This is a genomic window from Achromobacter sp. 01N37 (assembly GCF_056399725.1).
In genome coordinates this window covers 564,872-619,107 of sequence record NZ_JBFTRX010000002.1, presented here as the reverse complement: position 1 = coordinate 619,107, position 54,236 = coordinate 564,872, and the positions used below count along the sequence as shown (strand labels likewise).

General features: G+C 64.5%; 54 protein-coding genes and 2 riboswitches (1 of these 56 cut by a window edge). Of the genes, 22 read left to right on the top strand and 32 right to left on the bottom strand.

The window, feature by feature from the left end:
• Nucleotides 1–667 (bottom strand): type VI secretion system Vgr family protein (locus AC1DSJ_RS06040; RefSeq protein ID WP_476760278.1); only part of this gene is annotated, 667 nt, incomplete at its 3' end.
• A gap of 453 nt (nt 668–1,120) precedes the next feature.
• On the opposite strand from AC1DSJ_RS06040, the gene AC1DSJ_RS06035 reads away from it, so the two are divergent.
• The 4 genes from AC1DSJ_RS06035 (at nt 1,121) to AC1DSJ_RS06020 (ending at nt 5,947) form a co-directional block, all read left to right on the top strand.
• Nucleotides 1,121–2,392, top strand: coding sequence for a carboxylesterase family protein (locus tag AC1DSJ_RS06035; RefSeq protein WP_441371574.1), 1,272 nt, complete (start codon nt 1,121–1,123; stop codon nt 2,390–2,392).
• 109 nt (nt 2,393–2,501) lie between these two features.
• Nucleotides 2,502–3,449, top strand: a complete 948-nt coding sequence (locus AC1DSJ_RS06030) for a Bug family tripartite tricarboxylate transporter substrate binding protein (RefSeq protein ID WP_441371573.1) — start codon at nt 2,502–2,504, stop codon at nt 3,447–3,449.
• Nucleotides 3,450–3,610: 161 nt separating this feature from the next.
• Entirely contained in the window at nt 3,611–4,999 is a 1,389-nt protein-coding gene (locus AC1DSJ_RS06025) for an amidohydrolase (RefSeq protein WP_476760277.1), read from the top strand.
• Between the two features lie 144 nt (nt 5,000–5,143).
• Nucleotides 5,144–5,947: an aspartate dehydrogenase gene (locus AC1DSJ_RS06020; RefSeq protein WP_441371571.1), complete on the top strand. Its 804-nt coding sequence runs from the start codon at nt 5,144–5,146 to the stop codon at nt 5,945–5,947.
• Here AC1DSJ_RS06020 and AC1DSJ_RS06015 read toward each other — a convergent pair whose 3' ends face one another.
• Both AC1DSJ_RS06015 and AC1DSJ_RS06010 read right to left on the bottom strand, forming a co-directional pair.
• Nucleotides 5,948–7,780: an ABC transporter ATP-binding protein/permease gene (locus tag AC1DSJ_RS06015; protein ID WP_427946837.1), complete on the bottom strand. Its 1,833-nt coding sequence runs from the start codon at nt 7,778–7,780 to the stop codon at nt 5,948–5,950. It lies immediately after the preceding gene.
• Nucleotides 7,781–7,908: 128 nt separating this feature from the next.
• Nucleotides 7,909–8,796, bottom strand: coding sequence for a LysR family transcriptional regulator (locus tag AC1DSJ_RS06010; protein ID WP_441371570.1), 888 nt, complete (start codon nt 8,794–8,796; stop codon nt 7,909–7,911).
• 182 nt (nt 8,797–8,978) lie between these two features.
• On the opposite strand from AC1DSJ_RS06010, the gene AC1DSJ_RS06005 reads away from it, so the two are divergent.
• From AC1DSJ_RS06005 to AC1DSJ_RS05985, 5 genes are all read left to right on the top strand, one after another.
• Complete coding sequence (locus tag AC1DSJ_RS06005; protein WP_441371569.1) at nt 8,979–9,815, top strand: amidohydrolase family protein; 837 nt, start codon at nt 8,979–8,981, stop codon at nt 9,813–9,815.
• Nucleotides 9,812–10,801 carry a tripartite tricarboxylate transporter substrate binding protein gene (locus AC1DSJ_RS06000; protein WP_441371568.1) on the top strand — a complete coding sequence of 330 codons (990 nt, stop codon included), beginning with the start codon at nt 9,812–9,814 and terminating at the stop codon, nt 10,799–10,801. The genes AC1DSJ_RS06005 and AC1DSJ_RS06000 overlap by 4 nt, the downstream gene beginning before the upstream one ends.
• Nucleotides 10,802–10,943: 142 nt before the next feature.
• A complete protein-coding gene (locus tag AC1DSJ_RS05995) occupies nt 10,944–11,324 on the top strand; it encodes an RNA-binding S4 domain-containing protein (RefSeq protein ID WP_054422075.1) in 381 nt (126 codons plus the stop codon).
• Nucleotides 11,324–11,686 carry a translation initiation factor Sui1 gene (locus AC1DSJ_RS05990; RefSeq protein ID WP_175171396.1) on the top strand — a complete coding sequence of 121 codons (363 nt, stop codon included), beginning with the start codon at nt 11,324–11,326 and terminating at the stop codon, nt 11,684–11,686. Before AC1DSJ_RS05995 ends, AC1DSJ_RS05990 begins: the two co-directional genes overlap by 1 nt.
• A 16-nt stretch (nt 11,687–11,702) precedes the next feature.
• On the top strand, nt 11,703–12,056 hold the full coding sequence (locus AC1DSJ_RS05985; protein ID WP_441371567.1) for a DOPA 4,5-dioxygenase family protein: 354 nt from the start codon (nt 11,703–11,705) through the stop codon (nt 12,054–12,056).
• Nucleotides 12,057–12,181: 125 nt separating this feature from the next.
• Here AC1DSJ_RS05985 and ppk2 read toward each other — a convergent pair whose 3' ends face one another.
• Nucleotides 12,182–13,417 carry a polyphosphate kinase 2 gene (ppk2, locus tag AC1DSJ_RS05980; RefSeq protein ID WP_441371566.1) on the bottom strand — a complete coding sequence of 412 codons (1,236 nt, stop codon included), beginning with the start codon at nt 13,415–13,417 and terminating at the stop codon, nt 12,182–12,184.
• A gap of 209 nt (nt 13,418–13,626) precedes the next feature.
• Between ppk2 and AC1DSJ_RS05975 the strand changes: the two genes are divergently transcribed.
• Nucleotides 13,627–14,196, top strand: coding sequence for a hypothetical protein (locus tag AC1DSJ_RS05975; RefSeq protein ID WP_441371565.1), 570 nt, complete (start codon nt 13,627–13,629; stop codon nt 14,194–14,196).
• Here the strand turns inward: AC1DSJ_RS05975 and AC1DSJ_RS05970 are convergent.
• Nucleotides 14,171–15,361, bottom strand: coding sequence for a trans-sulfuration enzyme family protein (locus AC1DSJ_RS05970; protein WP_054422078.1), 1,191 nt, complete (start codon nt 15,359–15,361; stop codon nt 14,171–14,173). The two genes, AC1DSJ_RS05975 and AC1DSJ_RS05970, sit on opposite strands and share 26 nt — an antisense overlap.
• A gap of 139 nt (nt 15,362–15,500) precedes the next feature.
• Between AC1DSJ_RS05970 and AC1DSJ_RS05965 the strand changes: the two genes are divergently transcribed.
• Nucleotides 15,501–16,319: a hypothetical protein gene (locus tag AC1DSJ_RS05965; RefSeq protein ID WP_175171285.1), complete on the top strand. Its 819-nt coding sequence runs from the start codon at nt 15,501–15,503 to the stop codon at nt 16,317–16,319.
• Nucleotides 16,320–16,378: 59 nt separating this feature from the next.
• Here AC1DSJ_RS05965 and AC1DSJ_RS05960 read toward each other — a convergent pair whose 3' ends face one another.
• The 12 genes from AC1DSJ_RS05960 to AC1DSJ_RS05905 all read right to left on the bottom strand — a co-directional run bounded on the left by AC1DSJ_RS05960 (nt 16,379) and on the right by AC1DSJ_RS05905 (nt 29,682).
• Nucleotides 16,379–17,035 (bottom strand): methionine ABC transporter permease, encoded by a 657-nt coding sequence (locus AC1DSJ_RS05960; protein WP_054422080.1) that lies wholly within the window; start codon nt 17,033–17,035, stop codon nt 16,379–16,381.
• The gene (locus tag AC1DSJ_RS05955; RefSeq protein ID WP_441371564.1) at nt 17,016–18,122 is read right to left on the bottom strand and encodes a methionine ABC transporter ATP-binding protein; all 1,107 of its coding nucleotides are present in this window, start codon (nt 18,120–18,122) and stop codon (nt 17,016–17,018) included. The genes AC1DSJ_RS05960 and AC1DSJ_RS05955 overlap by 20 nt, the downstream gene beginning before the upstream one ends.
• A gap of 13 nt (nt 18,123–18,135) precedes the next feature.
• Entirely contained in the window at nt 18,136–18,897 is a 762-nt protein-coding gene (locus AC1DSJ_RS05950) for a MetQ/NlpA family ABC transporter substrate-binding protein (RefSeq protein WP_054422429.1), read from the bottom strand.
• Between the two features lie 342 nt (nt 18,898–19,239).
• On the bottom strand, nt 19,240–19,665 hold the full coding sequence (locus AC1DSJ_RS05945; protein ID WP_441371563.1) for a CopD family protein: 426 nt from the start codon (nt 19,663–19,665) through the stop codon (nt 19,240–19,242).
• A 118-nt stretch (nt 19,666–19,783) separates the two neighbouring features.
• Entirely contained in the window at nt 19,784–20,587 is an 804-nt protein-coding gene (locus AC1DSJ_RS05940) for a DUF2242 domain-containing protein (RefSeq protein WP_441371562.1), read from the bottom strand.
• A 331-nt stretch (nt 20,588–20,918) separates the two neighbouring features.
• Nucleotides 20,919–21,896: an ABC transporter ATP-binding protein gene (locus tag AC1DSJ_RS05935; RefSeq protein ID WP_054422084.1), complete on the bottom strand. Its 978-nt coding sequence runs from the start codon at nt 21,894–21,896 to the stop codon at nt 20,919–20,921.
• Nucleotides 21,893–22,948, bottom strand: a complete 1,056-nt coding sequence (locus AC1DSJ_RS05930; protein ID WP_181953174.1) for an ABC transporter ATP-binding protein — start codon at nt 22,946–22,948, stop codon at nt 21,893–21,895. Before AC1DSJ_RS05930 ends, AC1DSJ_RS05935 begins: the two co-directional genes overlap by 4 nt.
• Complete coding sequence (locus tag AC1DSJ_RS05925; RefSeq protein WP_441371561.1) at nt 22,945–23,841, bottom strand: ABC transporter permease; 897 nt, start codon at nt 23,839–23,841, stop codon at nt 22,945–22,947. The genes AC1DSJ_RS05930 and AC1DSJ_RS05925 overlap by 4 nt, the downstream gene beginning before the upstream one ends.
• 1 nt (nt 23,842) lies before the next feature.
• Nucleotides 23,843–24,796, bottom strand: coding sequence for an ABC transporter permease (locus tag AC1DSJ_RS05920; protein ID WP_054422086.1), 954 nt, complete (start codon nt 24,794–24,796; stop codon nt 23,843–23,845).
• Between the two features lie 69 nt (nt 24,797–24,865).
• The gene (locus AC1DSJ_RS05915) at nt 24,866–26,533 is read right to left on the bottom strand and encodes an ABC transporter substrate-binding protein (RefSeq protein WP_054422087.1); all 1,668 of its coding nucleotides are present in this window, start codon (nt 26,531–26,533) and stop codon (nt 24,866–24,868) included.
• 431 nt (nt 26,534–26,964) lie between these two features.
• Nucleotides 26,965–28,236, bottom strand: a complete 1,272-nt coding sequence (locus tag AC1DSJ_RS05910; RefSeq protein ID WP_342068081.1) for a Zn-dependent hydrolase — start codon at nt 28,234–28,236, stop codon at nt 26,965–26,967.
• Nucleotides 28,237–28,326: 90 nt separating this feature from the next.
• Complete coding sequence (locus AC1DSJ_RS05905; protein ID WP_441371560.1) at nt 28,327–29,682, bottom strand: spinster family MFS transporter; 1,356 nt, start codon at nt 29,680–29,682, stop codon at nt 28,327–28,329.
• A gap of 94 nt (nt 29,683–29,776) precedes the next feature.
• Between AC1DSJ_RS05905 and AC1DSJ_RS05900 the strand changes: the two genes are divergently transcribed.
• Genes AC1DSJ_RS05900 through AC1DSJ_RS05885 form a run of 4 tightly spaced genes read left to right on the top strand, consistent with a single transcriptional unit; the run spans nt 29,777 to nt 33,129 of the window.
• A complete protein-coding gene (locus AC1DSJ_RS05900) occupies nt 29,777–30,760 on the top strand; it encodes an AraC-like ligand-binding domain-containing protein (RefSeq protein ID WP_054422090.1) in 984 nt (327 codons plus the stop codon).
• 18 nt (nt 30,761–30,778) lie between these two features.
• Complete coding sequence (locus AC1DSJ_RS05895; RefSeq protein WP_441371559.1) at nt 30,779–30,988, top strand: hypothetical protein; 210 nt, start codon at nt 30,779–30,781, stop codon at nt 30,986–30,988.
• Nucleotides 30,989–31,018: 30 nt separating this feature from the next.
• Nucleotides 31,019–32,116, top strand: coding sequence for an NAD/NADP octopine/nopaline dehydrogenase family protein (locus AC1DSJ_RS05890; protein ID WP_441371558.1), 1,098 nt, complete (start codon nt 31,019–31,021; stop codon nt 32,114–32,116).
• Nucleotides 32,110–33,129 (top strand): 3-hydroxybutyryl-CoA dehydrogenase, encoded by a 1,020-nt coding sequence (locus AC1DSJ_RS05885; protein WP_441371557.1) that lies wholly within the window; start codon nt 32,110–32,112, stop codon nt 33,127–33,129. Before AC1DSJ_RS05890 ends, AC1DSJ_RS05885 begins: the two co-directional genes overlap by 7 nt.
• 164 nt (nt 33,130–33,293) lie before the next feature.
• Here AC1DSJ_RS05885 and ampC read toward each other — a convergent pair whose 3' ends face one another.
• Nucleotides 33,294–34,454, bottom strand: a complete 1,161-nt coding sequence (gene ampC / locus AC1DSJ_RS05880; RefSeq protein WP_441371556.1) for a class C beta-lactamase — start codon at nt 34,452–34,454, stop codon at nt 33,294–33,296.
• A 106-nt stretch (nt 34,455–34,560) separates the two neighbouring features.
• A riboswitch (glycine riboswitch) is annotated at nt 34,561–34,651 on the top strand.
• Nucleotides 34,652–34,751, top strand: a riboswitch (glycine riboswitch).
• Nucleotides 34,752–34,791: 40 nt separating this feature from the next.
• Between ampC and AC1DSJ_RS05875 the strand changes: the two genes are divergently transcribed.
• Nucleotides 34,792–36,021, top strand: coding sequence for a D-amino acid dehydrogenase (locus AC1DSJ_RS05875; RefSeq protein ID WP_054422094.1), 1,230 nt, complete (start codon nt 34,792–34,794; stop codon nt 36,019–36,021).
• 143 nt (nt 36,022–36,164) lie between these two features.
• Here AC1DSJ_RS05875 and AC1DSJ_RS05870 read toward each other — a convergent pair whose 3' ends face one another.
• From AC1DSJ_RS05870 to AC1DSJ_RS05850, 5 genes are all read right to left on the bottom strand, one after another.
• Nucleotides 36,165–36,767 (bottom strand): SMI1/KNR4 family protein, encoded by a 603-nt coding sequence (locus tag AC1DSJ_RS05870; protein WP_441371555.1) that lies wholly within the window; start codon nt 36,765–36,767, stop codon nt 36,165–36,167.
• Nucleotides 36,768–36,791: 24 nt separating this feature from the next.
• Entirely contained in the window at nt 36,792–37,367 is a 576-nt protein-coding gene (locus AC1DSJ_RS05865) for a M23 family metallopeptidase (RefSeq protein ID WP_441371554.1), read from the bottom strand.
• Nucleotides 37,368–37,525: 158 nt separating this feature from the next.
• Complete coding sequence (locus tag AC1DSJ_RS05860; RefSeq protein ID WP_441371553.1) at nt 37,526–38,743, bottom strand: lactonase family protein; 1,218 nt, start codon at nt 38,741–38,743, stop codon at nt 37,526–37,528.
• Nucleotides 38,744–38,774: 31 nt separating this feature from the next.
• A complete protein-coding gene (locus AC1DSJ_RS05855) occupies nt 38,775–40,295 on the bottom strand; it encodes an FAD-binding oxidoreductase (RefSeq protein WP_054422097.1) in 1,521 nt (506 codons plus the stop codon).
• Between the two features lie 157 nt (nt 40,296–40,452).
• Nucleotides 40,453–41,427, bottom strand: a complete 975-nt coding sequence (locus tag AC1DSJ_RS05850; RefSeq protein ID WP_054422098.1) for a GlxA family transcriptional regulator — start codon at nt 41,425–41,427, stop codon at nt 40,453–40,455.
• Nucleotides 41,428–41,598: 171 nt separating this feature from the next.
• Between AC1DSJ_RS05850 and AC1DSJ_RS05845 the strand changes: the two genes are divergently transcribed.
• Together AC1DSJ_RS05845 and AC1DSJ_RS05840 are read left to right on the top strand one after the other, a co-directional pair.
• A complete protein-coding gene (locus AC1DSJ_RS05845; RefSeq protein WP_175171300.1) occupies nt 41,599–41,955 on the top strand; it encodes a DUF1428 domain-containing protein in 357 nt (118 codons plus the stop codon).
• A gap of 147 nt (nt 41,956–42,102) precedes the next feature.
• Complete coding sequence (locus AC1DSJ_RS05840) at nt 42,103–42,600, top strand: VOC family protein (RefSeq protein ID WP_054422100.1); 498 nt, start codon at nt 42,103–42,105, stop codon at nt 42,598–42,600.
• Between the two features lie 144 nt (nt 42,601–42,744).
• Here AC1DSJ_RS05840 and AC1DSJ_RS05835 read toward each other — a convergent pair whose 3' ends face one another.
• Nucleotides 42,745–43,260, bottom strand: coding sequence for a DUF1993 domain-containing protein (locus tag AC1DSJ_RS05835; protein WP_441371552.1), 516 nt, complete (start codon nt 43,258–43,260; stop codon nt 42,745–42,747).
• Between the two features lie 207 nt (nt 43,261–43,467).
• Nucleotides 43,468–44,586 carry an extracellular catalytic domain type 1 short-chain-length polyhydroxyalkanoate depolymerase gene (locus AC1DSJ_RS05830; protein WP_346550566.1) on the bottom strand — a complete coding sequence of 373 codons (1,119 nt, stop codon included), beginning with the start codon at nt 44,584–44,586 and terminating at the stop codon, nt 43,468–43,470.
• Nucleotides 44,587–45,074: 488 nt separating this feature from the next.
• Between AC1DSJ_RS05830 and trhA the strand changes: the two genes are divergently transcribed.
• Nucleotides 45,075–45,719 carry a PAQR family membrane homeostasis protein TrhA gene (gene trhA, locus AC1DSJ_RS05825; protein WP_054422432.1) on the top strand — a complete coding sequence of 215 codons (645 nt, stop codon included), beginning with the start codon at nt 45,075–45,077 and terminating at the stop codon, nt 45,717–45,719.
• Between the two features lie 26 nt (nt 45,720–45,745).
• On the opposite strand, the gene AC1DSJ_RS05820 is transcribed toward trhA, so the two are convergent.
• Nucleotides 45,746–46,513 (bottom strand): AraC family transcriptional regulator, encoded by a 768-nt coding sequence (locus tag AC1DSJ_RS05820; RefSeq protein WP_346550569.1) that lies wholly within the window; start codon nt 46,511–46,513, stop codon nt 45,746–45,748.
• 109 nt (nt 46,514–46,622) lie between these two features.
• Between AC1DSJ_RS05820 and AC1DSJ_RS05815 the strand changes: the two genes are divergently transcribed.
• From AC1DSJ_RS05815 to AC1DSJ_RS05805, 3 genes are all read left to right on the top strand, one after another.
• A complete protein-coding gene (locus AC1DSJ_RS05815; RefSeq protein WP_441371580.1) occupies nt 46,623–47,438 on the top strand; it encodes a sulfite exporter TauE/SafE family protein in 816 nt (271 codons plus the stop codon).
• A 332-nt stretch (nt 47,439–47,770) separates the two neighbouring features.
• Entirely contained in the window at nt 47,771–48,169 is a 399-nt protein-coding gene (locus AC1DSJ_RS05810) for a DUF4168 domain-containing protein (RefSeq protein ID WP_054422105.1), read from the top strand.
• A gap of 236 nt (nt 48,170–48,405) precedes the next feature.
• On the top strand, nt 48,406–49,104 hold the full coding sequence (locus tag AC1DSJ_RS05805) for a glutathione S-transferase family protein (RefSeq protein ID WP_342067682.1): 699 nt from the start codon (nt 48,406–48,408) through the stop codon (nt 49,102–49,104).
• 63 nt (nt 49,105–49,167) lie between these two features.
• Here the strand turns inward: AC1DSJ_RS05805 and AC1DSJ_RS05800 are convergent, their stop codons facing one another.
• The 6 genes from AC1DSJ_RS05800 to AC1DSJ_RS05775 form a co-directional block, all read right to left on the bottom strand.
• The gene (locus AC1DSJ_RS05800) at nt 49,168–49,929 is read right to left on the bottom strand and encodes an ABC transporter permease (RefSeq protein ID WP_006220442.1); all 762 of its coding nucleotides are present in this window, start codon (nt 49,927–49,929) and stop codon (nt 49,168–49,170) included.
• Nucleotides 49,926–50,849, bottom strand: coding sequence for an ABC transporter ATP-binding protein (locus tag AC1DSJ_RS05795; RefSeq protein WP_054422434.1), 924 nt, complete (start codon nt 50,847–50,849; stop codon nt 49,926–49,928). Before AC1DSJ_RS05795 ends, AC1DSJ_RS05800 begins: the two co-directional genes overlap by 4 nt.
• A 96-nt stretch (nt 50,850–50,945) precedes the next feature.
• Nucleotides 50,946–51,917, bottom strand: a complete 972-nt coding sequence (locus tag AC1DSJ_RS05790; protein WP_441371551.1) for a dihydrodipicolinate synthase family protein — start codon at nt 51,915–51,917, stop codon at nt 50,946–50,948.
• Between the two features lie 19 nt (nt 51,918–51,936).
• Entirely contained in the window at nt 51,937–53,109 is a 1,173-nt protein-coding gene (locus AC1DSJ_RS05785) for an L-rhamnonate dehydratase (RefSeq protein WP_054422107.1), read from the bottom strand.
• A gap of 13 nt (nt 53,110–53,122) precedes the next feature.
• Nucleotides 53,123–54,148 (bottom strand): 4-hydroxythreonine-4-phosphate dehydrogenase PdxA, encoded by a 1,026-nt coding sequence (locus tag AC1DSJ_RS05780; RefSeq protein ID WP_427948969.1) that lies wholly within the window; start codon nt 54,146–54,148, stop codon nt 53,123–53,125.
• Nucleotides 54,149–54,155: 7 nt separating this feature from the next.
• Nucleotides 54,156–54,236: the 3' portion of a Bug family tripartite tricarboxylate transporter substrate binding protein gene (locus AC1DSJ_RS05775; RefSeq protein ID WP_476760276.1), read on the bottom strand. The gene runs 906 nt beyond the window's last position; only the last 81 of its 987 coding nucleotides appear in the window; its start codon lies beyond the right edge, outside the window; its stop codon occupies nt 54,156–54,158.

Here is a 54,236-nt window from a genome sequence, read left to right as displayed (position 1 = left end):
CGGTGCGCAGCTGCTCGGTATAGGTGAAACGATGCAGCGCGGGCTGAGCCGGGTCGCCGCCTGCAAGCGGCACGTATACGACCGGGCCGCCGGCGATTTCGCCGTGGATGTAGATGCGGTCGCCGTGAATCAGCCGATGGCTTTTCTCGCTATGTTCGTAGCGATGGAAATAGCCTTCTTCGGCGGCCAGCCGGTTCAAGAACGCCAGATCGGTTTCGCCGGCCTGGACACAATATTCCCGTGGCAAGTGCTCGTTCGTGGTGACCTGTTCGTAGTCGGTGATGCCATGGCGCTTCAATACATCAGCCAAAATCTCTGGCACGGACAGCTGCTGAAACACGCGCCAGTCTGAACACAACGCCGCGCGCGCAAGCGATGGCTCGACCACGGCGCGGTAGCGAGTGCGCCGAAAGCCGGTGTCGCCTTGTTGAAAGGCCGTCACGATGCCATGCACATGGCGCACCGCCTGATCGCCGCGCCAGATCGTGAACAGCGCGGGTTCATCCAGCATGGCGCCGAAGTCGATGGCGGGGTTGAAGCTGGATAGGTCCAATTCCAGCCGATAGGTCTCGGACAGCGCCTCGTCCAGCGTGAATTCGATGACGTCGAAATCCAGACCGCGGCCAGAGGGCGTGAAGGTGAAGCGCAAATCGGATTGGCGGGGCATGGCGGCATCCTGAGCAAAGGCGCGGTGAATCGCGCAATACCGGGCTAATGCAACATCCGTGCCAGCTTTCGCATCACGCTTTTAACGTCAATGAAATCAACGACATACACCGAATCCAGCAACGCCATGCAAACCGCCGTAACCCGTTCTCCGCTGAAAACAGCACGTTTGCCGCGAAAATCGGGCCAGTTTTGACTCGATAATTTTCAAGCCCTTGATTCATAAGCATTTATCGGCGGGTCAAATCTGGCCCGATCGGGTCAAATTTGGCCCGCGCACGGGGAGACCTGCCTTACTGGCCATGTTCCACACACCATTTCCACCAGCCATGCGCGTTCCGCATGGCCCCGTTCAAAACCGGCATATCCGCTACGCCCCTTTCGTCCCTACCATGAGTTCCACCGATGCGGCGCATGCCGCCGGTCAACACCACAACAACACAAGGGGCAGGACATGAGTGAAACCGTCCAGGCGGTGCTACGGGCTGGCACGCTGACCGGCGTACGCGATAACGACGGCGTCTGCCGCTACAGCGCGATTCCCTATGCACAAGCGCCCGTGGGCCGTTTGCGCTTTGCGCCGCCCGAACCCGCAACGTGGCGCGGAGACCGCGACGCCACCCAGCCGGCACCCATTGCGCCGCAGATTCCGTCGCGCTTGCGCGGCGCGATGGGCGACTTCGACGTGCCGCAATCGGAAGACTGCCTGCACCTGACCGTCTGGACGCCGGGCGCCGACACCGCGCGGCGGCCCGTCGTGGTGTGGCTGCATGGCGGCGCATGGCAAAGCGGTGGCGGCGCGCTGGACTGGTATGACGGCGCGCGCGTGGCCGCAAGCGGCGGCATCGTGGTCGTGGCCGTGAACTATCGGCTGGCCGCGCTGGGATGGTTGTATGTGCCCGGCGAGACGGCCAACGTCGGCCTGCTGGATCAAGAGGCCGCCATTGATTGGGTGTTGGACAACATTCAAGACCTGGGCGGCGACCCGGAACGCATCACGGTGATGGGCCAATCGGCGGGCGCGTCGTCGATCTGCGCGATGCTGGCGCGGCGGCCGCGTTTCTCACGCGCCATTCTGCAAAGCGCGGCGCTGGGCCGGGGCTTTCGAACAGCCGCGCAAGCCGAAACGTTGGGGCGCGCGTTCTTGCAGGCGGCCTGCGTTGACTCGCTGGAGGCGGCGCGCGAACTCCCGGTGTCCGCGTTGCTCACCGCTCAGCAAGCCCCCGCGGTGGCCGAAGCGTTGCAAGCCGAAGGCAGCCGCCGCAGCCAGTTCTGCCCGGTCCTGGACGGACACGTGCTGCCGCAAGACATTGCGCCGGCATTGAAGGCAGCAGCGTCCCGCGCGGATGTGCTGGTGGCTTACACCCGCGACGAGATGGCCGCCTTTCCCGGCCACGCGGCGGATGCTGCTGGCCGCGAACAAAGCGAACAGGTGTTCGGCGCGCCGTCGCGGCAATGGGCCACGGACGCCGTTGCGCTGGGCCGGCAAGCATGGCTGGCCCGTTTCGACGTTGCGCCCACATCGCGCTTTGGCGCCTGCCATTGCATTGAACTGCCGTTCGTCTTCGGCACCGTTGACGCTTTCGCCGCGGCGCCCATGCTCGCCGGGTTGCCCGGCAGCCACGCTGCGCAATTGACGCGGCAGACACAGAACGCCTGGATCGCATTCATCCGCGGCGATACGCCCGGCTGGCCCATGGCGCCGCATCAGCAGATTCTGGCCTGAAGGCGGGCGGACAAGGGTCAAAGCTCACGTTCACCGCCCGAAGTTGCAGCCTGAGTTCATAGCTCGAATGCACCGCCGCCGCACACACCAACAACACAAGGGGAATTCCATGTTCAAGCAAACCGCGCTGGCGCTTGCGCTGCTCGCGCCATTGGCCGCTCACGCCGCCTATCCCGACAAGCCCGTCAAGATCATCGTGTCCAACCCGCCGGGCGGGCCGGTGGATGTGATGTTGCGCGTGTTGGCCAGCAAACTGGGCGCGGCCTGGGGGCAGCCCGTGGTGGTTGAAAACCGGCCGGGCGCCTCGGGCATCATCAGCACCAGCGCGCTGGTGAAGTCCGCGCCCGACGGCTACACGCTGGGCATGGTGGTGGCTTCCACCGTCACCATCGTGCCGTTCGCGGTGGACAGCCTGCCGTTCGATACGCAGAAAGACTTGCAGCCGGTGTCGCTGGTGGCGCGCACGCCGTTCATCTTCATCGTTCCGAAAGACAGCCCCATCAAGTCCTGGGATGACTTCGTCCGCGAAAGCAAGACGCGCAGCTTGAGCGTGGGCTCGTTCTCCATTGGCACGGCGTTTCATCTGGTGTGGGAGCAGACGGCGCGGCGCGCCGGCATCAAGGCGCTGTACGTGCCGTCGTCGTCATCCGGCAAGACGCAGAACGATTTGATCGGCGGCCAGTTGGATGTGGGGCTGGATGCCCCGTCCAGTTCCAAAGGCCTGATCGACAGTGGCCGGCTGCGCGCGCTGACCATCACCAGCCCCGAGCGTTTCGGCGGGTTGCCCGACACGCCCACACTGAAAGAGTCTGGCCTGAACTACGCCCCGCAACCGTGGATCGGCCTGATGGCGCCAGCGGGCGTGCCAAAGGACCGGGTCGCCCTGATCCAGAAGTCTGTGTCGGAAATCCTGAAGGAACCCGCGATGCGGGCGCAGATGGAAACGCTGGGCATGATTCCCATCGGCAGTACGCCGGACGTGCTGGCCGCCACGATTGAAGCGGATCGCGCCGAGATGGCGCCCTTGATCAAGGAGCTGGGCATCAAGCTGCAATAGCGCATTGCGCCCTCTACATCGCCAACGCCGCCTTCGCGAAAATTCCATCGGCCGGAATCAAAACGCGCCGATTTTAAGCATCCGTAACAAACACGCCGGCGGCGTGGCGCTTGGGTAAGATCCTCACCCAATAACAGGTTAACAACCACGAGGAGACCCCCATGCAAGCACGCAAGACGCTGTTCCGCCTGGCGCCGTTGGCGCTGGCCGCCCATCTGTTGATGGCCGGCCCCGCCGCCGCGCAAAGCGCGCCCGGCACGCAAGGCCCGTTGCCGCCCGCGCCCAATGCGGCGCTGTCCGAACAGATCGRCCAACGCGCACGCGCCATCGAAGACAAGCTCATCGCCTGGCGCCGCGACATCCACCAACACCCCGAACTGGGCAATCAGGAAACGCGCACGTCCAAGCTCGTCGCCGACCATCTGCGCGCGCTGGGCATGGAGGTGAAGACGGGCGTGGCGGGCACGGGCGTGGTTGCGGTGCTCAAGGGCGGCAAGCCCGGCCCCGTGGTGGCGTTGCGTGCCGACATGGACGCGCTGCCCGTGAAAGAACAGGTTGACGTGCCCTTTGCGTCCAAGGCCAAGGGCACCTATCTAGGCAAGGAAGTGGACGTGATGCACGCCTGCGGCCACGACACGCACACGGCCATCCTGATGGCCACGGCCGAAGTGCTGGCCGGCATGAAAGACCAATTGCCTGGCAGCGTGAAGTTCATCTTCCAGCCCGCCGAGGAAAGCCCCGCCGACTTCGAACCCGACGGCAAGAAAATCTGGGGCGCCAAGATGATGGTGCAGGAAGGCGTGCTGGAAAATCCGAAGGTGGACGCCATCTTCGGCCTGCACGTGTCCAGCGCCTATCCGGCCGGCTGGCTGTCGTGGCGCAGCGGCCCCGCCATGGCCGCGGCCGACCAGTTCTGGATCGACGTCACCGGCAAGCAGACGCACGGCGCGCGGCCGTGGTCGGGCATCGACCCCATCGTCGTCAGCTCGCAAATCATTCTGGGCTTGCAGACCATTCCCAGCCGTCAGATCAACAGCATGCTGGAGCCGGCCGTCATCACCGTGGGCGCCATCCATGGCGGCAACCGCATGAACATCGTGCCGGACAGCGTGGCCATGACGGGCACCATCCGCACGTATGACGAAGGCATGAAGAAGGACATCCACCAGCGCATCGCCCGCACCGCTGACATGATTGCGCAAAGCGCAGGCGCGAAGGCGGATGTGCGCGTGGTCGAGCTCTACAACGCCACCGTCAACCACCCCGCGCTGACCGAGAAAATGGGCTCCACGCTGCGGCGCGTGGCAGGCGAAGGCAACTACGGCCTGCAACCGAAGTCCACCGCATCGGAAGACTTTTCGTTCTATCAGGAAAAAGTGCCGGGCATGTTCTTCTACCTGGGCGTCACGCCCAAGGGCACGGATGTGGAGAAGGCCGCGCCGAATCACTCGCCGCGATTCTATGTGGATGAATCGGGCTTGATCAACGGCGTGCGCGCATTGTCGAACCTGACGGTGGACTACATGGCTCGCGCGCAGCAAGGAGGTTGAACGGCTGCCCGCATTGCGGCCATTCCGCATTGACGCCCGCGCGGGCGCTGGATAAAGTGGCCGGCAACCTTGCGCCATCGGTGTCGATGGCGTTTTCTTTGATGCAGGGCTCGCGGTGCGCCGCGGCCTCACACGGGACTCTCCATGAACAACATCCGCGTCGGCATTGCCGGCTTCGGCGCCATCGGCCAGGCCGTGGCGCAATCCCTGGATGCCGGCCTGCCCGGCCTGTCGCTTGCCGCCATCGGGGTACGCGATCCCAGCGCCGCCCCCACCGTCGCATGGACGAACGCCGCGCCGCGCTTCACCACCATTGACGCCTTGCACGAGTATTGCGACGTGGTCGTGGAATGCGCCCCCGCCGCCGTGTTCCGCAACATCGCCGAACCCGTGCTGCGCGCGGGCAAGAAGCTGGTGGTGCTCAGCTCCGGCGCGCTGCTGCGCAACGATGACCTGATCGAACTCGCCCGCCAGCATCATGGCCAGATCATCGTGCCATCGGGCGCCATCCTGGGCCTGGACGCCATCACCGCCGCCGCCGAAGGCGTCATCCATTCCGTCACGATGATCACCCGCAAGCCGGTGCAGGGCCTGCTGGGCGCCCCCTACCTCACCGACAACAACATCGACATCGCCGGCATCACCGAACCGCGCCTGATCTTCCGCGGTTCACCGCGTGAAGCCGCCATCGGCTTTCCCGCGAATTTGAACGTGGCGGTCAGCGTGTCGTTGGCCGGCATCGGGCCCGACCGCAGCACCCTGGAAATCTGGGCCGACCCGTCGCTGGGACGCAACGTGCACCGCGTGGAAGTCGTGTCTGACGCCGCCACGTTCTCGATGGAAATCCAGAACATCCCGTCGGCCAACCCCAAGACGGGCCGCATCACCGCGCAAAGCGTCGTCGCCGCCTTGCGCAAGCTGTCAGGGCCGTTGCGCGTAGGCACCTGATCAGGCCGCCGCCCGTAGTGGCGTGCCAGCAGCGGGCGGCGCCATCGGGCCGGCCGTCCAGCCACCCGCGCCATCCAGGTCCAGCCGATGCGTATGAAACGGGTCCAGCGTGCTGCGATGCCCCACGCTGACCAGCATGCAATCAGGTAAAGCGCTGCGCAGCAGGCTGTACAGCATGTGCTCAAGCCCTTCATCGGTAGCGGATGTGGCTTCGTCCAGGAACACAATGGCTGGCCGGTTGAACAGCACGCGTGCAAACGCCACGCGCTGCTGTTCACCAATGGACAAGATGCGCGACCAGTCCGCCACCTCGTCCAGGCGCGCGCTTAAATGCCCCAGGTTGACTTGCCGCAGCGCATCGGCCAGCCGGGCGTCATCTTGCGGCAGGGCCACCCCCGGATACGCCACCGCGCTACGCAAGTCGCCCAAGGGCAAGTAAGGCCGCTGCGACAAGAACAAGGCCGACGCCCCTTCCGGCCGCCGCACATGGCCTTGCGCATACGGCCACAGGCCGGCAAGCGCACGCAGCAATGTCGTCTTGCCGCTGCCCGACGGGCCTTTGATCAGCAAGGTCTGGCCGGGACGCAAGCGCAGATTCAAGGTGTGCAGCAAGACGCCGCCATCAGGCCGGCGAACCGTGACGCCATTGATGTCCAAGCCATCAGGCAAGGGTTCCGTATGCACCGACGGCAAGGCGCGCGCCGCTTCGTTGGCGTCAAGAAACCCATTCAGACGGTCCAGCGTGGCGCGGTATTGCGCAAAGGTGTCGTACGACGTGCGAAAGAACGACAACGCGTCCTGCACCTGCCCGAACGCTTGGGACGTTTGCATCACGTCACCCAGCTTGATCGCGCCGGTAAAGAAGCGCGGCGCTTGCAAGATGAACGGAAACACCACCGCCACCTGGCTCACCGACAGGTTGAAGCCATCGAACTTCAAGCCCCGGTAAACGCGCGCCCACAAGTTGGCGATGTAAGCGGTGAAACGCGTCCACAGGTTGCCGCGCTCGACGGCTTCGCCTTGATAGAACGCGACGTTCTCGGCGTTCTCACGCAAGCGCACCAGCGCATAACGGAAGTTAGCCGTGAGCCGCTCTGACAGGAAATTCAGTTTGATCAACGGCCGTCCGATCTTGAAGGCAAACCATGTGGCGACGATCACGTACAGGAATACGACAAACACCATGGCGCGCGGAATCTCCACGCCCGCCACCGTCAACGGGCCCGACAAGCCCCACAAGATGCCCGTGAACGCCACCAGCGACACCAGTGCGCTCAACGCGCCGATAGCCAGCGTGCGTGAACCCGTCACGAACATCGTGATGTCTTGTTCGATGCGCTGGTCGGGGTTGTCGACCGGTTCGTTGACGAAGTGGCCACGGTAGTACGCGCCCGCGCCCAGCCAATCGCGCGTCAGGTGGTCATTGAGCCAGACGCGCCAATGGATATCAAAGGCCTGGCCCGCGTAGCTGTCGGCCAGCGTGCGCACCACATGGACCGTGGCCAGCACGGCGAAGATGCCCAGAAAGCGCCAGAACGCGCTCTGGTCCAGCGCTTGCAGCGCGCTGTAGAAGCCGTTGTACCAAAACGAGAACAGCACCGTCATGCGCACGGCCGCCATCGCCAACAGCAGCAGCAACGCCAGCGTCAATAAGGGACGCCAGCTGCGGCGCGGGGTCAGATAGGGCCAGGCCAGGCGCCAGAACTTGCGCCCCCAATCGGTGGTGCGTGCGAGCACCACGGCAATCACCGCCATGGCGACGGCGGTGATGCCGAACGCGCGCGCCAGCCAGATTGCGCTTTCCACAAGTTGTTGTTGCCAGTTCAGATCCATGGACACCCCCATCGTCGTTTCTGGTTAGACGGGGCGGGCGTGCCGGGTTCCGAAGAAAATGCCGTTTTAAGCCAGGCTTAAGCGTTCTGGCAGGGCAACTGAATGCGCAGTGAAAGCCAGCACTGTAATCAGCGTGCGGCCAGGTCCAGGTTGGCGAACATGTCGGCCAAGGTGGGGACGGAACGGGCGGGCCAGATGGCGCTCAGGTCGAAGCTGGGCAGCGTCTGCCCGTCGCTCACGTCGCAGAAACGCACCCCGCCAAAATTCATGGTGCGTATCCAGCTGGGCAACAAGGCCACGCCGCAACCGCCCGCTACGCAAGACAGCACCGTCAGCGTGCGGTTCGCTTCTTGGGCAACGTGCACATCGTGGCCGCCCTTGCGCATGGCATCCAGAATGCCCGCATAGAACGCGGGCAATTGCGCTTGCGGATACATCACCAGCCCGGCTTGCGCGATTTGCGCCATCGACACCTTGCCGTCTTCGGCAACGTCGAACTCGTCCGGCACGGCGGCTACCAGCCGGTCACGCAGCAGTTGCCGTTCGCGCATGCGTCCGCCCACCGCCACCGGCGTATGCATCAGGCCGATATCGATCTCGCCCGTCTGCAAGGCTTCGGCTTGCTCGGCGTTGCTCATCTCTCGCAAGATGACGCGCACGCCCGGCGCTTGGCGGCGCATCTCGCGCAAGGCGCGCGGCAAGGTATCGAATAGCGCCGACGACACCAGCCCCACCGTCAACTGCCCGGCACTGCCCCGCCCGATCTCGCGCGCGCGGTGCGCTGCGGCGTCGATGCGCGCCACGCTGATGCGCACGTCTTCCAGAATCGCCAATGCCGCCGGGGTGGGCGCGGCGCCCTGGCGCGAACGCTCGAACAGCCGCACGCCCAGGTCTTTCTCCATGCGGCCCAAGGCCTGGCTCAAGGCGGGCTGCGCGATGCCCAGCCATTCCGACGCGCGGCTGACGCTGCCATGGTCCACCACCGCCAGGAAGTACCGCAGGTGCCGTGTTTCCATATCGTTCCGATATATATAAAGCCAATTTAGACAATGGAAAACTATACCCCGAGTTCCTAGAATTCCGGCTAATAGAAGCGCGTTGGGCCACGCCCGCCTAAGCGAATAGCAGCCCTTGGCACCGCCCGCCGCAGAGAACAGAAGCGCTGGTCCACGCCCGGCGCCAAGAACAGGAGACCGCTTTGCCCCCGCATTCGACCGGCGCCGCCGTCGACACCCACGCGCACGTGTTCCGGCCCGGTTTGCCCCTGGCTGACGCCCGCCGCCACACCCCCGATTACGACGCCACGCCCACGCAGTACCTGGCGCTGCTGGATGCGCACGGCCTCTCTCATGGCGTGCTGGTCCAGCCCAGTTTCCTGGGCACCGACAACCACCACATGGTGGACGCGTTGCGCGCAGCGCCTGAACGGCTGCGCGGCGTGGCCGTGGTGTCCCCCGACATCACCGACGCCGCGCTGCAAACGCTGGCCGATGCCGGTGTCGTGGGCATCCGCCTGAATCTGATCGGCCTGCCCGCGCCCGAGCTGCACGCGCCGCCCTGGCAAGCCTTGCTGGCCCGCGTGAACGCGTTGGGCTGGCACGTTGAAGTCCATCTTCAAGCCCTGCGCCTGCCGGACGTCATGCCCACCCTGCTGGCGGCCGGATGCCGCGTGGTGGTGGACCACTTTGGCCGGCCCGACCCGGCGCTGGGCGTGTCCGACCCGGGCTTTAAGTATCTGCTGCAACAGGCGGACAGCGGACGCGTCTGGGTCAAGCTGTCCGCGCCTTATCGCAACTGGCAGGCCCCGGCTTGCGCGGCTTCGGGCTGGCTGGCCACGCAACAACTGCTGCTGGCCTTTACCCCCGAACGTTTGATGTGGGGCAGCGACTGGCCCCACACCGAGCATCGCCACGTGGCGTCCTACCCTGCCGCACGGCAGTGGCTGGACGCGTGGATCGACGACCCCACGCAACGGCGCATCGTGCTTGCCGATACGCCGTTGCAGCTATTCCAATTCCAAGGAGACAAAAAATGAACCCTCTGATCAAACGCCTGGCGCGCCGTGGCGGCTTGCTGGTTGCCGCCGGCCTGTTGGCGGGCGCCGCCAGTTCGGCGTCTGCCGCCTATCCCGAACGCGCCATCACGCTGGTGGTGACCTATCCGCCCGGCGGCACCGTGGACGTCGTGGCCCGCTTGATCGGCCCCAAGCTCGCAGCCGAACTCGGCCAGCCCGTGGTGATTGAAAACCGCGGCGGCGCGGGCGGCATGATCGGCGGCGCGGTGGTGGCCAAGGCGCAACCCGACGGCTACACGCTGATGCTCGACGCCTCCAACCATGCGCAGAACCCCGCGCTGCATTCCAAGATGCAGTTCGACACGCTGACCGCGTTTGCGCCCGTCTCGCTGCTGTTGCGCGTGCCGAACGTGTTGGTGGTGACGCCTTCGTATGAAGTGAAAACGGTGGCTGACCTGATCAAGCTGGGTCAGCCCGGCGCCAAGGATCACGTGTACTTTGCATCGGCCGGCCCCGGCTCGGCGCAGCATCTGGCGGGCGAATTGTTCAACCTGCTGGCCAAGACCCAGCTGCAACACGTGGCCTACAAGGGCGGCGGCCCGGCCATGATCGACGTGATGTCGGGCCAGGTGCCCGTCATGTTCGCCAGCATGGGTTCGGCGTGGCAGCACGTGAAGAACGGCAAGCTGCGCGCCGTGGCCGTGGGCGGCCTGGAACGTTCGAAGACCGCGCCCGATCTGCCCACCATTGCCGAGTCCGGCGTGCCGGGCTACGAGACTTATGAATGGAACGCGGTGTTCGCACCGGCCGGCACACCGCCCGCCATCGTCGACCAGGTATCGCAGGCGCTGGCGAAGGTGCTGAAAGACCCGGCCATTGCCGAACAATTGGCCGGCATTGGCGCCGAGCCCATAGGCTCGACCCCGGCCGAACTCGATACGTTCCGCCGCGCCGAAATCGCCAAATGGCAGCGCGTGGTGAAAGAAGCGAATCTGAAATTGGATTAAGCCGCGCGGGGCGTTCACGCCCGATGAACGGAGTTTGCAATGGCGCCCTGCGGGGCGCCATTTTTTCGCCGGGCGACGCACGGGGCTATCATTGCGCCTTGGGCAAACGCATTGCAGACCGCACATCGCAGAGAGCAGCAAGATGGACAAGATTCGACTCGACAAATGGCTATGGGCCGCGCGCTTTTACAAGACGCGCAGCCTGGCCGTGCAAGAGATCGGCAAGGGCCGGGTCCTGGTGAACGACCAAGCGGCGAAGCCCGCGCGCGAAGTCGCACCCGGCGACCGCATTACGATCCGCAAGGAAGACCCGGCGCTACAGGTGCAGGTGGTGGCCGTCAGCGGCGTGCGTGGCCCCGCCCCCGTCGCGCGCCTGCTCTATGAGGAAACCCCCGACAGCATCGCCGCCCGCGAACGTGCCGCCGAAATGCGCCGCCTGGCGCCCGAACCGGCGCTAGGCATCGAAACGGGCCGTCCGACCAAGCGCGACCGCCGCCTGATCGATCAGATGCGAGGCAAATGATGAAGCGCAGTTCAAGCGGCGGGCTGGTCTATTCCACCGAAAGCGGCCGCATGTGTCCCGAATGCCGCCAAGCCCTGACGCAATGCCAATGCAAGCCAGCCGCGCGCGCCGTGCCTGCGGGTGATGGCGTGGCGCGGGTCTCGCGCGAGACCAAGGGCCGGGGCGGCAAGAGCGTCACGCTGGTGCGGGGGCTGGCGCTGGAACCGATGGCGCTTGCGGTGCTGGGCAAGGAATTGCGCACGGCCTGCGGGTCGGGCGGCACCGTGAAAGACGGGGTGATCGAAGTGCAGGGAGACCACTGCGACCGCATCATCGACGCACTAACCACCCGCGGCCACCGCGCCAAGCGCGCTGGCGGCTGAACCTGACGAGACGACCATGAATGATCTGGCGGTAAACGGCGTGGCCAGTTGGCACGCGCATGTGTACTTCGACGCGGCCAGCCGCGATACCGCGTATGCGTTGCGCGAACGGGTGATTGCGCAGTTCGACGGCAAGATGGACATGGGGCGCTTTCATGAGCGCCCCGTCGGCCCACATCCCCAATGGAGCTACCAGATTGCGTTCACCCCGGCGCACTTCGCCGAGATCGCAACCTGGTTGACGCTGAACCATGGCGAGCTGGATGTCTTCATGCACCCCAACACCGGCGATTCTCTTCGCGACCACCGCGACTGCGCCGTGTGGATCGGCCGCAGCTACACGCTGAATCTTCAGGCGCTGGGGGCTTGAACGAAGGCGGACTGAATACAGCCGCTTGAACCTAGGCCGCTTGAACGTGGCCCACTTGAACTTGGCCCACTTGAACTTGGCCCACTTGAACTTGGGCAGCCTGATCACAGGCTGCCCAATTTGCTTTACAGCGCACGCCCCACGATCAGCGAATCCAACGCCATATCGGGTTCGCTGCTTTTGCCTTCATACGACAGCCGGCTCAGCACGTAGCGCATGGCGTTAAGGCGCGCGCGCTTCTTGCAGTTCGACTTCACCACGATCCACGGCGCGTCCGCAGTGTCCGTATGCGCAAACATCGCTTCCTTGGCGCGCGTGTAGTCATCCCATTTATCCAGCGACGCCAAGTCCACCGGGCTCAGCTTCCATTGCTTGAGCGGGTGCACTTTGCGTTGCAGGAAGCGGCGGCGCTGCTCTTCCTGGCTGACCGAGAACCAGAACTTGATCAGGTGGATGCCGCTGGACACCAGATGGCGTTCGAAGTCAGGCACCTGACGCAGAAAATCCAGATACTCCTGCTGCGAGCAAAAGCCCATGACGCGTTCCACGCCGGCGCGGTTGTACCAGGACCGGTCGAACATCACGATCTCGCCCGCCGTGGGCAGGTGCTGCACATAGCGCTGGAAGTACCACTGGCCCTTTTCGGTATCAGACGGCTTTTCCAACGCGACCACGCGTGCGCCCCGCGGGTTCAGGTGTTCCATCATGCGCTTGATGGTGCCGCCCTTGCCGGCCGCGTCGCGCCCTTCGAACAGAATCACCACGCGCTGCCCGGTCGCTTTGACCCAGGCTTGCAGCTTCAACAATTCCACCTGCAGCTGGTACTTCTGCTTTTCATAATTGCGGCGCAGCATGCGATGACGATACGGATAGATGCCTTCGCGCCAATCGGCGGCCAGCTCTTCATCAGGATTGCGGCGGCTGCCCGGCACTTGCGCATTGGCGTCCAGCAGCGCGCGATGCACGGCGCGCGCATCGTCCGCCGACAGTTCTTCGATGACCGAACGCAGCGCGTCGTGCGCCTGCGTATCCGCGCCGACGGTGTAGCGGCGCGCAATGTCCGACAGCACCGACACCGCTTCCTGCCGCGCCGCATCTTCGCGCGCTGCGACTTTCTTGCGCGCCTGCAATGCCGGCTCGATGGCAGGCTTGTCGCCCGATTCAATGGCGGCATCAATGGCCGGACCCGCACCCCGCGCATTCGCCTTGACGACAGCCGCCGCCTTGGCCGGCGTGCGGCGCGAAGTCGTGCCGCTGCCTGCGCGCACCGAGCGTTTGGCGGCGCCCTGCGTGCCGCTTGCGCGCGGCTTCGCGCTTATGGCGGTGTCTGATTCGGCGGCTTGCGGTGTCTTGTCTGTCATGTGTCCAGTCCTTGCTGCGCTTGTCGTTTTGCCCACACCGGCCGGCCAGTCGCCGGCGACCTGCGAGGCAAAGGCAACACCCTAACGCGCGCCTTCAGGCGTGGATTTGACGAGAATCAAACGTTGTAACATCTATTGCGATTTCATTGCAGCCGCGCCGTCCGATACACTGCCCGATCCGCCTTCAGCCTTCATCCTTCATCCTTGCCATGTGGTCACGCATCAAGCGGTTCTTGATCGGCCCGCCTCCGCCCGAAGACCCTTTCCGCAAAACCGTGCGGTTCGACGACACCGGTTTCACGCGCCAGTGCGAATTGGCGCGCGCGATGGGCTTGCAGGAGTTCTGGCCGTGGAGCGATGTCGAAGAATTCGGGTTCGCCTTCAGCAAGGCGATGTTCCCCGACCCCTGGTATGGCGACTACATGGAAAGCCTGTGGTTCCTGCGCTTGCGCTGCGAAGACGGCGATCTGATGCGCGTGGATCTGGAAGAAGACCAGCTCGCCATCGACCAGCTGCCGCCCGCACTGCTGCGCCATCTGCCTGGGCTGGATGTGGACGTGCTGCGCGAAGGCCTGGCCGTGGCCGGCCGCGGCCCGCGCCACTTCGACGGCGAAGGCATATGGGTGGCATGGCGGCGCACGTCGGCCCAACCGCCTCAGCCGCCTCAGCCGCCCCACTCGCCTCAGCCGCCCGACTCGGTCGACTCGCCGAATCCGCCGACTCGCGGTTACGGCACCGCCCCCCAGCCAGACCCTACACGCGATCCAGACCCTGCTTGAGATCCGCCAGAATATCTTCCGGCGTCTCCAGGCCCACGGACAAGCGCAACAACCCTTCGGACAAGCCATACTTCTCGCGGTCTTCCGCGGAATAGCTGGCATGCGTCATCGACGCCGGATGCTGGATCAGCGTTTCCGGGTCACCCAGGCTGACGGCGATACGCGCAAGCTTCAGGCTGTTCAGCAGATTGCGCCCGGCCGCCAATCCGCCCTTCAACTCAAACGCCACCAAACCACCGCCCGCCGCCTGTTGGCGCAGCGCGATGTCCGCGCCCGCGGTGCCGGCAAGACCCGGATAGAACACATCCGCCACCGCCCGATGCTCGCGCAACAGCTTGGCCACCTTCAAGGCAGATTCGCTATGGCGTTGCACGCGCAGTTCCAGCGTCTTGATGCCGCGCAGCACCAGGAACGCGGTGAACGGCGACAACGTGGCCCCCGTGAAGTAGCGCAGGCCTTGCAGACGGATGGCGTCAATGTGCTCCTTGCGCCCCACCACCGCGCCCGCCAGCAAGTCGCCGTGGCCGCCCAGGTATTTGGTAGCCGAATGCAGCACGATGTCCGCACCATGTTCCAGCGGCCGTTGCAGCACGGGCGTGGCGAAGGTGTTGTCCACGATGGTCAGCAGGCCCTTGCCGCGCGCAATGGCGGACACGGCGGCGATGTCGACCAGGCGCAAGTTCGGATTGGCCGGCGTCTCGAAATACACGGCGCGCGTCTTGGGGCCGATGGCGGCGGCCACCGTCTCGGGCCGCGTGAAGTCCGCAAACACGGCGCGCACGCCAAAGCGCGTCAGCCCCTGTGTGAACAGCGTGAAGGCGGTGCCATAGACAATCTGGTCCACCACGATTTCGTCACCGCTTTGCAGCAGCGAAAACAGCGTGGCGGAAATCGCCGCCATGCCTGAAGCCGTGACCACGCCCGCCTCGGCGCCTTCCAGCGATGCCAGCCGCTCTTCCAGCAACGCCTGCGTGGGGTTGCGCGTGCGGCCATACACATAGCCCTGCTTCTCGCCCAGGCGAATCTGGTCGAAGGCTTCGATGCTGTCCTGCGTGTAGGTCGACGTCAGGTACAAAGGCGGCGACAAAGCGCCTTGCTCATCCAGCGGGTCGTAACCCAGGTGTATGGCGCGCGTGGCGAAGCCTTGCTTCAAGGTGTCAGACATGTGAACTCCTGTCATCAGATGGCGCAAAGGCATCCCGCCCTTGCAAGAAATTGCACGGTCCCGACGCGGCCCGCAGGCGTTGACGGGTGCAGATCCACTCGTTACATTGCAAAGCAATGTCCCCAATTTTTGGTGCGCCATGACGTCGCAGGAATCGTCCCCGGAGTGCTCCCCGCGGCCGCCGAAGGGCCGGCCACGCCGCCTGCGCATCGCCGTCGCGGTGGGCCTGGTGGTGCTGATATGCGCCGCGGTGACCGGGCTGAGCCAAATGCGCGACCGCGAACAGGAACGCGTGGCGACCGGCGAAATCCGCAAGGTGGCCGACACGCTCAACCTGATGGTCAGCGGCGCCGAAAGCGAATCCGGCGAACTGCCGTCCATTGACCCTACGCCCAAGGCCACCGGCTTCTACGGCGAAATGGAGCGCGCCTTCAAGACCATTGCCAGCGAACGCCTTGCGCAGCACAAAGCCTATGTGCAAGAGCTCAAAACCATCGGCATGCCCCGCCTGCTGGATGCGCATCGTTTGGCGCAGGACGCCGGCCTGATCGAAAGCCGCATGATTCTGGAACAGGCCGAACGGCTGGTGCCGAAGTACCGGCAGCAAAGCCTGCAAGTATTGAACAACATGCCCACACTGATCCGTTCGCTGGCCATCCGCGAACCGGAAAAGCAGAAGATGCTGCACACGCTCGATACGTCGCTGGCGCAGCGCAACGAAAGCCTGGAACAGGTCTGGCGCCTTGAAACGCGCATCCTGCAAGAGTTCGGCAAGATGATCACGCTGCTGGATGACAACCGCCAATACTGGTATGCCGACCACGATGAACTGATGTTTGTGCGCGATGCTGACCTGACGCGGTTCCATCAGCATCAAGCCGCGATTGGCAAGATGGCGACGGAACAGGAACAGCTGGGCAAGCGGCAGTTGGCGAACGTGTTTTCGGCGTTGCGGTAGGTGCGGCCGCCATCGCCCTGCCTGCTGCCGCGCGCGCTTGGGGCTCATCCGCCCCCGCCCTACCGCTTGTGGTCCGCCCGGCGTGACAACCATTCGCCGGTGAACTGCACGATCGACACCAGCGCGATCAGAATTACGATCACTTCAAACATCACGCGCGTTTCATAGCGTTCGTAACCGTAGCGGATGGCCAGATCGCCCAGGCCGCCCGCGCCCACCGCGCCCGCCATCGCCGACGCGTTGATCATGGCGATGACGCTGACCGTCATGCCGCCGATGATGCCGGGCAAGGCCTCGGGCAGCAGCACGTGGCGCACGATGTGCCAGCGCCGGCACCCCATGGCGCGCGCCGCTTCCACCAGCCCATGGTCCACATCATTCAGGCTGACCTGCGCAATGCGGGCAAAGAACGGCACCAGGTTGGCCGACAGCGGCACAATGGCCGCCCACGTGCCCAACGTGGTGCCCACCAGAAAGCGGGTGAACGGCAGCATGGCCACCAGCAAAATGATGAACGGGATGGCGCGGAACGTGTTCACCGTAATGGACAGCGCCTTGTTGAAGCGCGGCTTGGGATAAAGGTTGCCGGGCGCGGTCACCGTCAGCACCACCGCCAGCGCCAGGCCGGACACGATTGCGATGACGGCGGACACGCTCACCATCGCCAGGGTCTGCAAGAACGCTTGCAGGTATTTATCAAGCATCGGCAGCGACATAACCCAGCACCTTGATCTGATCGGCCACCAGCGCAGCGCGCGCGGCCTCTTCCTGTAATGCGCCCGCTGGCACGGAAACCAGCAGGCTGCCCTGTGCGTGGCCGCTCAAGCGGTCCAGGCCGCCATGCAACAGCGTGGCGCCCGGCCCCATCGCGGCCAAGGCTTGCAATGACACGCCCTCCGGCCTGCCGTGCCCCGTGAAGCGCAGCCGCAAGATGGCAACGCCATCGCGGCCTTGCAGATCGGGCACCAGGCGCGCCGCCAGGTCCGCCGGCAGCTCATGCTGCAAGGGGCGCAGCAAGGCGCGCGTGGCATCCGCTTGCGGGTTGCCGAACACGCGCCAGACGTCGCCCAGCTCAACCTTGCGGCCGCCGTCCAGCACCAGCACCCGATGGCAAACCTCGCGGATCACCGCCATGTCGTGCGTGATCAGCACCACCGTCAGCCCCAGCTTGCGGTTGATGTCTTGCAATAGCGCCAGAATCGATTGCGTGGTCTCGGGGTCGAGCGCCGACGTGGCTTCATCGCACAGCAGGATTTCGGGTTCATGCACCAGCGCACGCGCAATCCCCACGCGCTGCTTCTGCCCGCCCGACAGCTTGGACGGATACACGTCGGCCTTGTCGCGCAGGCCCACCATGTCCAGCAAGGCCTCAACGCGCGCCCGCGCGGCGGCGGGTTTCACACCAGCCACACGCAAGGGCAGCGCAACGTTTTCAGCCACGGTCTTGGCGGACAGCAGATTGAAATGCTGGAAGATCATGCCGATGCGGCGGCGCAGGCCCACCAGCGCATCTTCATCCAGCTGGCCCACGTCCACGCCATCCACCTGCACGCGGCCCGCGGACGGGCGTTCAAGCATGTTGATGGAACGCAGCAGCGTGGACTTGCCCGCGCCGCTGCGCCCGATAATGCCAAACACCTCGCCGCGCGCCACCGAGAACGACACGTCGGCCAACGCCGTCACCACGCCTTGCGCGCTGGGATAGCGCTTCTGCAATCCGTCAAAGACGATGTGCGCGTCAGACGCAGCAGGGTCCCCGGCCGCCCGAGACGGCGCGGGTTGGGAAAATTCGTGTTGCATCATGGCCTTGCCCGGCTTAGAAAACCGGGATCACCGAGCCTTCGTACTTGCTCAGAATGAACTGGCGAACTTCCTCGGAGTGGTACGCCTTCACCAGCTCGGGCACCCACGGCGCGTTCTTGTCTTTTTCGCGCACGGCAATGATGTTCACGTAGGGATTGTTTTCTTTCTTCTCCACGGCAATGCCGTCACGCGTGGCGATCAGGCCGGCCTGGTACGCAAAGCTGTTGACGATGGCGGCGGTATCCACATCCGGCAACGAACGCGCCAGCACGACCGATGCACTTTCCACGAAGTTCAGTTTCTTGGGGTTGGACGTGACGTCCGCCAGCGTCGCCGTGCCTGTTGCCGGGTCAAAGCCGTCTTTCAAGGTAATCAAACCCTGATCGCGCAAGATGACCAGCGCGCGGGTCTGGTTGCTGGGGTCGTTCGGAATGCCCACCTTGGCGCCGTCCGGCAGCGCTTTCAGCGACTTGTATTTCTTGGAGTAGAAGGCGATGGGCGAGATCAGCGTGTTCGCCACCGGCACGATCTTGTAGCCGCGCTGCTTGATCTGGTCGTTCAAGAAGGGAATGTGCTGGAAGGCGTTGGCCTCCAGGTCACCGTTGTTCAGCGCCTCGTTGGGGCTGGCGGTGCCGGTAATGATCACGGGTTCCACAGCCAGGCCGTTCTTCTTGGCGACTTGCGTCACCACTTCCCAGATTTGCTCGTCCACGCCGCCACGCACGCCCACTTTCAGCGGCTTGGGGTCCGCCGAGAAGGCGGGGCCATGGAACATCGCCGCCGACGCCAGCACCGCGCCCACCAGCGCTTTCAGAAAGACGCGCGTGCGATTGACGGTTGGCGATGCGCCTTGCTCGGACGCCGCAGCTAGAAAACGGGTAGTCATGATGGAATCGCCTCTAAGTCAATGCAGTTATGAGAGAGACGATTCTAGGGAGGGCCCTGGCGGCCACGAACGAATACTTCGTTGAGTCCTTATTACAGGGATCTTTGGATATGGCCGGGCGGCATAAGCGATGCGCCCGGCCATGGTGCGCGGACGGTTGGCGCGTAGTTCAGGTCAGGTCAGATCAGTTCAGGTCAGTTCAGATCAGCTCTGGTCAGGTCTGGTCGAAGCCTAGAACGGCTTGACCACCACCAGCGTCACGATGACTGCGCATGCGATGACGGTGAACGGCGCATACAGGTCGATCATCGGCGGGCGCTTCAGATTGCCCTTCACCATGCGGCGCAAGGCCGCGCTCTGGATGCCCAGCAACGCCGACAACGCCAGCGCGAAACCCAGCTTGACCCAGATCCAGTTCATGGCGAACCAGCCGAAAGCCATGGCCAGGTGCAGGCCGATCAGCCACGTGATGACCATGGCCGGGGTGGTGACCCACAGCGTCCAGCGCCGCAGCGCGCCAAGCATCTTGCGTTCTTTGGGCGCCTCGTCACCGTCTTGCGGTTGCGACGACAAGAGGAACAGCGAGACGAACAGCGAGCCGACGATCCACGCAACGACGGCCGCCACGTGGGCCATTTTTAATAATTGATAAGTCATGGCCGGCATTATCGCCGGATGCTCGGAGCCGGCAAGCGGCGCGCTGAACGCCCGTTTGCGTCAGCGCAAACCGGACGCGGCGATCAGGTGCAGGTGGCGGGCATATCGGAAGTGACGGTCAGTTGCCGGTGGCAGGGGCACCCGCCGCTGCCGGCGTCGAAACGGCAGGCGTCGTAGACGTGGCCGCCGGGGTCGTTGTCGGGGTGGTGGTCGTCGGCGAGGGGGCTGCGGTCGGCGCCACAGGGGTCGTGGCCGTCGTACCCGACTCCGCGTTGCCTGCCGTGGACGGCGGCGTGGCATGCGGCGCTTCGGCTGCCGGCGCGGCCTTGTCCGGCGCGGCTTCCGTGGCCTTTGCTGCCCCAGGCGCCGGAGACGGGCCATTCGCCGCAGCCGGGTTCAAGGTGTCGGCCGGCGCATCCGGCGACACCACCGGATCGGCAGGAACCAGCGGTTTGGATTGCGAAGCGCGGGCGCGGCTGGGCGTCGGAACATGCGGCGCGGCGGCGGCTTCGGCATCCGGCAGGAAGCGCTGCAACAGCTGGAAGAAGCCTTCGTAGAACTTGGGCCGCGACACGGTCTGGCTGGCCGTCTTCACCAGCGAATCGTCGCTGGAGCCAAACGGCATCGACACCTGGCCCAGCACGCTCACGCCCACGCTGGCCGAACTGGTGGTGCGCTTGATCGAGTAACGATCCTGCACGGCATTGGCGAACACGGTGGCGCGCTGGTTGGCGCTGCCGTCCGAGGCGCAATCGATATTGAAATTGATCTGCGTATGCAGCCCGTCTTCGCCCTGGAAGTTCTTGTGGCCCGACACACGCGCCGGGTCGAAGCGGTCGATGTTGTAGCCCTGGCTCAGCAAGGCGCGGCGGCCCGCGTCGCAGGCCGTGTTGCTGGCGGTGGGAAAGGTGCGGGAAAACACGTCGTTCTGCGCGAAGTCTTCTCTTTCGTATGCCGCTTTAGGGGACGCGCAGCCCGCCAAAATTGCCGAAACGCAGACGAGCAGGGGAACAGACAAACGACGGGTAACGCAGGGCATGAGGGGTCCAGCTGTTGGCGTAAAGGGGGCATTATCGGCCACGAAGGGGGAATCTGGCGAATGGCCCACTACCGGCCGTGATGGGTTGAAACAGGTTTAACGGGGCCAGGGTGCGCCGCACTGCTCCGCCCCTATTTTTCGCTCCGGTTTTGCCGGCCCCGACACCGGCGTCGAACACCGCCCCCCTGTGGCCGCGCCATCCTAAGCCTCCTCCCTACGCCACTCTTACGCAGCGCACCTCATGCCCCGCCGCCACCGGCACGATGTCAGGCACCTTCGCCAGGCATTGCGCTTCTGCCAGACTGCAACGCGGCGCAAACGAACACCCCGGCGGTAACGCGGCCAGGTCGGGCGGGGAACCTGGAATGGTTTCAAGCCGTTGCCCTTTTTGCATGGCGCCGTGCGCGCGGCCCTTCAACAGCGCCAGCGTGTACGGATGGCGCGGTGCGCGCAACAGGTCGGCCATGCTGCCCTGCTCCACAATGCGCCCGCCATACATCACGGCCACGCGGTCCGCAATTTCGGCGGCGGCGCCGATGTCATGGGTCACGAACACAATGGCCAGCCCCAGTTCGCGTTGCAGCTCGCGCAGCAACAGCAGAATCTGAATCTGCACCGTGGCGTCCAGCGCGGTGGTGGGCTCGTCGGCCAGCAACACCTTCGGATTGCAGGACAGCGCCAGCGCAATCATGGCGCGTTGGCGCATGCCGCCCGACATCTCATGCGGATACGCTTGCAGCCGGCGCTCGGGGCTGGGAATGCGCACGCGTTCAAACAATGACAGCGCCCGCGCGCGCGCCTCGGCGGCGCTCTTGCCGGTATGCCGGCGCACCATTTCCTCGATCTGGCGGCCCACGGTATAGACCGGGTCCAGCGCCAACAGCGGCTCCTGGAACACCATTGACACCACCGGGCCGCGCATTGCGGCCAGCTCGCGCGCATTCATCGCCAATACGTCGCGGCCGTCCACCACCATTTCACCGCTGATGCGCGTGCGGCGCGGCGGGTGCAAGCGCATCAGCGCGCGCAGGGTCACGCTCTTGCCGGAGCCCGACTCACCGATCAGCGCCACCGCTTCGCCCCGCCCCACTTCCAGGTTCACGCCGTTCAAGGCATGCACGGTCTTGGCGCCCGCCTGAAACGCCACTTCCAGGTTGCGGATGCTGACCAAGGGGGATGTTGTCGCGGTCATGTCAGCGCTCCTGATGCGGCATAGCCGGAATCGGGTTGATGAATCAGGCAGCGCACGGCGTGGCCGTCTAGCTGCGTCATGGCGGGCGCCTCTGCCGCACAGGCCGCGCGCGCCAACGCGCAACGCGTATGGAAACGGCAACCGGACGGCGGATCAATGGGGTTGGGCGGGTCCCCCGACAAGGGCGCCGATTCCGTGCGCTGCCCGGGTTCCATCGACGGCATCGAACGCAGCAGCGCCTGCGTGTAGGGATGACGGGGCGCATCAAACACCTGGTCCACCGGCCCCAGCTCTACGACTTCGCCCAGGTACATCACCATGACGCGGTCAGAGATGTACCGCACCACGTTCAGATCATGGCTGATGAACATATACGTCAGCCCGAAATCGTCTTTCAGGTCCAGCAGCAGGTTCAGCACCTGCGCTTCGACGGACTTGTCCAGCGCGGACACCGCCTCATCCAGAATCACCAGCCGGGGGTGCAGGGCCAGCGCGCGCGCGATGTTCACGCGCTGACGCTGGCCGCCAGACAGTTCATGCGGGTAACGGCCGGCAAAGCGTTGCGCGTCCAGCCCCACGCGGCCCAGCAGCCCGCGCGCAACCGCAATGGCGTCGCGCTTGGCGCTGCCATGCACCAGCGGGCCGAACGCCACCGAGTCCTCGATGGTCATGCGCGGGTTCAGAGACGAATAACTATCCTGAAACACCATCTGCGTCTGCCGCCGGAATTCGCGCAGCGCCAGCGCGCGCGACCCCACGGCCATGCCGTCAAACACCAGTTCGCCATGATCCTGCTTGATCAGCTGCATGACCAGCCGCGCGGTGGTCGACTTGCCGCAACCGGATTCGCCCACCACGCCCAGCGTTTCGCCTTTCTTCACATCGAAGTCCACGCCGTCCACCGCGCGCACGGCGTTGCCGCCCCGGCCGCGCGACAGCGGGTCACGCTTCAACGGAAAGTGTTTGATCAAACCGCGCACGCTCAGCAAGGGCTGTGCGGGGCCGCCTACGTCTTCGTGCGTGACACGCACGGCGTCGATGACAGCGTTCATTCCTTGACCTCCATGGCCGAGCGCAGTCCGTCGGACAGCAGGTTGAAGGACATCGACGTGATGAAGATCATCACGCCCGGCAACGCCGCCACCCAAGGCTGCGTGTAGATGGCGGTGCGCAAGGTGTTCAGCATCAAGCCCCATTCCGGTTCAGGCGGACGCACGCCCAAGCCCAGGAACGACAGGCCCGACGCCAGAATCATCGACACCGAAATCAGGCTTGTGGAATACACGAAAATCGGCCCCAGCACGTTGGACAGCACATGCGCGCGTACGATCGTGAACGGCGATGCGCCGGATGCGCGCGCCGCGTCCACATAATCGCTGCGCCGCACTTGCGTGGTGACGCTTTCGGCCACGCGCACAATCTGCGGCACGAACACGATGGTCAGCGACAGGATGGCGTTGAAGATGCCCGCGCCCAACGTGCCTGACAGCGCAATGGCCAGCAGCACCGACGGAAACGCATAGAACACGTCCACCACCCGCATGATCAGCGTGCTGGTCCAGCCGCCCGCATAGCCCGCCAGGATGCCGATGGCGCTGCCCACGACGAACGCGGCAATCACCGGCACGATGCCCATGAACAGCGACAGGAGCGCGCCCAGCATCAGGCGGGACAGCATGTCGCGGCCCAGCTCGTCGGCGCCCAGCGGGTAGCCTTCGGTGCCGATGGGCCGCAGGCGTTTCAACATCGACGCCTGGAACGGGTCGGCCGGTGTGATCCACGGCGCCAGGATGGCGATGATGATCAGCGCCAGGATGACGCCGCCCGCGGTCAGCGCCAGCGGGTCGCGCCGCAAGCGGCGCAACACATTGGACCAATAGCCCGGCGACCGCGCCACGGGGGCCGTGACGGCCGCCGCGGTCAGGCTGGCAACGGAATCCGTCATATCAGCTCCTTTCGATACGAGGGTCGAACAGCCCTTGCAGGATGTCGACCGCCAGGTTCAGGATCACGAAGAACAACGCCAGCACCAGAATCGTTCCCTGCAACAAGGGCAGGTCGCGCTGGAAGATGGCGGCGTTGAGCAGGAAGCCCGTGCCGGGCCACGAGAACACCGTTTCGATCAGGATGGAGCCGCCCAGCAGATAGCCCAGTTGCAGGCCCATCACGGCCAGGGCCGTGGGCGCGCAATTCTTGACGACATGCAGAAACACGCCCAGGTCGGTCAGCCCGCGCGCGCGCAAACCCACCACAAATTCCTGCGACAGCGTCTCGGCCACCAGCGCGCGCACGGTGCGCGCGATGATGCCCATCGGAATCACCGACATCGTCACGGCCGGCAGAATCATGTGGCGAAAATGCGCCCAGTCCGCCGTCCACTCGCCGGACCCGCCCGGCCCTGCCCCCGTGGGCGGCAGCCACATCAGCTGCGTGGAAAAAAGGATGACCAGCACCATGCCCAGCCAGTAGTGCGGCACGCTGACGCCAATGACCGACACGAAGGACGCCACGCGGTCCATCACCGAATTGCGGTAATAGCCACCAACGAACCCCAGGAATGCGCCCACGATGAAACCCAGCAGCGTGGCCAGACAGGCCAGCCGCAAGGTGTTACCCACAGCTTTGAAGACCTCGGCGGCCACGGGGCGGCCGGTGGCAATCGACGTGCCCAGATCGCCATGCAATGCGCGCCACAGCCAGCCGGCAAATTGCTCCACCAGCGGACGGTCAAAACCATAGAGCTGCATCAGCTGCCGTTGCAGGTCGGCGGACGCGTCAGGCGGAAGAATGGAGACCAGCGGATCGCCGGGCGCCAGATGGATCAGCAGAAAACAGAGCAGCGCGACCCCCACCATGATGGGCAGGGCGTACGCGATGCGCCGGATAAGGTAAGACAGCATAGGCGTCACCGGCTAGGGCGCTGGACGCCGCACACTCAAGGTGGCGCGCGGCGTCCAGCGCGTTCAAGATCAATCCATCGACATCGTGGCGATATCGATGAACCAGCTCTTGGGCTGCACCACGCCCTTGACCTTCGGCGAGATCGCGCGCGGGCCGACGTCATGCGCAATCCAGACGAACGGCGCTTCTTCCACCACGCGCGCATGCAACTTGGCCAGGGCCGCGTCGCGCTCGGCGGGTGCGAAGGTGGTGCGCGCATCCTTGATCAAGCCGTCGATCTCGGCGTTGCCGAAGTAGCCCCAGTTGTTGGAGGCTGGCGGAAAGGTCTTGGTGCTGACAAAGCGCACGATGGCAAAGAACGGGTCCATCGCCGCGAAGCTGACGTTGATAGCGTCGCTGCCGTTGGCCGACGGGTCCTTGGCGCCCTTGCGCCAGTTGGTGAACAGCGTGTTCCACTCGACCACGTCAAAGCTCACGTCGAAATAGCAGTCTTTCAGGTTCTGCTGCACGAACTCATTCATGGGCAAAGGCTGCATCTGGCCGGAGCCGGACGCGGATGTCTGCACCTTCACCTTCACCGGCTTGGCCTTGGAGAAGCCGGCTTCCGTCATCAGCTTGCGTGCGGCGTCCGGGTCGTACTTGATGTCGAACTTGGGGTTGCCCCACCACGGATGGCCTGGCGGCACCGTCCCCTTGGGCTCGGCCATCATGCCGCCCAGCAGCTGCTTGAGTTCACCGCGGTTCACGCACAGGTTGGCGGCTTGCCGCACGCGCGCATCCAGCCACGGCGAGCCTTCCTTGAACGACAACTGCCACGGCCACACGTGCGGCTGCTCGTTGGAATAGATGATGAAGCCGCGGCCCTTGATCGTGTCGAACGCGTCGGGCGCGGGCGCTTCAATCCAGTCCACCTGCCCGGACATCAGCGCCGCCGTGCGCGAGTTGGCTTCCGGCAGGGGCAGCATCACCACGCGGTCGATCTTCGGCCGGCGCTTTTCATCCCAGTACTGATCGTTCTTGACGACTTCCAAGCGCTCGCGCGGCACGAACTTGGCCATCTTGAAGGGGCCGGTGCCGGACGCGTCAGCCGCAAACGCGGCCCATGCCTTCTGCGAACGCTCGGCGGCATCGGTCACCGACGCGGGCACTTCCGCCAGCTTCTTGTTCCAGTGCGCGGGCGACGCCATGTACAGATTGGTCAGGTTGATCGGCAGGAAGGAATCCGGCTCGGTGGTGATCAGTTCCACCGTCAAGTCGTCGATCTTTTTCGCTGACTTCAGCGTCGGCATGCGCGAGGCCGTGACGCCCACCTGGCTGGCGTCGAACTGCGGGGCGCTCTTGTCCAGCACCTTGCCCACGTTCCACACCACGGCGTCCGCATTGAAGTCAGAGCCGTCGTGGAACTTCACGCCGGGGCGCAGCTTGAACACCCACTTTGTCTTGTCCGCCGCATCCACCTCCCACAACACGGCAAGGTCCGGGATCAACACGCTGGGGCCGTCCTTCTGCGACAAGTCCCATTGCGTCAGGCCGTCGTACATCGGAATGCCGGTGAAGCGATTTCCCTCGAACCCCTGGTCTGGCTGACCCAGCGTGCGGGGGATGTCTCCGGCGGTCATGCCAATGCGCAAGACCTTTTCGGCATGCGCCGATCCGGGGGCAATAACGGCGGCGCCGGCCGCCGTCAGCGCGAGCGCGGCGGCGAGGGATTTGATGCGGAAACTCCGTGTCTGCATTGTGGTTCTCCAATGTCTTGCATGGCGAGGAGCCGGATGAAGGAACCAACCCCGAACGCGCATTCCCCGCGAGGGTGCCGTGCGCGTGAACAGAGTTAGTACACAGAATTTGTATAAGCAATTTCTGTGCCATTTTGAGAACATCGCAGTGTTGTCAGGGATAGTCCTGAGCGGCCAGGCCAGGCCCGGCCCGCCGCGGCGCGAGGCAGGTCACACGCGCGGGCGTAGGCAGCCACGCGGGCAGAGGGCTATCGACAGGGAAACCCGCATGCGGCGCAGGCAAGCCGACGTCACAGAGAAGGCAGGCAGCGGGCCAGTGCAGGGCACCCAGCAGCCACCTAAAACACCTAAAAGAGCACCTAAAAGAGCACCTAAAAGGCACCAACGCAGCGCCGCGTGCGCCGCCTTGGTGCACCCTGCACGTCAACGCATCACGCGATGCCCGCTTGCGCCAGCATGGCGCGCAGCAGGACGTTGCATCCTGCTTCCAGGTGATCGGGGCGAGCGTCCTCGATTTCGTTGTGGCTGATGCCGTCCTTGCACGGCACGAAGATCATCGCGGTAGGCGCTACGCGAGCCACATACACGGCGTCGTGTCCCGCCCCGCTGACCACATCCATGGCCGACAAGGACAAGTCGCGCGCGCCGTCCCGCACCGACTGCACCAGCGCGGGGGCAAACGGTTGCGGCGCGAAATACACCACCTGCTCGACGTCCGCCTTCACGCCCCGGTTGCCGGCCGCCGCCTGCACCGCCGCGCGCAAGGCGGCGTCCATGGCGGACAGCGTCACATCATCTGCCGCGCGCAGGTCCACCGTCAGGCGCACACGGCCGGGGATGACGTTGCGCGAATTGGGAAACACATCCATCCAGCCCACCGTGCCGCGCGCATCGGGCGCATGCGCCAACGCAATCTGGTTCACGGCCAGCACCAATTCCGAGGCAGCCAACAAGGCGTCGCGGCGCAGTGGCATCGGCGTGGGGCCGGCATGCGCTTCGACGCCCGTCAGCACCACGTCGTACCAGCGCTGCCCCAGCGCGCCCGTCACGACGCCGATCACGGTATCGGCCGCTTCCAGCACCGGGCCTTGCTCGATGTGCGCTTCGAAATAGGCGCCCACTTCGTTCGGGTTGGACGGCGGCACGGCGGTCTTGCCGTCGTAGCCGATGGCGGTCAAGGCATCCCGCACGCTGACGCCCTCGCGGTCTTCTTGCGACAGCGCATGCTCCAACGTGAACGCACCGGCGTACACGCCCGAGCCCATCATCACCGGCACAAAGCGCGACCCCTCTTCGTTGGTCCACACGGCCAGCTCCAGCGGCGCTTCGGTCTGGATGTTCTCGTCGTTCAGCGTGCGCAACACTTCCAGGCCTGCCAGCACGCCATAGTTGCCGTCAAACTTGCCGCCGGTGGGCTGGGTGTCGATGTGGCTGCCCGTCATGATGGCGGGCAAATCGTTGTTGCGGCCCGCACGGCGCGCGAAGATATTGCCGATGGCATCCACGCGCACTTCACAGCCGGCCTCGCGCACCCAGCGCACGAACAAATCGCGGCCCTGGCGGTCAAGCTCGGTCAGCGCCAGCCGGCACACGCCGCCTTTTTCCGTGCCGCCGATCGCGGCCAGATCCATCAAGGACTGCCACAACCGTGCGCCATCCACGCGCAGGTCGGCCAGCGTTTCAGGTGCGGGGGCAAGGCTCATGGGGACTCCTGGTGACAAGTCGGCCGCGACACCTCGCGGCAAAGGTTCGCCCGATTCTGCGCTGTGTACCAGCCCGATGCAAACGCCGGCCTACAAGGGATTCCCCTCACCCTCCTCGCGCGTCAGGCTCTGCCGATAGCTTCTGCAACCCACCGCCAGCAGCACCACACACAGCACCGTCGCCCCGGCGATCAACAGCGAAAGCGACTGCCCCACCGCGCCGGGATTCTTGAACAAACGGTCAGTCAGCAAGGCCACCGCCGTCGTGCCCAGCCCCAGCCCGATCAGGTTCGATATCAGCAGGAACAGCGCCGACACCTGCGCGCGAATCTGATTCGGCGGCAGGATCTGCATCGCTGCGGTAGACGTGGGCATGGGAAACGACGCAAAGAACATCGCGGGCAGCAAGAGCGCCACCGACACGCCCACGCTGTCCACCTGTGTGAACGCCACCGCCGGCAACGCCATGCCCACGGCGCCGATCACGCCTGCGCGCAGCGGCGCATCGCGGTAGCCGCGCTTGGCCAGCGCATCCATCAGCCAGCCGCCGCAGAACACGCCCGCGGTGTTGGCCACCAGCACCACCACGCCCAGCATGTACCCCACGTCCACGGGCGACATGCCGAACTTGCGCATGTAGAAGGCGGGCGTCCAGCCCAGCAGCGCAAACAGCACCATGGCGTAAAACGAAAAGCCCAGGTAGTGGCAAAAGAAGGTGCGGCGGTGGCGGCCCAGAAAACGGAAGGTGTCCCGGATGGTTGGTTTTTTTGCCTGGCCATCGGCGCTGCGGCGCAGGCCCAGCCGTTGCGGGTCACGCACCGTCAACAGAATCAGCAATGCCACCAGCAAGCCCGGCAGCCCCACGATGAAGAACGTCACCTGCCAGGGCCGCATCGCACCTATCCACGGCACCACCACGCTGTCCACACTCTTGAGCAGATTGATGACATAGCCGCCAATCAAAAACGCCATGCCGCCGCCGATGAACGAGCCGATCGAATAGATGCCCACGGCGCGGCCCAGCTTGTCGCGCGGGAACATGTCGCTAAGCATGGAATAGGTGGCGGGCGACAGCGCGGCCTCGCCCACGCCCACGCCAATGCGCGCCAGGAACATATGCGCAAAGTTGCGCGACAGGCCACAGGCGGCCGTCGCCAGGCTCCAGAACGCCACGCCTATCGCGATGATCTTCGGGCGCGAATAGCGGTCGGCCAGCAGGGCGATGGGGATGCCCATCACGGCGTAGAACAAGGAAAACGCCAAGCCGTGCAACAAGCTGAACTGCGTGTCTGACAGCTGAAGATCGTGYTTGATCGGTTCGATCATCAGCGCCAGGATCTGTCTGTCGACGAAGGAAAATATGTACGCTAGCATGCATATCACGACGACGTACCACTCGTAGGCGTAGCTTCGTTTCGTCACTTGCGGCAGCGTGGCGTCAGTCATTTTTTTCCCTGGTAGTTGTCCGTCTTTTGTAGGTCTTTGCGCAGCCAGGCTCTATACGCCGGACGCAACGACTGTTCCCACCGCGCAGGAAAGCATGTTCAACGACACCTATCCGCTGAACCGCCATTGCTTGCTGAACTCGGGCAACGCCGCCGAGGTCAAGGATCAGGTCAGCCAACACCTGTGGTCACATCGCATGTGCGTCGCCCAGGGAAAACCCTTGCAGTCGCGTCTGTACGGCGTATTCTTCGGCAACGCGGCGCTGTTCGATCTGCACTACGGCGCCGAAGTTGAAATTGACGCCGGCGACATCGCCAGCTACTACCTGATCCGCATCACGCTGCAAGGCTCTGGCCTTGTCACGCTGGGCAAGCGCAGCGCGTTGATGCAGGCGGGCAGCCTGACGATTTCGTCGCCTTCAGAGCCCAGCGTGATCAGCATCGGCCGCGACTGCCGCAACCTGATCCTGCGTGTCGAGCGCCAGGCGCTTGAGCACCAACTGCAACGCCTGCTTGACCGCCCCATCAAGCAGGCGCTGGTGTTTGATCTTGAAGTGGATGCCGACGCGCCGGGCCTGGCCGCCGTGCGCGAAACGCTGGACTATCTTTGCCGGCTGTACCAGCACCCCGCCATCGACGGCGTCACGCAGACGCTGGCAGCAGGGTTTTCCGATTACTTGCTGGCCTTGCTGCTGACCCAGCTGCCTCATAACTATTCCGAGTCGCTGCGCGCCCAGCGCGGCCAGCCCCTGCCGCAGCATGTGCGGCGCGCGCGGGAATACATCGAGCACCATCTTGACGAGGCCATCTCGCTAGCGGATCTGGCCGCACACTGCGGCGTATCGATCCGCACGTTGCAGAACGGATTCACCCAGTTCTTGAAGCAAAGCCCCAGCGACTATGTGCGCAACCAACGCCTGACGCTGGTGCATGCGGCGCTGGAAGCGGCGCGCGCGGGCGACAACGTCACCGACATTCTGCTGCGCCACGGCGTCACCAGCTTCGGGCATTTCGCAACCCATTACCGCAAGCGTTACGGCTGCCTGCCGTCTGATACCTTGCGCCAGCACAGGCCCTAGGCGTCAGCGCTGCCGGCCTTGGCTGCGCTGTCGGCCCTGGCTGCGCTGTCGGCCTTGGCTGCGCTGTCGGCCCTGGTTGCGCTGACCGGCCTGCGTGGCTCGGCTTGCGCGGCCCGGCCTGCGCGGCTCGACCTGCGCGGCCCGGCCTGCGCGGCCCGACCATTCCCTTGCCGGATTGGAATGGCGCTTGCGCGTTTGGCGCAGCGCCGCGTGGCGCCCCGCCGCTAGGATCAAGGCTCCATCGAAGGAGCTTTGATCATGCGAATCAGCGTAATAGGCGGCGGCCACGGCTGCTACGCGGCGGCGGCCGAACTGGCGGAACGGGGGCACGAGGTGCGCTGGTGGCGCCGCGACACTGTCGCGTTCCAGGGCTTGCGAGACGCCGGCGCGCTGACCGTCACCGACTATCGCGGCACGCGCCAAGTGCCGCTGGGCAAGGGGCCAGGCCAACTGGAACTAAGCGCCTCGCTGCCCGACGCAGTGGCCGACGCGCAAGTGTTGGTCGTCCCCCTGCCCTCGACCACGCACGACGCGCTGGCGCCGGCATTGGCGCCGCTGTTGCAAGACGGGCAGGTGGTGTTCCTACCGCCCGGCACATTCGGCAGCTACGTCTTTGCGCGCGCCCAGAAAGACGCCGGCAACACCGCGCGCGTGGCCTATGCAGAAACCGGCACCCTGCCCTATCTGGCGCGCAAGCACGGGAACACGGTCGTGATCAGCGGCTACGCCACGCGGCTGCCCACGGGCGTATTCCCCAGCCGCTTGTCGGACGAAGCGCTGGCGCGGCTGAAGCAGGCTTACCCCAGCATCGAACCCATTGAAGACGGCCTGTCCGGCGCGTTGATGAACGCTGGCCCCATCATCCACCCGCCACTCATCATGATGAACGCCGGGCCGTTGGAACACTTCGACAAATGGGACATCCACAACGAAGGCACGCAAGCGTCCATCCGCCGCGTGACTGACGCGCTGGACGCCGAACGCATCGCCATCCGTGTCGCGCTGGGCTACGCCGCGCCGCACTTCCCGCTGGCCGACCATTACGCCAGCGAGGGCGACGAATGGATGTACGGCCGCGGCGCGCACGGCAAGCTCACAGACAGCGGCGACTGGCGGGAAACCATCAACCTGCACACGCATCGCTACATGCTGGAAGACACGCGGCTGGGCCTGTCTTTCCTGGTGTCGATGGGACGTTGGGCAGGCGTGCCAACCCCGGTTGCACAGGGGCTGCTAAGCGTCGCCAGCGCCATCACCGGCCGCGACCTGTACGCCGAAGGCCGCACGCTGGAACGCCTGGGGCTGGACCGCCTGTCGCGCCGCGGCATGGCCGAACTGCTGGCGCAAGGATGCTGAACATGGACGACAGAATCTGCGTGGTCGGCGCGGGCCGCATGGGCGAAGGCATTGCGTTGTCGTATGTGCACGCGGGGCGGGACGTGACGCTGATCGACATCAAGCCCCGCAGCGCGACCGAGCAAACCGAGCACGACGCACGCGTGCTGGCCAACCTGCAACGCGAACTGGCCACGATGACGCGGCTGGGCCTGCTGGATGCCGCCCAAGCTGGCCTCGCCATGCGCCGCGTGCGCCTGTGCGGGCGCGATAGCGCGGCGGCTGACCTGCATGGGGCACGCATCGTCTTTGAAGCCGTGCCCGAACGGCTGGACGCCAAGCGCGATGCCTTCCTGTGGCTTGCGCAAGCCTGCGCGCCCGACACCGTCATCGCGTCCACCACATCCACCTTTCTGGTGACCGAACTGGCGGAACTCGTGGCAGGCCCGGAACGATTCCTGAACGCGCATTGGTTGAACCCCGCGCATCTGATCCCACTAGTCGAAGTGAGCCGTGGCCCAAAGACCAGCAACGACGCGCTGCAACGCCTGCTAAACGTCTTGCGGCAAGCCGGCAAGGTGCCCGTGCAATGCGCCCCCGCCGCGGGCTACATCGTGCCGCGCATTCAGGCCTTGGCGATGAACGAAGCCGCCCGCATGGTCGAGGAAGGCGTGGCCAGCGCCGAAGATATCGACACCGCCGTGCGGCTGGGTTTCGGCCTGCGCTTCTCGGTGCTGGGCCTGCTGGAATTCATTGATTGGGGCGGCGGCGACATCCTCTACTACGCATCGCGCTACCTGTCCGCCGAAATCGGCCCGCGCTTCGCCGCGCCGGATGTCATCGCCCGCAACATGGAACAAGGGCGTAACGGGCTGCGCGATGGCCAGGGCTTTTACGACTACGCCGGGGAGGACGTGGATGCCTACAAGCTGAAACGCCTGGGCGAATTGTGCAAACGGCTGGAGGTGATGGGACTGCTGCCGCGCTTTGATGCGGCGAAGGCTGCCGCCGGTTCGAACCGGACCGGCAGTTAGCGGTTGGCGGTTGGCGGTTGGCGGTTGGCGGTTGGCGGTTGGCGAATCGCGGATCGCAGTTCGCGGTTCGCAGGTCGCGGTTCGCAGGTCGCAGGTCGCGGTTCGCAGGTCGCAGGTGGCAGGTCGCAGGTCGCAGGTCGCAGGTCGCAGGTCGCGGACGGCGCTTAGCGGATCAATTCCTCCAGAATCTGATACGCCAGCCGCACACGCGCTTCGTTCGGATAGTTCTTGTTGGCCAGAATCACCACCCCGACCTTTCTGGCCGGCACGAACGCCACGTAACCGCCGAAACCGTTGGTCGACCCCGTCTTGTTGATCCACACATCATCGCGCGGCGCGGACGGCGGCGTCATTGCGGTGACCGGGTGGCTCCGGCTGTTCAACGTACCCGCGTTGGCCGCCAGCAGCGCGTCCAGCGTGGCGGGATACGCCAACTGTTCCCACGCCAAGTCTTGCGTCATGTCGCCCACGCGGTAGTACCCGACATGCGTCTGGCGAATCGCGCGATGAATGGCATCATTGCCCGCGGCGTTCATGTTCGCATCCACAAAGCGGATCAAGTCACGCGCGCTCGTCTTCACGCCATACGCCTCGGCCGCCAGCACGCCCGGGTTCACGCGCACGGGCGCATCCTGCTTGTTGTAGCCCTGCGCGTAATCGCCCATCTTTGCCGCCGGCACGTCGATGTAGGTGTGCGACAAGCCCAGCAGCGGAAACAGCGTCTTTTCCATGGCCTGCGTGAACGGCTGATCCAGGCTTTTGGCCGCCACCACGCCCAGCATGCCGATGCTGGGATTCGCATAAGTGCGGTAGGTGCCTGCGGCGTACTGCGGGGTCCAGGCTTTCAAGTAATCCATCAACTGCGCGTCATTGCGCACCGCGTCCGGCACCTGCAACGGAAAGCCGCCACCCGTGTGCGTACCCAGATGAATCAGGTTCAGTTTGGCGAATGCCGAGCCCTGCAACGCGGGAACGAAACGCGCCGGGCTATCGCCCAGCGACAGCTTGCCCAGCGCTTCTGCGTAGGTAGCCAAGGTCGCCGTGTAGGTCTTGCTGATCGAGCCCACTTCAAACAACGTGTCGGGGCTGACCTTCGCCTTTGTCTGACGCGACGCCACGCCGTACTGGTGAAATTCGTGGAGGCCGTCGCGGGTAATGGCAATCACCAGGCCCGGCACGCCGTGTTCCTGCATCAGCGCCTGCGCTGCGGCATCGATCTTTTGGTCGGTCTCGGAGGGCGCCGCCATCGCGGGCGGAACAGACGCCATCGATGACAAAACGGCCAATGCCAACAACATCGTGCGTCGCATCGCGGGAAAGCTCATTCTTTTCGTCCTATTTTGATCAGACAGCTACGCGCGCCGCCGGCAACATAGTACTAACCCTGAATCAAATGCGACAGAAACTTGGCTATTCTCTACTCCGTCGTTTTAAAACCGCGTAGAAGAGACTGGCCCTTGCGGCCAGCGCCGACGGAGCAACCGCCCCGGAAACTCTCAGGCAACAGGACTGCGCGAGTCTAGACAATCTGGAGAGAGGCGCCGTGCGCGCCCACCGAAGGGGAACCCGCCGCCGTCAGCGCTGCGGGTGAAGCTCTCAGGTACAGAGACAGATGGGGTGCTGCGGCCTAGATGGGCCGCTGCCACACCGTCTGGAGCCATCATGCCCCGCATCGCCATCATTGGCGCCGGTATCACCGGCGTCACGTCCGCCTATGCCTTGTCCAAACTGGGTTACGACGTCACCGTCTACGACCGCCAGCGCTACCCCGCCATGGAAACGTCCTACGCCAACGGCGGGCAGCTATCGGCCAGCAACGCCGAAGTCTGGAACAGCACCGCCACCATCCTGAAAGGATTGCGCTGGATGTTGCGCAAGAACGCCCCGCTGCTGCTCAACCCCAAGTTCAGCTGGCACAAGTATTCGTGGCTGGCGCAGTTCATGGCGCAAATCCCGAACTACCGCGACAACACCATCGCCACCACCCGCCTGGCCATCGAAGCGCGCCAACACCTGTTCGACATGGCCGATGCAGAAGGCATCGATTTCGACCTGGAACGCCGGGGCATCCTGCACATCTATCACGACGCCGCTAGTTTCGACACCGCGCGCCGTTCGAATGCATTGCTGGAAGCGGGCGGGCTTGAACGCTACGCGGTGTCCAGCAGCGAAGCGCGAGACATCGAACCCACCCTGCAAACCGGTTGCTACGGCGGCTTCTACACGCCATCCGACGCCACCGGCGACATCCACAAATTCACGCGCGGCCTGGCCGCCGCCTGCGAACGCCGGGGCGTCACCTTCGTGCAAGACGCCGACATCGACAACATCAGCCGCGACAGCCGGCCGTACGTGCTCGACATCCTGCGCAACGGCGGCACACAACGCGAACAACACGAAGCCCACGCCATCGTCGTCTGCGCGGGCGCCGCCAGCCGCAAATTCGCCCAGCAACTGGGTGATTCGCTGAACATCTATCCGGTCAAGGGCTATTCCATCAGCGTCCACCTGGACGACGCAGAAAGCCAGGCCGCCGCGCCGCGCGTCAGCCTGCTGGACGAAGCCGCAAAAATCGTCACCAGCCGCCTGGGCGACCGCTTCCGCGTGGCCGGCACGGCGGAATTCAACGGCTTCAACATGGACATCCGCGCCGAACGCGTCCAACCCCTGATCGACTGGACCCGCAAGCACTTCCCCAACGTGAAGACGTCCCGCGTGGTGCCCTGGTGCGGCCTGCGCCCCATGACCCCCAACATGATGCCGCGCGTCGGCCCCGGCAAACGGCCCGGCGTGTTCTACAACACCGGACACGGGCATTTGGGGTGGACGCTGTCGGCAGCAACGGCGCAGATGCTGGCGGCGAGCGTGGGGCGTGCGCTGCCGGTGGGGTGAGGAAGGGGGGATTGCGGTAAGCCGAGAAGCGCAGAGGACAAGATCGTTGCGCTTCGCACGATGGGCCCGCGGAAGGCATTTCACCTTCCGCGGGTTTCAACGCGCTGACCACGCCGGGTCAATTCGTGCACGGGCAAAAAGCCTTACCCCTGCAAGGTCTCGAAAAACGATTCAGCCTCATCACCATTCCCAAGCACCTTGGCAGCTTCACGAATCGCCGCCTCCCGATACTTCGGCTTTAGTTCCCAATCATCGTCCCGCAAGTCTTCATCGGCGTCATGAAACACGACGCCAATCGCAGCCGCTGCCGCCGCGAACGTCAGCAGGTCAGGCGCAAATTCATCGGTGGTCCAAGACCCCGCGCCATGGCGCGCGAACAGTATCTGTCCGGTTTGAGTATCCAGAATGAACGGGTCGGCGTTCATATCTGCGATCACCAGCCATTCATCCCGCCAATCGGCTACGCGCTGGCCGTTTGACGCATCCCATCGATAACCGGCTTGCAGCGTCCACAGGCGATGCAACGGCGGAAAACTGATTGCGGTCTCTGACAGCGTGATGCCCACCGGGCCGACGTTCTCGTGATAGGTCTCGCCCCAGGGGCCGATCTGCTCGTAGAAGTCAGCCAATGATTCAGGCAAGGGAATATCGCCGGTCCATGCGCTGCGGGGTTGCGGGCGCAGTTCGCCGAACAGGGAAAATTGTTCTCGGATCTTGGGAATGGAAATCATGGCGGCAATGGGCAAATGCGGGAAAACGAATGCCGGGGATTATCGCCGCTCGGTAACGGTGCGAGAAACCGAAGGGGCCGCCATCAGTAAGTCATAGGGGTTGATTGCCCCGCCGTCATAGATTCCATAGTGCAAATGCGGCGGTGTGCCCTTGGCGTTGCCGGTATTGCCCACATACCCCAGCACATCGCCTGGCGCGACCAATTGTCCGCGCTGGATATCTGCATAGCCGTCCAGGTGCGCGTAGTAATGCCGCTGGCGGCCGGGCCCCAGCACCCACACCACTTGCCCGCCCAGATTGTTGGTGCCGACCTGCATGACGACGCCTTCCGTCGTGGACAGCACGGGCGTCCCGCGCGCCGCAAAGATGTCGATGCCTTCATGCCGCCGCCCGCCCGCACGCGCCGCGCCCCAGGTATCGGCCAGCCGCGCAGGCGTGACGCCCTGCACCGGAACCGGCAAAGCGGAAGGCGCTTCCTGCCATGCCAGCCGCGCCATATGCCACGGCGCGCGCGCGGCATCCGGCAGCCGCGGCCATGCCCAAACTGCCAGCGCGGCGCCTAAAGCCAGGACGACGACACGCCGAAGAAAACGCCATAGGGGGTGTGCATTCATGAAGGGTTCGACGCTTGGCACCCCAGGGGGTTCCCCGCACCTCCCCTTCGCCCTTCGCCCTTCGCCCTTCGCCCTTCGCCTCGTCGCCAGTCGCCTCGTCGCCCGTCGCCTCTTCGCCCGTCGCCCCCTCGCCCTTCACCCCCTCGCCTGCCCCCTCGTTACACGAACACCAGACAAACCGGCGTCGCCACCTGGGCGACCACGTCCGGGTCTCCCAGGCGCCCGCTCGGACCGTCTACGCGCAGGCGCAGAATCGAGTCGCCCTTTTGGTTTAGCGCATACACGCTGCCGCCGTCTGGCGACATGCTTAGCGCGCGCGGGAAGCGCAGCCCTTCGGTCCAGGTTTGCACACGGGTCAGCGCGCCGTCTGCGCCGACGGCGAAGACGGCGATGCTGTCTGCCTGGGGGTGGTCGTTCTGCACGCGGCGCGTGGACGCATAGAGGTAGCGGCCGGACGGATGGATCAGCAGAGACGCCGCATTGGCCGCGCCGGTAAAGCCTGCGGGCGTGGCCGGCACGATGTGGCGCGGTTCCAGGACGCGGCCTGCACGGGCGTCGTATCCCAAGCACGCGATCGTGGCGTCCAGCTCGTTGACGACATACAGCAGCTTGCCGCCAGGATGCAGCGCGAGGTGACGGGGCCCGCTGCCGGCCGGCAATGCCGTGCGGCCGGCCAGCGCCATGCGGCCCTCTTCCAGGGTGAACAGATTGATGCGGTCACTGCCCAGGTCGGTGGCCAGCACGCGTTGGCCGGTAGGGTCGAACAGCACCATGTGCGGATGCGCGGATTCCTGTTCCAGGCGCGGGCCGGAACCGGTTTCCTTGACGATGCCTGAGACGGAACCCAGCGACCCGTCGAGATGGATTGGCAACACGTTGTAGGTGCCACCCAGGTACTGCGCGGTGACCAGATGGCGGCCGTCGGGCGATACGGCCAAGTGTGCGGGCGCGGTGCTGGCCAACGACAGCGGCTGCCGGTTCAGCAGGTGCAACGTGCCATCGTTCTCGTTGATGGCATAGGCTTCCGCGGTGCCTCGGGGCAGGCCTTCCCAGTGATCGATTTCATTGATGGCGTACAGAAATCGTTGTGACGGATGGACCGCAAGGAACGACGGATTGACGCTTTGCACGACCTGAACCAGGCGCCATTCGTCCGCGCGCAATGCAAAGACGTGGATACCTGCGGAAGGCGGCCCGCCGGCGGTGCCGCCCGGCCCGTCATGCGTGTAGGTGCCCACGTAGGCAAAGCGGACAGGGTCCGCGGCAGATGCCGTGGCGCCCATCGCCGACAGCCACGGCCCCACCGCGCCTGCGGCCGATAAGCCGCCTGCGAACTGAATGAAGGATCTGCGCGGCGCACTCGAAAGGGAGTTCATGACAGGTTCCGGCAAGGCAAGCCGCGCGCCATCATGGGCGCACCGACATCGCGTGGTGGAAGATATTGTTGGGATCGTAGCGGCGCTTGACCTGTTGCAGGAAGGGGTACAACCCGCCGTCGCCGTAATACAGCTGCGGCCAGAACGGGTAGGCCAGCATGTCGCGGTCGGGGTAGTTGATGTAGCAACCCTGATAGCGGCTGCCCGGATACGGCGTGCCTGCGTAGGCCGCGTCCAGCCCCGGGCCGGTATAAACGTCGCGATAGAAATCCGCCATCCAGCGCAAGTGCATGGCGTCGTGATCGGCGTTGTTCCAATAGGTTTGATACTGAAGCTTCATGACGGAGTCGCGCTGATGAACGGCCGTGTCCCGTAAGCGTTCAGGCCGGTTGATGGCGCCGCCATACGAATCCACCTGCAACAGCGACTGCCGCAGATCGGCGCCAGGCACGTCACGCGTCAGGTGCGCGTAAATGCGCGCGGACTCGTGCGCCGTGAAGTTGCCCTTCATATAGGCCGACTTGTATTTGCCGCGCTGGTTCGGCCCCGAGCCGTTCAGCGTTTGCGTGGCCGCGAGCCAGTCGTAGCGGATGACCGTGTGGGGTTCGCTACAGAGCAAGTCGCCGCCCAAGCGCGGACGCGGCAGGCCCGGCGTGGTGGCACGCGCGGCAACGGGCGCACATGGGCGAAAGCGGTCGAGGAAGTCTTGCAGCACGCTCAAGTTACGGCACGTGCCATCTGGATTGCAGAACTGCACGATCATCACGATCTGCCCGGCGGCTTGATGCGTGAGCTTCAGCAATGAAAACATGCCCCAGGTGTCGGCGTCCCGGCCCCGCGTGTCCCAGTAGCTGCCGTAGATATCCAGCAACTGCGCAAAGCGGGCGGGCGTCATGCCCGCCCAGTCGAACGCAACGGTGGCGATGGCCACTTCGCGCGGCGCTTGCGGCAGCGTGGCGAAACCATAGCTGGTGATGACGCCAAAGTTTCCGCCGCCCGCGCCGCGGCAGGCGCGGAACAAGTCCGCATCGTGCGTGGCGTTGACCGTGCGCGGCACGACTTGCCCGCTGGCGTCCACAGTAAGGATGTCGACGGCGCTTAGCCAATCGGACGCCAGCCCTTGCAGGCGTGACAACAAGCCGTAGCCCCCGCCACTGATGTGGCCGCCCGCCCCCACCGAATAGCAGGAGCCGCCGGGCAACGACACGCCGTAGCGCTTGTACAAGTCTTGATCGCCATTCCAGTTTTGTGAGCCGGCCGCAATGCGTAGCAACCCGTCGGCCGATGGCGGCACGCGGTCAAGCAGGCTCAAGTCCAGGATGGCGCCGCCCGGGTTATTCGAGACGAAGTCTTCGTAGCAATGGCCGCCGCTGCGCACCGTGGGGCGCATGCCTGCGGCGACGATGCGGGCCAATGCAGCGGCCGCCTCTTCGGGGGTTTCACAGAGTTCGATGCGGGAGGGGGCCTCGCCGGGCTGGGCCGGCCACCGCAGGTTGAAGCCTTTTTTAAGGGTGGTGTAGCGGGGATCGCCCGGCATTACGCTGATGCTCATCTTGACTCGCCTCCCGGGCCGCATGCTTGGCCACGACGCGTCAAGGATAGGCCGAGAGCCCGCCGAAGATCTGTAAGAGGAGTCCGATTTTTCGACGTCCGATGTTTGGGCCGCCGACGCATCGACGATCGCCGCACCGCCCGTCCCCTTGCGGCGTCTACTGATACCGCTCGCGATATCCCACGGGCGACATGCCGCAATACTTGTTGAAGATGTCGCGAAACGCTTTGGTGTCGTTGTAGCCGACCTCATACATGACTTCGGCCACGCTTTTGCGCGAACTCTCCAAGCACTTCTTGGCCGCTTCCACGCGCACGCGCTGCACGTACTCGACGATGCTGTTGCCGGTGGCCTGACGAAAGCGGCGTTCCAATGTGCGGCGGCCCAGCGCGTGACGATCGGCCAGATCTTCCACCGTGATTTTTTCTGTATAGCGCCCTTCGATATACGTCTGCACCGCGCGCACGACGTCGTCAGCGTGGGCCTTCTGGCCCATGAACACGGCGAACGGCAATTGGCTTTGCCGGCTCCAGTCCAGCTGAAAATACTTGGCGCACCAGATGGCGGTGTCGCGGTCGGTGTATTTTTCGATCAGGTGCAAGACCAGATGCGCGGCGGAGAAGGCGCCGCCGCTGGTGTAGACGCCGTTTTCGGCCATGACGACGCGGTCGCTCGTCCACTGCACGTTGGGGAACAGGCTGGCGTAAAGGTTCTGCGCCACCCAATGCACGACGGCCTGTTGGCCATCCAGCACGCCGCCCGCCGCCAACAACGCAGCGCCCATGCACAGGCTGGCCACTTCGCCGCCGTTGCGGTGATGGCGGGCCAACCAATCGATGAGTTCGCGGTTGGACAACACGGCGTCGGACACCGCGCCCAGCAAGGGCGGCGCAATGCAGATATCAACGTCTGGCGCATCGGCCAGCACCATATCGGCCTGCACCCGGATGCGCCCGTCATCCAGGCTGACTTCACGCGTGAGCGCCAGCGTGCGCACCGTGAATTGGGGCGGGCGGCCACGCGCGGCAAGGTATTCGTTGGCCACCAGGAAACCGTGGCGCGCAGTTTCCAACGAGGCGATATTCGCACCCGTCGGCAAAAGAAAGGCGACGTTTTTCATGCCGATAAGCATACGCCTGAGAGGTGTCGCAATCCACCCGCAAGAATGTCGCAAATCCCTATCTGAAACCGTCGTCAATCCCGATACAGTGGCATCTACCGGCTGTCAGGCCGGGCAGGCATCGGCCCTGGCCAGCGGGCGTGGCCGGCGCCTGTAGAACAACAGGGATCAAAGGAGTGGCAGATGGAAAAGTACATAGATGGTTACCTGCTTGCCGTGCCGAAAGCGAACTTGTCTACCTACGTCGACATGGCCAACAAGGCCAAGGTGGTGTGGCTGGAACATGGGGCGCTGGATTACCGCGAATGCGTGGCCGACGACATCGACAAGGAAGGGTTTGCGTCGTTCTCGAAGGCGGCTGGCGCGCAGGACGGAGAAACGGTGGTGTTCGCCTGGATTCTTTACGAGAACAAGGCTGAACGCGACCGCATCAACGAGAAAGTGATGGCCGACCCCCGCTTGAACGATATGGCCTGCGAAGGCGTGTTCGATTTCAAGCGGATGCATTGGGGCGGATTCAGCACCTTGGTCGCCAAGTAAAAAATAAAACGGGCGGCGTGTCGATATTGGCACTCCCCGTTCGTCGTAGTAGCAGGAGGACTCGCCCCCACATCGCATCGCACTGCATTGCATTGCGGCAGGCCGGTCCGTCCCCCACCGCTCATTCAACGTATTTGGAGACGCATCATGGCTACCCCTGCAACGCAACCCATTCCCGAAGGCATGCACACCGTCACCGCGCACATCGTGTGCGAAGGCGCGTCGGACGCGATCGCTTTCTACAAGAAGGCGTTCAATGCCGAAGAGCTGGCACGCCTGCCCGGCCCCAACGGCAAGATCATGCACGCGGCCATCCGCATCGGCGATTCCGTGGTGATGCTGATGGATGACTTTCCCGAATGGGGCAGCCTGGGTCCGAAGGCGCTGAAGGGTTCGCCCGTGACGCTGCACCTGTACGTCAAAGACGTGGACGCCGCCATGAAGCAGGCCACGGATGCGGGCGCCACCGTTGCAATGCCCGTTGCCGACATGTTCTGGGGCGACCGCTATGGCCAGGTGATCGACCCTTGCGGTCACCGCTGGTCGATCGCCACGCACAAGTTCGATTATTCGCCCGAAGAAATCCAGCAGAACATGGCGAAGATGGGTGAGATGAGCGGTTGCGGCGACGCGGCTAAAAAATAAGTCCTGCGCCCGGGCCGGCACGACGCCGTCCCGGCCGGCATGGACCTGGCTGCTTGGACCTGGCTGCTTGGACCTGGCTGCTTGGACCTGGCTGCTTGGACCTGGCTGCTTGGACCGGCCAGCATGGACCAGCCTGCGTGGACGCTATTGAGGCGTGTACGGTCCCAGGAAATCCAGCTTGCCGATTTTGACTCCCGCATTGCGCAAGATCGCATACGCGGTCGTCACGTGGAAATAGAAGTTGGGCAGCGCGAACGTCAGCAGATACGTATCGCCCTGGAACTCGGGTTTGAAGTCGCCGAAGTTCACGACGATCTTGCGGGATTCCGCGCCTTCGACTTGCTCGGGCGTCACCGTTTGCAGATAGGCGATGGTGTCGGCGATGCGCTGCTGCAATTGCGCAAACGTCGTTTCCTCATCCGGAAACTTGGGCGCCTGCCCTTGGGACAAGCGCTGAACGGCAAATTTGGCGGCGTCGCTGGCGCGCTGGATCTGGCCGGACAAGGGATACATGTCGGGCGCGAGCCGCGCGTTGACGAGTTCAGACGGATCGAGCCCCGCAGCGTCGGCGTGGGCCGCTGCTTTTTCCAGCAACGAGGCCAGCACGGTCATGCCGCGGATGAAGACAGGCACAGAGGCCTGATAGACAGAAAGAGTCATGGCGATAATTTCCAAAGTTGGCCCACGCTAGGGGCCGGCCTGAACGGCGCCCACTCGGGCGGTTTACGGGTCAGGGGGGTCACGGGAATCAGGGGGATCGGGGATGCGCAGATCTTACTGCCGCGCCCTGCCGAATCCCGCCCGTGCCCGTCGACATCAGCATTCTCAAAAGACGAACAATCGCCGCGAATGACGAACCCTCACGCCCTACGGCGCGATCTTCCCGGCCCCGGTGCGCCGCAGGCTTTGAAAGAACCGCCAGACCAGCGCCGACGCATCCGGCCCGCCGCCCGCATGGTATTTCACCGAGGCATCGCCGCCGCTCCACGCATGTTCCAGCCGCGTGATTTCGCATAGCCGCAATACGGTCTTGCGTCCGCGCATCATGTCCAGCCGACGGTACGCCTTTTCGGTGCCCAGGCCCAGCACGCGTTCCATCGGCACGTCTTCCGGACGCAGATCATTCAAGGCGCGGAATTGTTCGAACAATTGCTTGGCATTGCGCGGCGCTACCGCCGGGTCCAGCTGACCTTGCAGGATCAGCGCAGGCATGCCCAATTGGAAAACGGCGGGGTCCGACACGCCTTCCAGAATGGGCAACAACGGTTTCACCGACCCGCGCCGCATCGTGCTGATGCCGTTGGCGGCGGTGTGCGCATCGCCCACGACCGGGCCGGAATGCATGGCCACCGCAGCAACCAGCGACGGATGCCGCAAGGCGACAAGCGCCGCCATGCCCGCCCCCGCCGACATTCCGGCGACATAGACGCGTTCGGGGTCCAGCCCATGGCGCGCGACTTCGGACCGGATCAACGCCGCGATCAGATCGGCCTCGCCCCCGCCATGCTGGTCATCGGGCTGAAACCATCGCCAACAACGCTGCACCTGGCGCGTCATGGACTGTTGCGGATACAGCACCATGAAGCCGCCGGCATCCGCCCATTGATTCATGCGCGTGCCACGCGCAAAGGACAGTGACGTCTGCCGGCAGCCGTGCAGCATCACCACCACCGGCAGGCCGGTCTTGGCCGCGGCAAGCGGGGTGTAGCGTGCAAAAGCCAACTGCCGCCCTGCCCCATCGGAGAACTGCCGCGAGGCTTCCCAGCGCCCGCCGCCCAGCGATGAGACCGCGGGCGTGCGTGACGGGGTGCTGGCGGACGCGGCGCTGGCAGATGACGTGCCGCCCGCCGCTGGCTTGGCCGTCGACTTGCGCGCCGCAGGGCGCTTGCGGGCGGGCTTGGGCGACGCCATGCGTAACGCGGCGCGCTGGAGCTTGCTTAATTTCTTGGCGGCTTTGAAAAACAGACTGGTAAAACTGCGTGCCATTGCGAGGCCTCGGCCAGTAAACCTTCTCTTAGAACCTCGGGGCCGGGCCGGGACCGCCCGTCAGCAATTGCAGACAGGACATCAACGCGACGGCGATGGTGAGTATTGACAATACCCTGAGCACTTTACTGGAGTCGGGACGCGTCAACATCTCTGTCATGCGTGTGATGATGTAAGCCCCTACCATTAAGCCAATTGCCGGAATCATGGTGCCTCCCCTTGGAGATCTGTTTGCGGACGGGCTCGTGCGCTGCCGCGTGTGCGAGCCCAGAAAAAAGAACGTCTGCACCGCCTCTTGGGGCGGATCATTTTGTGCGTGAAATGTATCACACAGTAACTTTCGCGCCGCCCATCAAACAGTGATCAACGCCGCCTTGCTTGCCCTACATCAAACGGGCCCCGCATCGCAGGCAACGAGAGGCGCCGCGCACTTGAGCACACGCCGCAAAGCGCCTAAGGTGGACACTTCGCATCAACAAGACGCATTCATGTTCCCCAACGACAGACCCCAGACTCTGGGCGAAGAAATCGCCAACACCATCAGCCATGGCGTAGGCGCGGCCGCCGCCGTCGCCTCTGCCCCCATCCTCATGATTGCCGCCGTGCGTCAGGGCGACGCCGCGTTCATCGCAGGCGCGGCGGTCTTTGCGGTGTCGATGTGCCTGCTGTATCTGGCGTCCACCATCTATCACGCGCTGCCGCGGTGCCGCGCCAAACAGATCTTCAATGTGCTGGACCACTCGGCCATCTATCTGCTGATCGCCGGCACCTATACGCCGTTTGCCTTGGGTGCGTTGCGCGGCCCTTGGGGTTGGACGTTGTTTGGTCTGGTGTGGGGGCTGGCGCTCTTGGGCGTGGGGCTGAAGGCGAGCAAGCGCCTGAACCGGCCCGCGATTTCCACCGGGCTGTATCTGGCGATGGGGTGGATCGTCGTCATTGCGGTGAACCCGCTGATCGAACGCGTGCCCACGGGCGGACTGTGGTGGCTGGTTGCGGGCGGCCTGGCGTATACGGGCGGCGTGGTGTTCTTCGTGTTCGACAACCGCTGGCGCTACAGCCATTTCATCTGGCATCTGTTCGTGCTGGCGGGCACGGTATGCCACTTCTTCGCGGTGCTCTGGTACGCCGCATAGGGTCCGCCGCGTAGCGCGCCCCTGCCCTAACCCTGGCGCAGAAACTCAGTCGGCGAGCGGCCCAGCACCCGGCGGAACATCGTTGAGAATGCCGCCGGGCTTTGGTAGCCGAAGTCCAGCGCAATGGCGGTCACGGCTTCGCCTGCCGCCAGCCGCGCCAGCGCCAGCACCACGCACGCGCGCTGACGCCATTCCGAAAACGACATGCCCGTGTGCGCGTGGAAATGGCGGCTGAACGTGCGCGGGCTCATGTGCAGGCGGTCGGCCCACCCTTGCGGGGGCTGACGGGCATCGGGCGCGGCGATGAAGGCGCGGCACAAGGCCGCCAGCCGCTTGTCGCGCGGCACCGGGATGTGCAACGGCAACACGGAAGCCCGGTCCACTTCGTGCACCAGCAGCGCGGCCAGCGCGCCGTCGCGGCCCGCCAGCTCGTAGTCGGCGGGCATATCCACCGCGTCCAGCAATAGTTGCCGCAATAGCGGCGACACCTCAATCACTTCACACGCGGTGCGCTGCGCGCGCGCCGACCCCGGTTCCAGGTACGCGCTGCGCGTGCTGACGTCCAGCATGCGCACCTGATGCGTGACCCCTGCCGGTATCCACACGGCGCGTTGCGGCGGCACCACCCAGTTGCCATCGCGCGTGGTCACCTGCATGACGCCGGTTGCGCCATACAGCAGTTGCGCGCGCCTGTGCGCGTGCGCAGGCAGCAGCGTGCCCGGCGCGTAGTCGTTGCCGATGGCGACGACCGCGCGGTCCAGGAAATCGTAGTGATCGATATGCGTGTTGCGCATGGCAGGCGATGACGCGTTGGCCGAAACGCAAACATTATTGTCCAATCCTCGAAAGCAGGCCACGCCGCGCCACCGTATCGTCATCTTTTTCCGCAACCGGACGAACGGCATGCTGTATGTGATCTTGGCAATATTTGGCTGCGCAAGCGGCATTACCACCGTGCTGTTTGGCTTTGGCGGCGGCTTTGTGGTGGTGCCCGTGCTGTACGGCGTGTTGACGGCCACGCATGGCGCGAACGACGCCATCGGCCAATCGGCCATGCACATCGCGGTGGCCACCTCCACCTGCGTGATGATCGTCAATTCCATTGCCGCCACGCGCAAGCACCAACGCGCGGGCAATATCCTGCGCGCCTATGTATGGCCGCTGGCGGGCTTTATCGCCGTGGGCGCCTTGCTGGGCGCATGGGCCGCCACGCGCGCTAGCGGCGATCTGGTGCGCGTGGCGTTCATCGTCTATCTGGGCGTGACGATTCTGGACTGCGTGCTGCGCCAGGGCTTCATGGCGCAGCACGCCGCACAAACACCCCGGCCGCTGGGCCAGGGCGTGGTGGTGGGTGGCGGCGTGGTCATCGGCACCATCGCCACGTTTCTGGGCGTGGGCGGCAGCGTGATGACCGTGCCCCTGTTGCGGCGGCGTGGCTTGCCGATGGCCAAGGCCGCCGCCATGGCCAACCCGTTGACGCTGCCCGTCGCGCTGGTGGGCACCGTGGCCTACATGGCGGCCGCGCGCAGCCTGCCCGCCGCGCTCGCGCCCTGGATCGTGGGCTATGTGGATCTGCTGGCGTTCGCCGCACTGGCGCTGGGGTCGCTGATCGGCATCCGCCTGGGCGCGCCGCTGATCCCGCGCATTCCCGACCGCTTGCATGCGCGGGTCTACATCCTGCTACTGGCGCTGGTGATGCTGAGCATGCTGCTGATTTAAGCGGGGTGACTGCGTTGAGCGCGATGCTGAGCTGAGTGCGCTGCTGCTGAGCGCACTGCTGATCTGAGCGCGCCGCTGAGACAAGCCGGCGGCTGATTTCGGCGCGCCACGCACGATTCTTCGGCCTTGCCCACACACCTAAGGAAACATCGCGGCCAGCAGCGACTACGAAACCGCGCAAAACGTTTCCGCACCGCCCCCGGGGGCCGCCCTCCCACAGCGGCCACCCCATATCGTGGCGTGCCGACACAGGAAAACACATCGCGAAACTTGTCCCGCGGCCGGTCACGTCGTCATCATGGTCGGACTCTTAACCGGAACAAGGAGGTTTCATGCAGCGTTCCACTTACGCATTCCTATCCGCCGCCATGTTGACGACGGCGTTGTCCGGTGCTCCCGCCCTGGCGCAGAACGCCAGCCAGCCGCCGGCGGCTCAACCGCAGATGGCCCCCGCCATCGCCCAGCCCACCGACCAGCAGTTGCAGCGCTTTGCCTCGGCATCGCAGAAGGTGTCGGGCGTGGTTGACGAGTACCGTCCCAAGGTCGACGCCGCGAAAACGGACGACGCCAAGCAAAAGGTGGTCCAGGAAGCGGACGCCAAGATGGTGCAGTTGGTGCGTGCCGATGGGCTGACCGTCGAAGAATTCAATGGCATCGGCCAGGCCGTGCAGCAGAACCCGCAATTGAAGCAGCGGGTAATGAACTTGAGCCAGGGCGCGCCCAAGCAGTAAGGCTGGACCGGGGATTGTCCGGCCTGCGCCACGCGCCCCTGGGGTACGTGGCGCTTTTTATTGCCCGCGCCGTCCGTTCGTGCGCAGCGTGATCACAATTTTTATTGCCCGTGCCGCCTGTTCGCGCGTGGCGTGATCGCAATTTTATTGCCCGCGCCGCCTGTTCGTGCGTGGCGTGATCGCAGTATGCTGGCTGCGGTTCTCACCCCGAAGACATCTTCAAGGAGCGCGGTATCTTGACCCCGGACCTTACCCTGTACGACTTGGCGGGCGCGGATGCGTCCCTACGCTTCAGCCCGCATTGCTGGAAGACGCATATGGCCTTGGCCCACAAGGGGCTGTCCGCCAAGACGGTGCCGTGGCGCTTCACTGAAAAGGAAGCGATTGATTTTTCCGGGCAGAAGCTCGTGCCGGTGCTGGTGCATGACACGCATGTCGTCAGCGATTCCTGGCAGATTGCCTGCTATCTGGAAGACACGTTCCCAGAACGCCCGTCGCTGTTTGGCGGCGCGGGCGGACGCGCGGTGAGCCTGTTTGCGAACAGCTGGGCTGACACCACGCTGGTGCCGGTGCTGGCGCGCCTGCTGCTGCCCGCCATCCATGGCCTGATCCACGAGAAAGATCAGGACTACTTCCGCGCCTCGCGCGAGAAGCGCTTTGGCAAGCTGGAAGACCTGCCCGCGGGTTACGCCGACCAGGTCGCCGCGTTGCGCGCCGCCCTGTTGCCGCTGCGTCACCTGCTGGGCAAGCAGCCGTACCTGTCGGGCAGCCAGCACGCCTATGCCGACTACGCGGTGTTTGGCATGTTCATGTGGGCGCGCTGCACGAGCCCCCTGGAACTGCTGGCGGAAGACGACCCGGTGTACGCGTGGCGCGAGAGGCTGCTGGATGCCTTTGACGGCCTTGCGCGCCGCGCGCCCACCGCGGCCGCATGAACAGGTCAACCCGATCAATCAGCGCAATCAGGATGAACAGATCAACCCGATCAATCAGCGCACTCAGGTCTTCAGGCGATAACCCGTCTTGAAGATCCAGCGCACGCCGATCAAGCATGCCAGCAGGAACACGAGCGTCATGCCCACGCTGACCCCGACGCTCACGTCCGACACGCCGTAGAACGCCCACCGGAAACCGCTGACCAGATAGACCACCGGGTTGAACAACGTGGCGGTCTGCCAGAACGGCGGCAGCATCTTGATGGAATAGAAGGTGCCGCCCAGAAAGGTCAGCGGCGTGATGATCATCAGCGGAATGATTTGCAGCTTCTCAAAGCCATCGGCCCACACGCCGATGATGAAGCCGAAAAGGCTGAACGTGACGGCGGTCAGCACCAAGAAACCCAGCATCCAGATCGGGTGCGCGATCTCGAACGACACGAACAGCCGCGCTGTCGCCAGCATGATCAGCCCCAAAATGATGGACTTGCTGGCGGCCGCGCCCACATAGCCCATGACGATCTCCACGTAGGAAATCGGCGCGGAATGGATTTCGTAGATGGTGCCCGAGAATCTTGGCATGTAGATGCCGAACGACGCATTGGCGATGCTCTGCGTCAACAGCGACAGCATGATCATGCCCGGCACAATGAACGCGCCGTAGCTCACGCCGTCGATCTCGACCATGTGCGAGCCGATGGCCGAACCGAACACCACGAAGTACAGCGACGTGGAAATGACGGGCGACAACACGCTTTGCATCAGCGTGCGCCAGGCGCGGGCCATTTCAAACAGATAGATAGCGCGGATGGCGTAGAAGTTCATGATTGACCGTGTACCAGGCTGACAAAAATATCCTCAAGCGAGCTTTCCGATGAATTCAAGTCGGTGAATTCAATCTGGAGCCGGCTAAGGTCGTGCAGCAGCTGGGAAATCTGGCCGCCGCCCTGGTTGTCGTAGGTGTAGACCAGCTTGTAGCCGTCGGCCGACAAGTCCAGCTGATAGGCGTCAAGCGCGGTGGGAATGCCCGGCAGCGGCGCGGTCAGCGTCAGGCTCAGCTGGCGCTTGCCCAGCTTGGCCATCAGCGCGTCTTTTTCTTCGACCAGAATGATCTCGCCTTTGCGGATCACGCCGATACGGTCGGCCATTTCCTGGGCTTCTTCGATGTAGTGCGTCGTCAGGATGATGGTGACGCCGCTCTCGCGCAGGCGCCGCACCATTTCCCACATGCCGCGCCGCAATTCGACGTCCACGCCTGCGGTGGGTTCGTCCAGAAACAGAATGGCCGGCTCGTGGGACAACGCCTTGGCGATCATCACGCGGCGCTTCATGCCGCCCGACAGCGCCATGATGCGGCTGTCTTTCTTGTCCCACAGCGACAAGTCGCGCAGCACCTTTTCGATATACGCGGGGTTGGCCGGTTTGCCGAACAAGCCACGGCTGAACGTCACCGTGTTCCAGACGCTTTCAAAGGCGTCGGTGGAAATCTCTTGCGGCACCAGGCCGATCTTGGACCGCGCGGCCCGAAAGTCCGACACGATGTCGTGGCCATCGGCCAGCACCCGGCCGTCGCTGGGGTTGACGATGCCGCAGATGATGCTGATCAGCGTCGTCTTGCCCGCGCCGTTCGGCCCGAGCAAGGCGAAGATCTCACCGCGTTGAATTTCCAGGTTGACGCTTTTCAGCGCCTGGAATCCCGAGGCATACCGTTTAGATAAACCCTGAACTGAAATGACAGGCTGCACACGCGCCCCCAACTTGATCGATAGTCAGGGATTTTACCCGCCACGACGGGGGCCGCTTGGTCGGCGTGGCGGAACGCTGTGTTCGCGATTCGGGAATTACCGGCCCCAGCGCAGCACCAGCGGGTCCAGCCGGCGGGCGGTTTCCAACAGGCCCTGGCGGACTTCGTCGCGCATGGTGGGGAACGGATGGCGGGGCGCGTCGCACGCGATCACCCCGCCCGCCTGCATCAAGGCCTTGGCCGTCAGGATGCCGCCCTGGCGGTTCTCGTAGTTGATCAGCGGCAGCCAGCGCTCGTACAGGCGGTAGGCCTCGTCGCGCTGGCCCGCCCGGTGCGCCTGGATGATGGGGCGGATGCCGTCGGCAAAGCCGCCCCCCGTCATCGAGCCCGTGGCGCCTGCATCCAGGTCCGGCAGCAGGGTAATGGCCTCTTCGCCGTCCCACGGCCCTTCCACCGCCGCGCCGCCCAGCGCAATCAGGTCACGCAGCTTGGACGCCGCGCCCGCCGTCTCAATCTTGAAATACGACACCTGTTCGATCTCACGCGCCATTTTCGCCAGCAGCGCGGCGGACAGCGGCGTGCCCGCCACCGGCGCGTCCTGGATCATGATGGGAATATCGACCGCGTCCGACACCTGCTGGAAAAAGGCTTCGACCTGCGCTTCCGGCACGCGGATGGTGGCGCCGTGATACGGCGGCATGATCATCAGCATGGCCGCGCCCTGGTCCTGCGCGCGCCGGCTGCGCGCGGCGCACACGCGGGTGCTGAAGTGCGTGGTCGTCACAATCACCGGCACGCGGCCCGCCACGTGTTCCAGAATGGCGCGCGTCAGCACTTCACGTTCGTCGTCCGACAGCACGAACTGCTCGGAGAAGTTGGCCAGAATGCACAGCCCGTCCACGCCCGAGTCAATCATGAAGTCCACCGCGCGCTTCTGGCTGGGCAGATCCAGCTCGCCTGACTCGGTGAACGGCGTGGGCACCACCGGGAAAATACCCCGGTAGCGCGGCGTGGGGGTGGTCGTCGAGGTCGTGGTCGAGATCGGGGTCGGGGTCGGGGTCGAGGTCATCGGCGTCGTCATGGCGGGCCTATTCGATGATGTTGAAATCGTTCAGGTACTCGGTCTTCAAGGTCAGGCCCAGGCCCGGCTTGTTGTCGTCCAGGTCGATAAAGCCTTCCTTGGCGACGGGCTCACCGTCGAAGATGTAGTAGAACAGCTCGTTGCCCACTTCCACGTCAAACATCGGGAAGTACTCGCTCATGGGTGAGGCCAGCGTGCTCATCGTCAGATGGTAGTTGTGCATCTGCCCCGCGTGCGGAATGACCGGCACGCTATAGGCCTCGCACAGCGCGTTGATCTTGTGCGCGGCCGTGATGCCGCCCACGCGGTTGGTGTCGTACTGCACGACGGACACGGCCTTGCGGTCCAGCAGCTGTTTGAACCCATACAAAGAAAACTCGTGCTCGCCGCCCGAAATTGGAATCGACGTCAGTTGATTCAATTCGGCATAGCCGTCGATATCGTCAGCGATGACGGGTTCTTCAAGCCATCGCGGTTCGAATTTTTCCAGCTTGGGCAGAATGCGTTTGGCGTATTCCAGATTCCAGCCCATATAGCATTCCAGCATCAGGTCCGTGTCGTAGCCGATGACTTCGCGCACCGCTTCCACCGACTTCAAGTTTTCTGACACGCCCTTTTGCAAATGCGCCGGCCCGTAGCCAAAGCGCATCTTGAACGCGGTGAAGCCCTGGTCCAGATACGTCTGCGCCTCGTCCTGCATGGCCTTTAAGTCCGTGCGGTAGAGCTTGGAGTAATAGACCGGAATCTTTTCCTTCGTGCGCCCGCCCAGCAGCTTGAAGACGGGCTTGTTCACGGACTTGCCCAAGATGTCCCAGATGGCCAGGTCCACGCCCGAAATCGCCGCCATCGTCACGCCTTTGCGGCCCCAGGCGTGGGTGGCGCGGTACATGCGCTGCCACAGGTATTCGTAGTCCCAGGGGTCTTGGCCCACCACCAGCGGCGCCAGGTATTGGTCGATGATGGCCTTGGCCACGCGCGGGGCCAGCGCCACATTGCCCAGGCCCACGATGCCGTCGTCTGTTTCCACTTCCACCACCGTCCAGCCGTGAAAGCGGAAGGTGCTCATCGTTTCCTGCTTGGAATACAGCAGGTCCATGGCGTTGGAGCAAAAATTGCCTTGCGGCGGCACGGTCTTGCCGGTCCATTCGAAAACGCGGGCGCGGACGGATTTGATCTTCATGGGGAATCCAACCTTATTGGGAAAGGGAACGATGCGACCGGCCCATGCGGCAGGCGATCAGAAAGGCTTGCCACGTGGCGTCCACATTCGCGCGGCCCTGGCCCGCGATGTCGTACGCCGTGCCGTGCGCGGGCGTGGTGATGGGAATGGGCAGGCCGCCCTGCACGGTCACACCGCGCGAAAAGCCCAGCAGCTTGATGGCGATCTGCCCCTGGTCGTGATACATGGTGACAATCGCCTGGAACTCGCCGGCCTGCGCCTTCAGAAAAATCGTGTCGGCCGGGAACGGGCCTTGAACCGCCAAGCCTTCAGCATTCAGCTCGCGCACGGCGGGCGCGATGATGTCGACCTCTTCGCGGCCGCACGTACCGCCGTCGCCGCCATGCGGGTTGAACGCCGCCACCGCCACGCGGGGCGCGTCGATGCCGTTGGCTTGCAATGACCGGTAGATCAGCCTTGTGGCCGCCTTGATGCCGTCGATGCTGAGCGCGGCCGCCGCGTCCTTCAGTGGAATGTGCGACGACACGCGAGACGTCCACAGATCGCCCAAGGTATTGAATTCACAGAAATAGCCGGTGACGCCCAGGTACTGCGCAAAGTGGTGCAGCTCGTCGTCGTGCTTCAAGCCGCCCTGCTTCATGGCGTACTTGTTCAGCGGCGCGAAACAGATCGCGTCGACATGGCCGTCGCGCGCGGCGTCCATGCAGGCGTTCAGCACGCGCAGCACCGATGCGCCGCCGGGCGCCTGCGCCTGGCCCACGGTGACCTGATCGGGCTGCACCGTGTCCATTTTCAGCCAGGCGGGCAGATGGGTATCTGCGCGGTGGCGCACGGCGTCCAGGCTATCCACCGCTTGGGTCGCGACGGTCACGCCCGCCACGCGCTGGCCTGCTTTCCAGAGCCACGCATCGCCCACCAGCACGATGTTGGCGTGCTCGCAGGCGTCGGGGCGCGCCAGCAGGCGGGCGATCAGTTCGGCGCCGATGCCGGCGGGGTCGCCCAAGGTCAGGGCAATTACGGGGAGTTGCTGCGGCGTCATGCTGGTGTCATTCCACGGAAATGTTGTTCTTCTTGATGATGCCGGCGTAGCGCTGGTTCTCGCTCTTGTGGAACTGCGCAAACTGTTC

Bases quoted from the DNA above. Each gene is read 5' to 3' on its own strand.
- AC1DSJ_RS05990 (WP_175171396.1), top strand. From the start codon at position 11,324: ATGAAGCGCAGTTCAAGCGGCGGGCTGGTCTATTCCACCGAAAGCGGC.
- AC1DSJ_RS05855 (WP_054422097.1), bottom strand. From the start codon at position 40,295: ATGAGCATCAGCGTAATGCCGGGCGATCCCCGCTACACCACCCTTAAA.
- AC1DSJ_RS05910 (WP_342068081.1), bottom strand. From the start codon at position 28,236: ATGAGCCTTGCCCCCGCACCTGAAACGCTGGCCGACCTGCGCGTGGAT.
- AC1DSJ_RS06000 (WP_441371568.1), top strand. From the start codon at position 9,812: ATGAACCCTCTGATCAAACGCCTGGCGCGCCGTGGCGGCTTGCTGGTT.
- AC1DSJ_RS05960 (WP_054422080.1), bottom strand. From the start codon at position 17,035: ATGTCGCTGCCGATGCTTGATAAATACCTGCAAGCGTTCTTGCAGACC.
- AC1DSJ_RS05970 (WP_054422078.1), bottom strand. From the start codon at position 15,361: ATGTCTGACACCTTGAAGCAAGGCTTCGCCACGCGCGCCATACACCTG.
- AC1DSJ_RS05860 (WP_441371553.1), bottom strand. From the start codon at position 38,743: ATGAACTCCCTTTCGAGTGCGCCGCGCAGATCCTTCATTCAGTTCGCA.
- AC1DSJ_RS05830 (WP_346550566.1), bottom strand. From the start codon at position 44,586: ATGGCACGCAGTTTTACCAGTCTGTTTTTCAAAGCCGCCAAGAAATTA.
- AC1DSJ_RS05965 (WP_175171285.1), top strand. From the start codon at position 15,501: ATGACGTCGCAGGAATCGTCCCCGGAGTGCTCCCCGCGGCCGCCGAAG.
- AC1DSJ_RS05835 (WP_441371552.1), bottom strand. From the start codon at position 43,260: ATGACTCTTTCTGTCTATCAGGCCTCTGTGCCTGTCTTCATCCGCGGC.
- AC1DSJ_RS05850 (WP_054422098.1), bottom strand. From the start codon at position 41,427: ATGCTTATCGGCATGAAAAACGTCGCCTTTCTTTTGCCGACGGGTGCG.
- AC1DSJ_RS06035 (WP_441371574.1), top strand. From the start codon at position 1,121: ATGAGTGAAACCGTCCAGGCGGTGCTACGGGCTGGCACGCTGACCGGC.
- AC1DSJ_RS05865 (WP_441371554.1), bottom strand. From the start codon at position 37,367: ATGAATGCACACCCCCTATGGCGTTTTCTTCGGCGTGTCGTCGTCCTG.
- AC1DSJ_RS05945 (WP_441371563.1), bottom strand. From the start codon at position 19,665: ATGACTTATCAATTATTAAAAATGGCCCACGTGGCGGCCGTCGTTGCG.
- AC1DSJ_RS06015 (WP_427946837.1), bottom strand. From the start codon at position 7,780: ATGGATCTGAACTGGCAACAACAACTTGTGGAAAGCGCAATCTGGCTG.
- AC1DSJ_RS05840 (WP_054422100.1), top strand. From the start codon at position 42,103: ATGGCTACCCCTGCAACGCAACCCATTCCCGAAGGCATGCACACCGTC.
- AC1DSJ_RS05820 (WP_346550569.1), bottom strand. From the start codon at position 46,513: ATGCGCAACACGCATATCGATCACTACGATTTCCTGGACCGCGCGGTC.
- AC1DSJ_RS06020 (WP_441371571.1), top strand. From the start codon at position 5,144: ATGAACAACATCCGCGTCGGCATTGCCGGCTTCGGCGCCATCGGCCAG.
- AC1DSJ_RS05930 (WP_181953174.1), bottom strand. From the start codon at position 22,948: ATGAACGCTGTCATCGACGCCGTGCGTGTCACGCACGAAGACGTAGGC.
- AC1DSJ_RS05935 (WP_054422084.1), bottom strand. From the start codon at position 21,896: ATGACCGCGACAACATCCCCCTTGGTCAGCATCCGCAACCTGGAAGTG.
- AC1DSJ_RS05815 (WP_441371580.1), top strand. From the start codon at position 46,623: ATGCTGTATGTGATCTTGGCAATATTTGGCTGCGCAAGCGGCATTACC.
- AC1DSJ_RS05790 (WP_441371551.1), bottom strand. From the start codon at position 51,917: ATGACCTCGACCCCGACCCCGACCCCGATCTCGACCACGACCTCGACG.
- ampC (WP_441371556.1), bottom strand. From the start codon at position 34,454: ATGAGCTTTCCCGCGATGCGACGCACGATGTTGTTGGCATTGGCCGTT.
- AC1DSJ_RS05915 (WP_054422087.1), bottom strand. From the start codon at position 26,533: ATGCAGACACGGAGTTTCCGCATCAAATCCCTCGCCGCCGCGCTCGCG.
- AC1DSJ_RS05925 (WP_441371561.1), bottom strand. From the start codon at position 23,841: ATGACGGATTCCGTTGCCAGCCTGACCGCGGCGGCCGTCACGGCCCCC.
- AC1DSJ_RS05875 (WP_054422094.1), top strand. From the start codon at position 34,792: ATGCCCCGCATCGCCATCATTGGCGCCGGTATCACCGGCGTCACGTCC.
- AC1DSJ_RS05975 (WP_441371565.1), top strand. From the start codon at position 13,627: ATGTGGTCACGCATCAAGCGGTTCTTGATCGGCCCGCCTCCGCCCGAA.
- AC1DSJ_RS06030 (WP_441371573.1), top strand. From the start codon at position 2,502: ATGTTCAAGCAAACCGCGCTGGCGCTTGCGCTGCTCGCGCCATTGGCC.
- AC1DSJ_RS05955 (WP_441371564.1), bottom strand. From the start codon at position 18,122: ATGATGCAACACGAATTTTCCCAACCCGCGCCGTCTCGGGCGGCCGGG.
- AC1DSJ_RS06010 (WP_441371570.1), bottom strand. From the start codon at position 8,796: ATGGAAACACGGCACCTGCGGTACTTCCTGGCGGTGGTGGACCATGGC.
- AC1DSJ_RS05950 (WP_054422429.1), bottom strand. From the start codon at position 18,897: ATGTTCCATGGCCCCGCCTTCTCGGCGGACCCCAAGCCGCTGAAAGTG.
- AC1DSJ_RS05845 (WP_175171300.1), top strand. From the start codon at position 41,599: ATGGAAAAGTACATAGATGGTTACCTGCTTGCCGTGCCGAAAGCGAAC.
- AC1DSJ_RS05920 (WP_054422086.1), bottom strand. From the start codon at position 24,796: ATGCTGTCTTACCTTATCCGGCGCATCGCGTACGCCCTGCCCATCATG.
- AC1DSJ_RS05785 (WP_054422107.1), bottom strand. From the start codon at position 53,109: ATGAAGATCAAATCCGTCCGCGCCCGCGTTTTCGAATGGACCGGCAAG.
- AC1DSJ_RS05780 (WP_427948969.1), bottom strand. From the start codon at position 54,148: ATGACGCCGCAGCAACTCCCCGTAATTGCCCTGACCTTGGGCGACCCC.
- AC1DSJ_RS05900 (WP_054422090.1), top strand. From the start codon at position 29,777: ATGTTCAACGACACCTATCCGCTGAACCGCCATTGCTTGCTGAACTCG.
- ppk2 (WP_441371566.1), bottom strand. From the start codon at position 13,417: ATGACAGACAAGACACCGCAAGCCGCCGAATCAGACACCGCCATAAGC.
- AC1DSJ_RS05890 (WP_441371558.1), top strand. From the start codon at position 31,019: ATGCGAATCAGCGTAATAGGCGGCGGCCACGGCTGCTACGCGGCGGCG.
- AC1DSJ_RS05800 (WP_006220442.1), bottom strand. From the start codon at position 49,929: ATGAACTTCTACGCCATCCGCGCTATCTATCTGTTTGAAATGGCCCGC.
- AC1DSJ_RS05995 (WP_054422075.1), top strand. From the start codon at position 10,944: ATGGACAAGATTCGACTCGACAAATGGCTATGGGCCGCGCGCTTTTAC.
- trhA (WP_054422432.1), top strand. From the start codon at position 45,075: ATGTTCCCCAACGACAGACCCCAGACTCTGGGCGAAGAAATCGCCAAC.
- AC1DSJ_RS05885 (WP_441371557.1), top strand. From the start codon at position 32,110: ATGCTGAACATGGACGACAGAATCTGCGTGGTCGGCGCGGGCCGCATG.
- AC1DSJ_RS05985 (WP_441371567.1), top strand. From the start codon at position 11,703: ATGAATGATCTGGCGGTAAACGGCGTGGCCAGTTGGCACGCGCATGTG.
- AC1DSJ_RS05810 (WP_054422105.1), top strand. From the start codon at position 47,771: ATGCAGCGTTCCACTTACGCATTCCTATCCGCCGCCATGTTGACGACG.